We start from the raw sequence: 57,671 nt of genomic DNA on the forward strand, positions 1-57,671 counted from the left end.
GCCCCCGCAGCCAGACCTACCGTAGTGCCAGCTTGGTGATGATTAGCTTCGCTGGAGATAAAAAACATCTGAATCCAGCTTGCTCACCCGGGGCAGAATCAATCCAGAAATGCATTACCCGAAGCACTCGCTATGCTTGCGGGGTAAATCCCTGGAGGCTCTCTGTCGCCTCACCCCAGGGTGCCCTCTCTTCAAGCTTCGCTTGAATTCACTTTGTCCCTGGCGACAGAAGGCCTGGCTTGATCCTGCCCAGAGCGAGGCTCCACCGCAATGCCAGCTCGAGGATCACAACAACAACTCAACTCCGGCCACCGCATCCAGCGACTCGCTGTGATCGGGCAGGCAGACCAGCAGTTGCTCTTTGTCCACTCGCAGTTCGTCGATCAGGTAGCGGCGCAGGCCGTTGCTGCGCTGCTCGCCCAACTGGCGCAGCTGATTGGCCAGTTCCGCCGGGTCCATGGCCGCCAGTGCCTCGGCGGGGGTCAACGGCGGTTGCGGGGCGCTCTGTTCTGCCGTCGTCCCGGCAGCGGGGCTTGGGTCGCTGGCTACCGGCCCGGCCGTACCTGGCAGGGCCGCGGCGGATTGCTGCGCGGCCACGGCCAGGCGCCGGGCATCTTCACCATTGGTGACGCCACAGACTTTTAATTTCACTTTTTCTTTCTTGGTCAAGATAGAGGCGATTTTGGTGGCGTACTCGCGGTTTTTGTCTTCCAGAGCGGCCTCCCCGGCAGCGAAACTCATCGGCTGCAAGCGCACTTTGCTCAGCTGTTCACCGGCAAATTTTGCCACCGAGAAAATGGTGGAGTAGGGCTGCAGTAAATTCTTCAGGACGGAAATGGAGGCTTTTTTCATGGCGCCACCCAGTGCCCGGTTGATGATGTTGTTAAAGTCGACGCTGGGGTCGTCCAGGGCACCGCTCACCGGCACCTGCAATTTGATCCGGTTCTTGTTGTCGCGCAACAGGTCCAGCGCCTGGTCGAGGGGCATGGCCAACTGATTGGCAAACTTCAGCGCCTTGTCGTCGTTGGCGGCGCGCAGGCTCAGCTGGTCGATGCGAATCTTGTTGTCCAGCGCCAGCTTGTTGGCACTGATTTTAATGTTCGAGTTCAGGTCGAGGGTGCCGGCTTCCAGCGCGTAGCCGGTGGTGCGCTTGCTGTAGCCGCTGGCCTGCAGGATCTGGTAATCCTTTAAGTCGGCCTTCAGGTCGACACTTTTGCCCTGTAAATTGAAGTCACCCGCCAGTGCCAACACCGCTTCGTGGGTCAGGCCGAGGGTGGCTTGCAGCTGGGCATTGCCGCTGCCGGTGAGGTCAAAGTTGTTGACCTGGAATTGCCTGACTTCAATGGTTTCCCGCAGCGCCGGGCTAACGCCCCGATCCTCAATCGACACCCGGACCTGGGGCCCGATGCTGATCTCGGCCACGGTTAATTGCATCGGCGCCGCTGCGTCGTCGGCTGCGGGGGCAGTGCCTGGCGGCTCTTGTTGTGGCTCGACTGGCAACTCGACCTGGGCCTCGGCCAGCACTGTTGGCGACTCGCTGGCCTGCGGTGCGGCTGCCGCAGCCTGCAGGGGCAACAGTTGCGGAAAGTCGCCCTTGGCCCCGCGCAACAGGTGGATCTCGCCACGGGGCAGCGACACCCGCTCAATCGCGACCAGCAATGGGTCTTGCGCTTGCTGCGGCAGCGCCAGCTTCAGGCCGCTGACGGTAAACGCCGCGTCGTCGATCAGGGTCTTTTGTTTGGCCGTGCTGGCCGGCAGAAAGACCAGCCCCTCACCGCCGAGCGCGGCCAATTGCAGCTCCCCGGGCGCCTCTGAACCCAGCGCCACAGCGTCGATATTGGCCTGGGCCAGGCTCAGCAAGTTGGCTTCTGTGCGCTGGTCCAGCAGTTGCAATCCGGCCAGCACTGCGCCGCTGCGGGTGCGATAGTTGAGCTGGCCGGTGTTGTCGGCGGCCGCGTCTATATCCAGCTCGGCGCTCTCGGCCAGCACCCGATAGGGCTCCGCCAGCGCGTCGAGACCCGTCAATTGAATACGGTTGTCAGTGACCAGGTTCCAGCCCTGCCCCTGCAGGCCCAAGGTTATCTCCGACCCCAGGGTGCCGCGCTGCAGTTGCAGCTGGCTCTGGTCGCTGGCGGCGTCGGCCAGGCGCAGCTGATTGACGGCAAAGGCCAGCGTCGCCCGGTAGTCGAGTCGCTCCGACATATCGAGGTCGCCGTCCAGGGTGAGGGTCATTTTTTGCGCCCCCAGCTGGCGCGGCGGCAGCAGCGCCCGGGTGTCGGCCAGCTCGATCTCATGGCGACCCGCCAGCGACCAGCCATCGGCTGTCAAACCCAGCTTGGCCCGGGACTTTATCTGCACCCTGGTCGACAGCTCGGTGCCAGATTCCGGCAAGTTCAGGTCCACCAGCTGCAGCGCCCCGCTGAAGCTGGCCTCACTGCCGCTCTGGGTGTCCAGGCCACTGAGGGTTAAGGCCTGAAGCTTTACCCGAGTATGCAGTTGCGCTGTTTGCACCAGCAGCTGCACATCCTCCACGCTGATGCTGCGCAGGGCCAGGTGCCAAAGGTCTGGCTCCCCGGTTTCCGGCTCCGGTTCTGCCACCGGGCCCGGGACCAAAACGATGCCATTGATCTGCAATTGGCCATCTTCAGCCTCAACCAGCGCCAGCTTGAATCCCGCCAGGGCAACTTTCTCTACCGTTATTTTCTTCGACCACAGGTCCCGCAGCGAGACTCGTGCTTGCAGCAGCTGCAACGCGAATGGTTCGGCGCCCTGCTGGAAGGAGACATCCTTGATTTCGGCAAAGCCCGTGTAGGGGTTCACCCACAAGCGACCAATCTGCACCTCGCTCAGGCCCTGCTCCTGTAAAAATCGCTTGCCGGCGAATTTGGCGCCCTCCGACACCAGTAATGGCACCAGTGCCAGGATCAGGAGCAGGACAATAACTGTGTTGCGGGCGATGCGCAGGCTTCGTTTCATATTCAGGCTTTGACAATTTTATTGGGTTTGGTGACGTTCAGCGCTACCCAGTGGTATTTGCGCTTTGGACCGAGAGTGCCGCTGCCTTTTCCGGGAGTGTGGTGGCAAGTACCCTGGTGCGGGCAATGATGCGCCAGAATCTCAGCTCGCTATATATTAAGCAACAACTATAACTGTAAGGCCAGCCTGAAGAGGCTGCGGCGGTCGGAGTGATCAAGCCGCTGGCCCGGTCAGTGCAGGTCCTTGGCCGGGCCCGGTCGAGCCAGTTCCGAGTTACCCAAATCCACCTCCAGGACGTTATCGGCCTGACGCAGTGGCTGTCCTACCATCTCATCGTAGGCGCTGCGCTGATGCAATACCAGTCGTTGCGCCGGCACTGCGGCCAGTTGCGCCTGCAAGTCGAGCTTGTTGTGACTGCGCAGGAACTTGCCTTCCACATCGGTGACGTAGTACTCCTCGCCGGCGATAATTGCCGACACCTGGTAGAGGCACAAGTCGAGGGAGTGAATAATCAGCTTGTCGACCACGGTGATGTTTTGCAATTGCTGGAGCGTAATTTTCATGGGTTGACGTCCGGGAGGTGGGGCCGGCATTGGCAGGTTAGTCAGGGCACTACAATAAATACGCGGGCCAGCGGCTAAAGGTTTAACCCGGCCCTGATTAGCGCAGCCGACCCACCACCGCTCAAGCGTGCAGCAGGGTCCAGGCACCGATGGCAATAAAGCCCACCCCGGCTACATAGTGCAACACCTTCTCGCTGATATAAGCCGACAGCAGGCTGCCCGCCAATACGCCGATGGCCGAGGCGACAATCAGCGCCGCTGAAGCCGCCAGAAACACAGTAACCTTGCTGACCTCTTTATCGGCCGCAAACAGCATGGTGGCGAGCTGGGTTTTATCACCCAATTCGGCAATAAAGACCGACGCAAATATCGCGACGAATATTTTCCAATCCATAGTATTCCTGTTAACTCCTAAATCTGTTGAATCAATATTGCTACAAGCCCTTACCCAAAGGCACTACCCATAAACATTGCCCCTAAACATTGCAAGCCTGCAAACAATAGAACTTCTGGACAATAATGTCTTCTGGCAATTGCCTGACCATTTGCCGGGATTGCAAGCTTGCCGCTGGAGCTTAACTGCTCTCCAGCCATTCCTGCACATGACGGAACACTTTCTGCCGATACTCCACAGCTTCGTTACACAATTGATGCCGCCCCCCGGGGATAATAACCAGGCGATTGTGGGGGAATTTTTTCCGTATAAGCGGCACGTTATAGCGGAAATCCACCGTCGTATCTTCATCCCCCTGGATAATGGTGATGGGTTTGTTGACCCGCGGCAAGCTGCGAAACGCCTTGATCCAGCCGGCCATCGCCACTGCCCAGCGCATGGGGGTAACGCGGGTCTGCAATGGGTCATCCTCACGCACAAACGCCATAAAGCCCTCGTCGTGGGAGTTGAGCGCGAAGGTGCGCGGTATCTTGCTAGCCAGCGAGCGATAGAGCGGCAGTAGCCACCCCGTCCAGCGCCAGTTGGTCGGCCGCACCAGGGGCGCCAGCAGCAACACCTTGTCAATATCGCTGTCGACCACATAGGTCGCCAGGTAATCCAGCCAGACCGCAGCACCCGTACTCTGGCCAACGCCGTGCCAGGGTTTCGGCAGCACGTGACGACAGCGCCGAATGCACACCGTCAATACATCCCGGTACTGGTCGAAGGATTCGATGCTGGCCTGGGTGCCACTGCTGAGTCCGTGACCGGGCAAGTCAAACGCCACCACGGCCCAGTTTTGCTGCAGGAAAAAACGCACCGGGTGCTGCATCAGGCCGACACTGTCGGTAAAACCGTGCAGCAAGAAGATGGTACCCCGGGGCTTTTCCGGCTGCCAGATATGCACGGCCAACTCGAAACCGGCGGCGCAAAATTTGCCGAAGTTATAGCGCTGGCAGAGTCCCTCGCAACGAAAATTGATGTGGTAATGATCGAGGTAGCTTTGCACCGGCTCCGAATCCAGCCACGCTTCCTGATCCGGCAAATCGGCAAAGTTTAACAGCGGCAGTGTCGCCGCCAATTGCTGCAGGGATTCCAGGGTCGGTTTCATGCGCTGCACGCGGTGATAAATAAAGCGAACCCGGGTACTGCGGCACCCGGGCTGCAAACTGAAGCCAGCGACAAAAAACTCAGTTTATCTCGGCCTTTAAAGCGCCGCTCTGGTAGCGCTGGAACATCTTTTCCAGGCTGAGCGGGGTGATTTTATCGGCGTTGCCGGCGGTACCAAACGCCTCGTAACGGTCGACACAAATATCCTTCATGGCGGTGATGGTTTCTTTCAGGTATTTGCGCGGGTCAAACTCCGCCTTGTTGTGGGCCATGAAACGGCGAATGGCACCGGTGGACGCCAGCCGCAGGTCGGTATCGATATTGACCTTGCGCACGCCGTGCTTGATGCCCTCAACAATCTGCTCCAAGGGTACACCGTAGGTTTCCCCGATTTCACCACCGTACTCGTTGATAATGGCGAGCCAGTCCTGGGGCACTGACGAGGAGCCGTGCATGACCAGGTGGGTATTGGGAATGCGGCGGTGAATTTCCTTGATGCGGTCGATGGCGAGGATGTCGCCAGTGGGCGGGCGGGTGAACTTGTAGGCACCATGGGAGGTACCGCAGGCAATGGCCAGCGCATCCACATCGGTTTGCTTGACGAAATCAGCGGCCTCTTCCGGGTCGGTCAGCATCTGCGCGTGGGTCAATTTGCCCGCCGCGCCAATGCCATCTTCCTCACCGGCTTCGCCAGTTTCCAGCGAGCCCAGGCAACCCAGTTCGCCTTCCACCGAGACGCCGCAGGCGTGGGCCATATCGACGGTGCGCCGGGTAACCTCGACATTGTACTCGTAACTGGTGGGTGTCTTGCCATCTTCCCCGAGGGAGCCGTCCATCATCACCGAGCTAAAACCCAGTTGCATCGAGCGCTGGCACACCGCCGGGGAGGTGCCGTGGTCCTGGTGCATGCACACCGGGATATGGGGAAACTCTTCGATGGCGGCCAGGATCAGGTGGCGCAAAAACGGCGCACCGGCGTACTTGCGAGCGCCGGCGGAGGCCTGCACGATGACCGGGGAGTTGGTCTGCTCGGCAGCTTCCATGATGGCGCGCATCTGCTCCAGGTTATTGACGTTAAACGCCGGCACGCCGTAACCGTTTTCGGCGGCGTGATCCAACAGTTGACGCATACTGATTAAAGCCATGATTTGATCCTGTCTGTCAGAGGTAATTGATCTTGATTATTGCCGCTTGCAGGCGCTGCGAGCGCCTGTATTCAGCCCTTGGCACGGGACTCCAGCATCGCTACTGCCGGCAGCACCTTGCCCTCGACGTATTCGAGAAACGCGCCGCCGCCAGTGGAGATGTAGGATACCTTGTCGGCGATATTGTACTTGTCCACAGCCGCCAGGGTGTCGCCACCACCGGCAATGGAAAAGGCCGGACTGTCGGCAATGGCCTTGGCAATGGCTTCGGTGCCGGCACCGAACTGGTCGAACTCGAACACGCCCACCGGGCCGTTCCAAATGATGGTTTTGGCGTCGGCCAGGATTTTGGCCAGTTGCGCGGCCGTATCGGGGCCAATATCAAAAATCATATCATCCGCGGCCACCTCCGCCGCAGCCTTGGTGGTGGCCGCTGCGGTCTCGGAAAATTCCTTGCCGGTTACCACATCGGTGGGTACGGGAATGGCGCATTTCGCCATCAGGGCTTTGGCGCTGGGAATCAGGTCGTGTTCGCACAGCGACTTGCCCACCGGCAGGCCACTGGCCGCCAGGAAGGTATTGGCAATGCCGCCGCCGACGATTAACTGGTCCACTTTTTCCGACAGGCTCTCCAGTACGGTCAATTTGGTCGACACCTTGGAGCCACCAACAATAGCAACCACCGGGTGGGCGGGATTGGCCAGGGCTTTTTCCAGCGCCTCCAGCTCCGCCGCCAGCAGCGGGCCGGCACAGGCCACAGGGGCAAATTTGGCCACCCCGTGAGTGGAAGCCTGGGCCCGGTGGGCGGTGCCGAAAGCGTCCATAACAAACACGTCGCAGAGCGCGGCATAGGCCTTGGCCAGCTCTTCCCCGTCTTTCTTTTCGCCCGGGTTAAAGCGCACATTTTCCAGCAACACCAGCTCGCCCGCGGCCATATCGATACCCGCCCGCCAATCTTTCACCAGGCCGACCTTGCGGCCCAACAACTGGCCGAGATGGTCAGCCACTGGCTGCAGCGAGAATTCGTCGCTGTACTCTCCCTCTTGCGGTCGCCCCAGGTGCGACATAAGCATCACCTTGGCGCCGGCCTTGAGGGCCAGCTCAATGGTTGGCAGGGCGGCCCGGATGCGGGCATCGCTGCTCACCGCGCCGTTCTTGATGGGCACGTTCAGGTCCTCGCGAATCAGCACTCGCTTACCTGCCAGGTTCAGTTCCGACATCAGTTTTACAGCCATAACCACAAGCTCCTTAATAAATTGAAAACATTCAGGTAACCCCTGTTATCAGCAGGGGGGCTCGCGGCACTGCAGGTGCCGCACTATTGAAATCCATTGCGGGATGCGCTCAGGCCGGATCAATTGCCTGCTGCCAGGCAAGCGTTACATCCAGCATGCGGTTGGCATAACCCCATTCGTTGTCAAACCAGGTCAACACCTTCACCAGCCGCTTGCCAGCAACCCGGGTCTGGCCTGCGTCCACCACCCCCGAACGGCCATCGTGGTTGAAATCGCAGGACGCCAGCAACTCCTCGGTATACCCCAGCACCCCCCGAAAGCCGGTCTCGGCCGCCCGCCGCAGCGCGGCGTTGACTTGCTCCACCGTGACGTCCCGCTCCACCACCAGCGACATATCGATGGCCGAGACATTGGCAATAGGTACCCGCATGGCCTGGGCTTCGAGGCGGCCACTGAGCTCCGGCAGCAGCCGCTCAATTCCCCGCGCCAGGCCAGTATCCACCGGAATCATGGAGTTGATCGCCGAACGGGTTTTGCGCAGGTCAGTGTGATGGTAGGCGTCGATAACCGGCTGGTCATTCATCGCCGAGTGTAATGTAGTAATGACCCCGCTCGCCACCCCAAATGCATCGTGCAGCGCCTTGATGACAGGCACGCTACAATTGGTGGTGCAGGAGGCATTGGAGACGATATGGTGAGTCGGGCTGAGAACAGCCTCATTGACCCCGAACACAATCGTGGCATCGACGTCGGCCTGGGCCGGCTGGGAAAACAGCACTCGGGCGGCGCCGCGATCGATGTGTCGCTGGGCACTGGCGCGGTCGCTGAAAGCCCCGGAGCACTCCAGCACCAGGTCGATGCCGAGCTCAGCCCAGGGCAGTTCCTGCGGCTGCTCACAGTGCAAAATGCGGATCGCCTGGCCGTTGATGCTGAGCCGATCCTCCGCCAGCGCCACCTGGCCGGGAAAGCGGCCGTGGGTGGAGTCGTACTTGGTCAGGTGGGCAATGGTCTTGCAGTCCGCCAATTCATTGATGGCGACCACCTCGAGCTGGCGCTGCAAGCCCGCTTCCACCAGCGCTCGCAGCACACAGCGGCCGATACGGCCGTAGCCGTTGATTGCCAGGCGCATAGCGCGTTCGTCCTAGCCCAGCACTTCTTCCAGCGCTGCCACCACATTTTCGGCGCTAAAGCCGAAGTGCTGCATCAACTGGTCGCCGGGGGCTGACTCGCCGAAGCTGGACATGCCCACCACGCGACCATCGAGGCCGACAAACTTGTACCAGTAATCTTCCTGGGCCGCTTCCACCGCCACCCGGGCCGACACCTCGAGGGGTAATACCTGCTGCCGGTAAGCCGCATCCTGGGCACAAAATACTTCGGCACAAGGCATGGATACCACCCGTACCTGTTTGCCCTGGGCGCTCAATTGCTCGGCGGCGCTGACGGCCAGCTGCACTTCCGAACCGGTGGCAATAACAATGGCGTCGGGAGTGCCGCTGCAATCCTTGAGAATGTAACCACCGCGACCGATGCTGCTGACCTGGGCTGCGTCGCGCGCTTGCGGCGCCAAACCCTGGCGGGAGAAGATCAGTGCGCTGGGGCCATCGCGACGCTCGATTGCCGCCTTCCAGGCCACCGCCGACTCCACCGTGTCACAGGGGCGCCAGGCGTGCATATTGGGGGTCATACGGAGGCTGGCAATCTGCTCCACCGGCTGATGGGTGGGGCCGTCTTCGCCCAGGCCAATGGAATCGTGGGTGTAAACAAAGATGCTCTGCTGCTTCATCAACGCCGCCATGCGCACGGCGTTGCGCGCGTATTCCATAAACATCAGGAAAGTGGCGCCGTAGTTGATAAAGCCGCCGTGCAGGGCGATGCCGTTCATAATGGCGCTCATGCCGAATTCACGCACACCGTAATAAATGTAGTTGCCATCCGCCTCAGTGGCGCTGACGCCCTTGGCACCGCTCCACAGGGTCAGGTTGGAGCCGGCCAGGTCCGCCGAACCCCCCAGCAGCTCAGGCAGCAGTGGGCCGAAGGCATTGAGACAGTTTTGCGAGGCCTTGCGCGAGGCGATTTTCTCCGCCTTCTGCTGGCATTCCTGGATATAGGCATCGGCTTTGGCGGCAAAATCGGCGGGCAGCTCACCCTTGATAACGCGCCGCTCAAACTCCGCCGCCAATTGCGGGTGCTGCTCGCGGTAGGCTTCGAACTGGCCGAGCCACTGGTTTTCCCGCTCCGCGCCCGCATCCCGGGCGTTCCAGCGCTGGGCGATGGCGGCGGGAATCTCAAACGGAGCGGCAGTCCAATTGAGGTTTTTGCGCGCCAGGGCCACTTCTTCAACCCCCAGGGGAGCACCGTGACACTCCTCCTTGCCCTGCTTGTTGGGTGAACCAAAACCGATCACCGTCTTGCAGCAAATCAGGGTGGGGCGGTCGCCCTCTGCCCGCGCCGCTTCAATCGCCGCCTTGATGGAGGCGCTGTCGTGACCGTCTACCCCGGGGATGACCTGCCAGCCGTAGGCCTCGAAACGCTTGGGGGTATCGTCGGTAAACCAGCCCTCGACCTCACCGTCAATGGAGATGCCGTTGTCATCGTAAAAGGCGATCAGCTTGCCCAGCCCGAGGGTGCCAGCCAGCGAGCTGGCCTCGTGGGAGATGCCTTCCATCAGGCAGCCGTCACCGAGAAACACATAGGTGTTGTGATCGACAATATCGTGCCCGGGGCGATTAAACTGTGCCGCGAGGATTTTCTCCGCCAGCGCCATGCCCACCGCATTGGTCAGGCCCTGGCCCAGTGGGCCGGTAGTGGTCTCGACCCCCGGCGCGTAGCCGTATTCGGGGTGACCGGGAGTTTTCGAGTGCAGCTGGCGGAAGTTTTTCAGTTCCTCGATGGGCAGATCGTAGCCACTGAGGTGCAACAGGGAGTAGATCAACATGGAGCCGTGACCGTTGGAGAGCACAAAGCGGTCCCGGTCGACCCAGGCGGGATTGGCCGGGTTGTGTTTCAGGTAATCGTTCCAGAGGACTTCGGCGATGTCCGCCATACCCATCGGGGCTCCGGGGTGGCCACTGTTGGCTTGCTGGACAGCGTCCATACTGAGGGCTCTGATGGCGTTGGCTAGTTCGGCACGGGTTGGCATGGACTCTGGGCTCCTGTTGATGCGCACGACGCAAATTCGGCTCGGCGCCCTGCAGATCAATTATCCACTAATTATGGGGGGCGCCAAAAAGGGGCGGTATTTTCTCGCACCGATTGCCGCAGGTAAAGGAGGAATGGATAAAATTTGCACTAATTTGCAAGTATTTTGCCCAAGTGCGCCTTTTGCAGCCTCGCCCCGTGGAGAGGGCCGCTGCTACTTTCGCCGCTGGCGATGCTGTTATTTCTTCAAAAAGCGGGAGCGATCGTCGTCGTCGTGGCGGATGCTGAGCTCGTCCACCGCGTTGGCCAGGTACTCGGCATCGGTTTCCGATGCCAGCTTGATCAGCAGGCGCAGGTCGTTGCGGGAGTCGGCGTAGGTGAGGGCGTCCTCGTAGGTAATTTCGCCGGCGTCGTAGAGCTCGAACAGCGCCTGGTCAAAGGTCTGCATGCCCACTTCGCTGGACTTGGTCATCAGGTGCTTCAAATCCGCTACCTGGCCCTTGCGAATCAGGTCTGCGGCCAGCGGGGTATTGAGCAGAATTTCCAGGCAGGCGCGGCGCCCCTTGCCGTCTGGCGTGGGGATAAGTTGCTGGGCGACAATGGCCTTGAGGTTGAGGGACAGGTCCATCCACAGCTGGTTGTGGCGGTCCGCCGGGAAGAAATGCATGATGCGATCTAGGGCCTGGTTGGCATTATTGGCGTGCAGGGTGCACAGGCACAGGTGGCCGGTTTCGGCGAAGGCGATGGCGTGCTCCATGGTTTCGCGGGTGCGCACTTCACCGATCAGGATCACATCCGGCGCCTGACGCAGGGTGTTCTTCAGGGCTACCTCAAACGAATCGGTATCGATGCCCACTTCGCGCTGGGTGACGATACAGCCGCGGTGCTGGTGAATAAATTCGATCGGGTCCTCGATGGTGATGATGTGACCCTTGGAGTTGCGATTGCGGTGCCCGACCATAGAGGCCAGCGAGGTGGATTTGCCGGTGCCAGTGGCGCCGGCAAAGATCACCAGGCCGCGGTTGGTCATGGACAGGTCCTTGAGGATTTCCGGCAACCCCAGCTCATCGATCTTGGGAATATTGGTCTCGATGCGGCGCAGCACCATGCCCGCCAGGTTGCGCTGGTAAAAGGCACTGCAGCGAAAGCGGCCGACACCGCGGGCGCTGATGGCAAAATTGAGTTCCTTGCAGTCGCTGAACTCCTTGCGCTGCGTGTCATTCATTACGCTCAGCACCGTCTCCCTGGCTTTTTCCGGCGACAGCGGCGTGGTGGTCACCGGCACCACCTTGCCATTCAGCTTCATGGAGGGCGGAACCCCGGCGGTAATAAACAGGTCCGAGGCTCCCTTTTCCACCATTAATGTCAACAGCCGCTCAAAATCCATGTGCCCCTTCCTTTCCGCTATTTGCCCTGAAGTGTCGCGCAACTCGAAGAGTATACGCTTATAACCGGGTCTCGTTTCAACTGAATATCCCGGTTCAACTCAATACTATTCCCTGCCGCAACACTGCCCCGGCAGGCGCCACTGCACTGGTCACTGGTACTAAAAGTTGTCTGGCATTTTGGCTTTCTCCCGCGCCACATCGCGGTTGATTATGCGCCGCGCCACCAGGTCCGCCAGGCACTGGTCCATGGTCTGCATACCGAGAGAGGCGCCGGTTTGAATGGCCGAGTACATCTGTGCCACCTTGTCCTCCCGAATCAGGTTACGGATAGCCGAAGTGCCGCGCATGATCTCGTGGGCGGCAACCCGGCCGCCGCCGCTCTTCTTCAACAGGGTCTGGGAGATCACCGCCTGCAGCGATTCCGACAACATGGAGCGCACCATGGACTTTTCGTTGGCGGGAAACACGTCCACGATCCGGTCGATGGTCTTGGCAGCCGAGGTGGTGTGCAGGGTGCCGAACACCAGGTGGCCGGTTTCTGCCGCCGTCAGGGCCAGGCGAATGGTTTCCAGATCGCGCATCTCGCCCACCAGGATAATATCCGGATCTTCCCGCAGGGCGGAGCGCAAGGCCTCGGAGAAACCGTGGGTATCGCGGTGCACTTCGCGCTGGTTGACCAGGCATTTTTTCGATTCGTGCACGAATTCAATGGGGTCTTCGATGGTGAGGATGTGCTCGTATTTGTGGTCGTTGAGGTAATCCATCATCGCCGCCAGGGTCGTGGATTTACCGCTGCCGGTGGGACCGGTGACCAGCACCAGGCCCCGCGGCACCGCGCAGATGTCGCGAAACACCTGCCCCATACCCAGCTCTTCCATGGTCAGCACCTTGGAGGGAATGGTTCGAAACACCGCTCCGGAACCGCGGTTGTGATTGAACGCGTTGACCCGGAAGCGGGCCACGCCCGGTACTTCGAAAGAGAAATCTGTCTCCAGGAACTCCTCGTAATCCTTGCGCTGCTTGTCATTCATAATCTCGTAGATCAGACTATGCACCTGTTTGTGCTCCATGGCGGGCAGGTTGATGCGGCGCACATCGCCATCCACCCGAATCATCGGTGGCAGGCCGGCCGACAGGTGCAAATCCGAGGCGCCCTGTTTGGCGCTGAATGCCAGGAGTTCCGTTATATCCATAGATCTACCTTAAAAAGCTGTTGAGCAGGGGTTAGGGAGTGGGGTCAATCCACCAGCGCCGGGCGCTGTTACAGTATCAAGTATATGCACAAGATCGCCATCCATCTAATGCAAGTGCGAAATCGAATCGACAGCGCCGCTGCCAGCTGCGGGCGCAGTGTCGATAGCGTGCAATTATTGGCCGTCAGCAAGACCCGGCCGCCGGCAGATATTCGCGCGGCCTACGCCGCCGGGCAGCACCGCTTTGGGGAGAACTACCTGCAGGAAGCCCTCGACAAACAGCAGCAGCTGGCCGACCTGGACATTGAATGGCACTTTATCGGCCCGCTGCAAGCCAACAAAACTCGCCCGGTAGCCGAGCATTTTGCCTGGGTCCACAGTGTCGACCGGGAGAAAATTGCCCGTCGCCTGAGCGCGCAGCGACCCGCCAGCTTACCGCCTTTGAATATTTGCCTGCAGGTCAACCTGGACAGTGAAGCCAGTAAAGCCGGCGTCAGCCTGGCCGAATTACCCGAATTACTTGACAGCGTCGCCGAGCTGCCCAATATTCGCACCCGAGGCTTGATGGCGATACCCGCGCCGCGCACCGACTTCGAGCACCAGCGCGAGGCCTTGGAGCCGCTGGCAACCGCCTTGCTCCGGCTGCGCGCCAGTCACCCGGCGCTGGACACTCTCTCGATGGGTATGTCCGCCGACCTGGAGGCCGCCGTTGCTGCGGGCTCCACCATGGTCAGAATCGGTACCGATATTTTCGGCCGTCGCGATTGACCAACTAACTGCAAATCAGGAACACGCCGTGAGTAAAGCAAGATTAACATTTATTGGTGCCGGCAATATGGCCAGCAGCATTATTGGCGGCCTGGTCGACAAGGGCTACCCGGCTCAATTGATCAACGCCACTGACCCCTACCAGCCCAGCCTGGATAAATTGGCTGCCCAATACGGTATTGAGGTTAGCCAGGACAATGGCGCCGCCGCCAGCGGCGCCGAAGTGGTGCTGCTGGCCGTCAAACCCCAGGTGCTGAAACAGGTGTGTACCGATCTCGGCCCCCAGCTCAGCCCCCGGGCGCTGGTGATTTCCATCGCCGCCGGCATCGACAGCACCAGTATCGAGCGCTGGCTCGGCCAACCACTGGCGATTGTGCGCTGCATGCCCAACACCCCGGCACTGGTGCAAACCGGGGCCAGCGGCCTGTTCGCCAATGCCAACACCAGCGCCAGCCAAAAGCAACTGGCCACTGAAATCCTGGGCGCCGTGGGTATTGTCCAGTGGCTCGAGTCCGAAACCATGATAGACGCCGTAACTGCCGTCTCAGGCAGCGGTCCGGCCTACTATTTTCTGCTGATGGAAGCCATGATCGAAGCCGGCGTCGCCCAGGGGTTGAGCCGGGATACCGCCACCCAGCTGACCCTGCAGACCGCCCTCGGGGCGGCACAACTGGCTTGCAAGAGCGATGTTGATGTGGCCGAATTGCGGCGCCGCGTCACCTCACCCAACGGTACCACCGAGCGGGCGCTGCAGTCGTTCGAACAGGATCAACTGCGCGCCACGGTAGCCCGGGCGATGCAAGCCTGTGCCGATCGCTCCCGAGAAATGGCCACCGAACTGGGCAACTGAACAACTGCCCCAAGCGCCACCACCAACCACCAATGAGCAGGAGATCCCAATGGGGCCAATGCAGGAAATCGGCACCTTACTTATTCAAACCGTAGGCTCGCTGTACCTCTTTATCATCGTGCTGCGCTTCTTGTTGCAGCTGGCTCGGGCCGATTTCTACAACCCTATTTCCCAGTTTGCGGTGAAGGCCACCAACCCGCTGCTGATTCCCCTGCGGCGCATGATTCCGGGGGTATTCGGCATCGACATCGCCTCGCTGGTGCTGGCCCTGGCGCTGCAATTTGTGGTGATTGAAGTCAGCGCCATGATCATTGGCTACGCCTTTATCAACCCGCTCTCGGTTGTCGTCTGGTCGCTGATCGGGCTGCTGTCCATGACCACCACCATATTTTTCTGGGGCCTGCTGGTGGTGGTGATTAGCAGCTGGATCGCCCCCCACAGCAACAATCCGGCCCTGCTCCTGACCCGCCAGCTGGTGGAACCGGTGATGGCGCCGTTTCGCAAGCTGATGCCGGATATGGGGGGTATCGATATCTCCCCGATTTTTGCCTTCCTGGCGCTGAACGTGGTGCAGGTGCTGATCAAGCACCTGGCCGGGGCCGCCGGCATGAGCCCCGCGGTGCGCAGCCTGGTGATGGGAATCTAGGTGGCTGGCGCGTTAACCCTTGAAGCGGTCCAGCGACGACTTTAGACTGCCCACCCCAACAATAAAACCCGGTTTCGCAACAGGCACTTATGGCAAACATCCATGCTCGTGACTCGGTCGGTCTGGTTCAACCCCAAACCTTCCACTTTGACGATCCGCTGCTGCTGGCCTGCGGCCGCAGCCTCAACAGTTACGACCTGGTGGTGGAGACCTACGGCGAGCTCAACCGCCAGTGCTCCAACGCCGTGCTGATCTGCCACGCTCTCTCCGGCCATCACCACGCGGCGGGATATAACAGCGAGGAAGACGCCAAGCCGGGCTGGTGGGATGCCTATATCGGCCCCGGCAAGCCCATCGATACCAACCGCTTCTTTGTGGTCTCCCTCAACAACCTGGGTGGCTGCCACGGTTCCACCGGGCCGCGCTCCATCAATCCCGCCAGCGGCCGCCCCTGGGGCAAGGACTTCCCCATTCTGCGGGTGCGCGACTGGGTCCACTCCCAGGCGCGACTGGCGGACCGGCTGGGGATCGAACAGTGGGCTGCCATTATCGGCGGCAGTCTCGGCGGCATGCAGGCCATGCGCTGGGCGCTGGAATACCCCGACCGCGTGCGCCACTGTCTGGTAATCGCCTCGGCGATGAAATTGTCAGCCCAGAATATCGCCTTTAACCAGACCGCTCGCCAGGCCATCATGTCGGACCCGGACTTTCACGACGGCGACTACCTGGCCTTCGATACCTACCCCAAGAGCGGTCTTTCCGTGGCCCGCATGATCGGCCATATTACCTACCTGTCCGATGATGGCATGGGCCAGAAATTCGGCCGGGATATACGCTCCGGCACCTTTCAGCAGGGCAGCGCGGAGCCGGTCGAGTTCCAGGTAGAGAGCTATTTGCGCTACCAGGGCGATGTGTTTTCCAGCAGCTTTGATGCCAACACCTATATCCTTATGACCCGGGCACTGGATTATTTCGACCTCGCCCGGGAGTACAGCGACGACCCGGTGCAGGCTTTCAGCGGCGCCAACTGCCGCTTCCTGGTGATTTCGTTCACCACCGACTGGCGCTTTGCGCCGGACCGTTCACGGGAGATCGTCAACGCCCTGGTGGGCGCCGGCAAATCGGTATCCTACGCCGAGATTGAGTCGGAATACGGTCACGACGCCTTCCTGATACCCATACCGGAATACTACAACCTGTTCACCGAATATATGAAAACCGTGAGCACCGACTAGCCCGTGGACGCCGTCGAGCAGAAGGAAACGAGCATGCGTATTGACCTGGATGTAATTCAGGCCTGGATCAAACCCGGCAGCCGGGTGCTGGACCTGGGGTGTGGCGATGGCACCCTGCTGCACAACCTGTGCAGCAACAAGCAGGTCAGCGGCTACGGCCTGGAAATTGACCCGAAGCAGATCACCACCTGTATCAGCAAGGGGCTCAATGTGATCGACCAGAACCTCAACCAGGGACTGGACAATTTTGCCGACAAGAGCTTTGATACCGTGGTTATGACCCACGCGCTGCAGACCATGCACGCGCCACACCAGGTGCTGGAGGACATGCTGCGCGTGGGCGAGGAGTGCATTGTCACCTTTCCCAATTTCGGCCACTGGAAAGCCCGCTGGCACTTGTGTGCCAAGGGCCGCATGCCGGTATCGGACCTGCTTCCCTACCAATGGTACGACACTCCCAACATCCACTTTTGCACCTTTCGGGATTTCGAGGTGTTGTGCCACCAGCTGAATATCGATATCGTTCACCGCCAGGTGGTAGCTGAGCGCCCCGTCAGCCGCCTGCTGAAAGATGTGCGGCCAAATTTGTTCGGCGAAACCGCCATCTATCACCTGCGCAAGCAGGCCTGGCAGGCGAGCCGCGGCGACAACGGGCCGAAACGGGAGGGCTGAACTTTGCCCCTGAAATCGATACTAAGTAGCAGGAGCTTTTTACCGCTGTGCCGCTGCGTAACGCCAGCTGGAAAATGCATTTCTGCACAGGGCAGGCTTGCAACACCTGTTCTTGTGCAACATGTTTAAATGTAAACATACAACTGCGCGCAGGGTGGCCGCAGCACTTTACCAGCATCAAGGAGTCGGGACATCGCCTCTATACACCTCCATTCAATAAGGAAGCTGAACATGAATAATACCCATAAAGCCAGCCAGTTCCTGCTCTTCACACTGGTGTTTTTCCTGCTCGGCAGCAGCGCCCACGGCAACGAGAAAATCTATACCGATTTTGGCGAATACCGGGTCATGCATTCGGTCTTCAACAGCAGCTTTATCAAGCCGGATATTGCCAGCGCCTACAATCTCACCCGAGGCAAGGATCACGCCCTGGTCAACGTCGCGGTCATCAAAAATCCCAAAGACGGCGCCAGCAACGGCATGGCGGCCATCGTCAGCGGCGGCTACGCCAATTTGATGCAGCAGGGCAAAGACCTCAAATTTGTCGAAATACGGGAGCAAAACGCAATCTACTATCTGGCCGATATGCGCTTTCAGAACGAGGAAGTTCTGCACTTCACCATCAACGTCAGCGTCGATGGCAAGACCTTTCCCGTGAAATTCAGCAAGAAACTCTATGTCGATTAATGTAAACCCCCATCAGCAGGTGGTGCTGGCCAGCAACAACGCCGGCAAGGTGCGCGAAATGCAGAGTCTGCTGGCGGCCATGGGGCTGGAGGTACTTCCCCAGTCCGAGCTTGCCATTGACAGTGTCGCAGAAACTGGCCTGAGCTTTGTCGAGAACGCCATTCTCAAGGCCAGGCACGCCTGCCGCTGCAGCGGCCTGCCTGCCATTGCCGATGACTCCGGCCTGGAGGTGGACGCCTTGCACGGTCAGCCCGGAATCTATTCAGCCCGTTACGCCGAGGAGGCCGAGGGAGACCAGGACAGCGCCAACAACACCAAACTGCTCAATCGCCTCACCGGCCTGACCCAGATGGATCGCCGCGCTCGCTACCGCTGTGTACTGGTGTTTATGCGTCACCACGAGGATCCGACCCCCATTATTTGCCAGGGCACCTGGGAGGGCCGCATCCTGCACCAGCCAGAGGGCGAGGGGGGGTTCGGTTACGACCCGATTTTCTACGTGCCGGAAACGGATTGCAGCGCCGCGCAATTAAGCGCCGAACAGAAAAACTCCCTCAGCCATCGCGGCCGGGCTCTGCAGGCACTAATCCAGCAGCTGCAAACTTACTACCCACCGGTCGCAACGGCTTAAGCCCCGACGATGCTGGAACTCCCGCCGCTGGCGCTCTACATTCATATTCCCTGGTGCGTGCGCAAGTGCCCCTACTGCGACTTTAACTCCCATCAGGCCGGTACCGAACTGCCCGAAGACGACTACGTCGGGGCCCTGGAACGGGACCTGGCAGAGGGCCTGGAGGGGGTGCAAGGCCGCCGCCTGAGCAGTATTTTTATCGGTGGCGGCACGCCCAGCCTGTTCAGCCCCGCGGCGATTGGCCGTGTACTCGCGCAGGCCGAAGCCCGCATCGGCTTCCAGCCCGATATCGAAATTACCCTGGAAGCCAACCCCGGCACCTTCGAGCAGGAAAAATTCAGCGGCTTTCGCAGCGCCGGGGTCAACCGCCTGTCGATTGGTATCCAGAGCTTTTCCGACCTCCACCTGCAACAGCTGGGCCGCATCCACGGGCGCGCCGAAGCGCTGGCGGCGGTGGCCATGGCGCGCCGGGCCGGCTTTCACAATATCAACCTGGACCTGATGCACGGCCTGCCCGGGCAATCCCCGGCCGACGCCAGTCGCGACTTGCAAACCGCCATCGAACTGGAGCCGACCCACCTCTCCTGGTACCAGCTCACCATTGAACCGAACACCGAATTTTACAGTCGTCCGCCGCCACTGCCGGTGGATGACGCGCTGGCCGATATACAGCAGTGCGGCGAACAGTTACTGGCCGCCGCCGGTTTCCAGCAGTACGAGGTATCCGCCTACGCCCGGCCCCGCCAGCGCTCCCGCCACAACCTCAACTACTGGCAGTTTGGCGATTACCTCGGCATCGGCGCCGGCGCCCACGCTAAAATCACCCTGCTGCCCGCGGGCCAACCGGGGCATGTGCTGCGCCAGCAGAAAACCCGCATGCCCGCTCACTACCTGGATCAGAAGCGTCCATTTATAGCGCAACAGGGTCCAGTCGACGAAGCCGATTTGACCCTGGAATTTATGATGAATGCCCTGCGCCTGCTGCAGGGGGTGGACGCCAACCTGTTCCCGGCCCGAACCGGCCTGCCGGCCACCCGCATCGCCGGCGCCCTGCAGTCGTTGCGGCAACGGGGCTTACTGGTGGCGGCGCCCGAACGCATCCAGACCAGCCCCACGGGCATGCGCTTCCTGAATGAAGTGCTGGCGGAGTTTATGCCAGGCTGACCGCCGGTCACCAAAACGCCTGCCTACTTACCACTAGAACCAATACTCTTGCAGCTGGCACCAGGGCAGGTCTGGCTGCGGGGGCTTGGGTTCAAGACCCTCGACAGCAGGGATGCTGTCGCGGAGCCTCCAGGGACGGAATCTCGGCGCGTCTTGAACCCAAGCCCCCGCAGCCAGGCCGTGAGAGAAGCTATACCCATGGGCTAAATATCTCTACTATCGCCGCCAGCAAGCAGATTCACAGGTGGAATTGGGAACATCCATGCATAGCGCTTGTGCGAACGGGCCGCACTGATTATCATCGCAGCCTTAATCGCGGCAAACAGCATCAACGCTACCTGCCAAAGAATGTCATTTCGGGAGAATCATTATGAGCAAAAGCATCGTGCATGTAACCGATGCCAGCTTCGAGGCGGAAGTCCTCAACGCTGAAGGGCCTGTGTTAGTGGATTTTTGGGCAGAGTGGTGCGGCCCCTGCAAAATGATCGCCCCTATCCTGGACGAGCTGGCCGACGACTACAAAGGCAAGATCAAAATCTGCAAAATGGATGTCGATGCCAACCAGTCGACCCCCGGCAAGCACGGTATTCGCGGTATACCCACCCTGATCATATTTAAAAACGGCAGTGCCGACGCCACCAAAGTTGGCGCCCTGTCGAAAACCCAGCTGACCGATTTCATCAACGCCAGCCTTTAGACGAATCCGGCCGCTGCGCTCAGCAACGGCCCCGCAGCTTGCATATGACACCGCTGCAGGCAATCCAGTGCGGCCCAGGCCAAGTTGGTTGCCCGCTGCGCTGTGCTGGCGGTTGCTGTCGTGCACATTAAAACAAATTCCCTGGGTTTTGCTTTGCACAGCCGGCTTTTTATCGCTATACTCCCGTCATCTTTTTAGTTTTTAGATCAAATTCCCTGCACCGTTAATAACAAGCAGCATTTGACCGGCTAACAACCCCCAAAGTTTTCTGGCTCTATTTTCGCATCAACTGGCACGTCGCTCACAAACGCTTTAGCACCGCTTCACTGACAGTTGACCGGCACTATCAGCCTCTGCGTTAGCAGTTCAGGCTCGTAGACTTTGGGTGCAATCGCCACCCCCCAAGGAACTCAAACAATCGTGACTCGCTGCGCGTAGCCACGCCTTTAACCGTCTATTCGACCCAACCACCTTCTTAAAACACTCTTATGAATTTAACCGATCTCAAAACAAAGCCCATCGAAGAACTGCTTGCCATCGCCAAAGAAATGGGCATGGAAAGCCTCGCCCGCTCGCGCAAGCAAGACATTATTTTCAATATCCTCAAGCGACACGCCAAAAGTGGTGAAGATATTTACGGCGACGGGGTGCTGGAGATTCTCCAGGACGGCTTTGGTTTTCTGCGCTCCGCCGACAGTTCCTACCTGGCCGGACCGGACGATATCTACGTCTCACCGAGCCAGATTCGCCGCTTTAACCTGAGAACCGGCGACACCATTGAAGGCAAGATTCGACCGCCCAAAGACGGCGAGCGCTATTTCGCCATGTTGAAGGTTAACCAGATTAACTTCGACAAACCGGAAAGCTCCAAAAACAAGATTCTGTTTGAAAACCTGACCCCACTGTTCCCCAACGACCGCCTGGTGCTGGAATCGGGCAACGGCTCAACCGAGGATCTCACCGGGCGCATCATCGACCTGATAGCGCCGATCGGCAAGGGTCAGCGCGGCCTGATTGTAGCTCCGCCCAAGGCCGGTAAGACCATCATGATGCAGAACATCGCCCAGGCCATCACTCGCAACAATCCGGAATGCCACCTGATTGTGTTGCTGATCGATGAACGACCGGAAGAAGTGACCGAAATGCAGCGCTCGGTGCGCGGCGAAGTGGTTGCCTCGACCTTCGATGAACCACCGGCTCGCCATGTGCAGGTCGCCGAAATGGTGATCGAAAAGGCCAAGCGCCTGGTGGAACACAAAAAGGATGTCATCATCCTGCTCGACTCCATCACCCGCCTGGCCCGTGCTTACAACACCATTGTGCCGTCTTCAGGCAAGGTCCTGACCGGTGGTGTCGACGCCCACGCACTGGAGCGCCCCAAGCGTTTCTTCGGCGCCGCGCGCAACATCGAGGAGGGCGGCAGCCTGTCTATCGTCGCTACCGCGCTGGTGGAAACCGGCTCCAAAATGGACGAAGTTATCTACGAAGAATTCAAGGGCACCGGCAACCAGGAACTGCACCTCGACCGCAAGATTGCCGAGAAGCGGGTTTACCCGGCCATCAACATTCGTCGCTCCGGCACTCGCCGCGAAGACCTGTTGATGCGCGAAGAAGAACTGCAGCGAGTCTGGATCCTGCGCAAATTGCTGCACGATATGGAAGACGTCAACGCCACCGAATTCCTGGTGGACAAGCTCAAGGACTACAAGTCCAACGATGAGTTCTTCCAGTCCATGAAGCGCAAATAAATTCTGCGGCCCTGCAACAACTGACCGGACCCCATGGCCATAAAATACAACGACCTGCGCGACTTTATCGCCCTGTTGGAAAGTCGCGGGGAACTGGTGCGCATCTCGGTTCCGGTGGACCCGAGGCTGGAAATGACCGAAATTTGTGACCGCACCCTGAAAGCGGGTGGGCCGGCGCTGCTGTTTGAAAACCCTATCGGCCACAGTATCCCGGTGCTCGCCAACCTGTTCGGTACACCGCAGCGAGTGGCCCTGGGCATGGGGCAGGAGTCGGTCGGCGCCCTGCGTGAAGTGGGGCAATTGCTGGCTTTCCTGAAGGAGCCGGAGCCACCCAAAGGGCTGCGCGACGCCTGGAACAAGCTGCCCATTTTCAAGCAAGTGCTCAACATGGGGCCCAAGGATGTGGGTCGGGCCGCCTGTCAATACGCCCGCATCGAGCGCGACGCCATCGATCTCTACCAACTGCCCATCCAGACCTGCTGGCCCGGCGACGCCGGCCCGCTGGTCACCTGGCCACTGGTGATTACCCGCGGCCCCAACAAGGAGCGCCAGAACCTCGGCATCTACCGCATGCAGGTAATCGGTAAAAACCGGCTGATCATGCGCTGGTTGTCACACCGCGGCGGGGCTCTTGATTTTCGCGACTGGCAGCAACAAAACCCGGGCCAGCCCTATCCCGTCTCCGTCGCCCTGGGGGCCGACCCGGCCACCATTCTCGGCGCGGTGACACCGGTGCCGGACAGCCTCAGCGAATACGCTTTTGCCGGCCTGCTGCGCGGCAACAAAACCGAGGTCGTCAAGAGCCAAAGCAACGACTTGCAGGTGCCGGCTTCCGCCGAGTTTGTGCTGGAAGGCTATATTTATCCCGACGACATGGCCGACGAGGGCCCCTTCGGCGATCACACCGGTTACTACAACGAGGTGGATCGCTTCCCGGTGTTTACCGTGGAAACCATCACCCATCGCAAAGACCCCATCTACCACAGCACCTACACCGGCCGGCCGCCGGACGAACCGGCGGTGCTGGGTGTCGCCCTCAACGAAGTGTTTGTACCGATCCTGCAAAAGCAGTTTCCGGAGATCAGCGACTTTTACTTGCCACCGGAAGGGTGTTCCTACCGCATGGCGGTGGTGACCATGAAAAAGCAGTACCCCGGACACGCCAAGCGGGTGATGATGGGGGTATGGTCGTTTTTGCGCCAGTTTATGTACACCAAGTTTGTAATAGTGACCGATGACGACGTCAATGCCCGCGACTGGAAGGATGTCATCTGGGCGATTACCACCCGCATGGATCCGGCCCGGGATATCACCCTGGTTGAAAACACCCCCATCGATTATTTGGACTTTGCCTCCCCAGTGAGCGGGCTGGGTTCCAAGATGGGTATGGACGCCACCAACAAATGGCCCGGCGAAACCGACAGGGAGTGGGGTGAACCCATCGTTATGGATGCCGCGGTCAAGCAGCGCGTGGATGAGATCTGGGCGTCGCTGGGGCTGGCCCCGGATGGCCAGGATCGGGAAAACAACCGCACCTGAGCCGAACCCGGCCCAGACCTCAAACTCAGACCTCAAACTCAGGCCTCGAGCCCAGGGATAGCCGCGGCCAGTTCGACTCAGGTCAGGGCATCAAAGACAATCACTCCCCAGACATACAGCGTCAACGCCAGTGCTACAAATACCGCGGCCGAGCCCAGGTCCTTGGCGTGCCCACTGAGCTGGTGACGCTCCGGGCCAATGCGATCAATGGCGTTTTCGATGGCGGTGTTAATCAACTCCACGATCAACACCAGCGCCAGCACCCCGATCAGGGCAATGCGCTCCAGAGTGCTCACATCCAGCCACGCCACCACTGGCAACAGCAGCACCGCCAGCACGATCTCCTGGCGAAATGCCGCCTCGTTTTTCCAGGCGATCATAAAACCGTTCATGGAATAGCCAAACGCATTGACCACCCGGGTTAAGCCTTTTTTCCCTTTCAATTCTGTCGCGTCCATCCAGGTTCCCCCCTTGGCAAAGTGCCCGTTGTAACCTGTCAATATGAACTTGCTGTGACAGTCGCGAGAACAGGGCGAGATCGAGTCAGGGTAGCAAGCCAATCGCACTTACCTGGCCAGAAACCGGTTTGCCAACCACCAAAGGCAAGCGCCGGCTGACTCGCACTCAATCGGCGCTGCACAGCAGCGGCTGCCCGGGATCAGGCTGTTTTGCGCTCCGGCATAGGCAGATCTGGCAGTTGTTCGGCGGCCAGCAACAAGCCCTTCTGGTAGAACTCGGTACTTTTTTCATGCTCGCCCAGGTGCGCTAACAAGCGCGCCATCTCGGCGTAGGCAGCGGGCCCGGCCTTGATTTTCAAACTGCTGGCAAAGTAGTCCCGAGCCTTACCCCACAGGTGATTGCGCAGGCACAGGCGCCCCAGGGTCAGGAGCAAATCGGCATTGCCGGGGCGCTCTTGCAGCCAGCCCTCGGCTTTCAATAACTGACGCATGGCATCGCTGGTCTGCAGCGTGCCGTAGCGCAACACCAGGCGGTTGTCCCAGTATTTTTTCAGGGTTTTGCGCAACAGCACCTCGGCGGCGTTGGCCTCTCCGGCGGCGTCCAGCAAATCCACATAGATCAGTAACAAATCAGCATTGTGCTGCCACTGTTTCGGCGTGTTTTTCCAGGCCTGATTAATGCTTTCGAGGGATTTCGACTGCCCCGCTTGCAGCATCAATTGGCGATAAACCGTCGCGGAAATCGTTTCCACCTCGCTCGCCGCCAACAGCGAGTGCTGCTCCAGGGTGGGCAGGATTTTCGCCAGGCTCTGCCAATCCTGCAGGCGCATATACACCTGGCTCAACAAATCCAGCACCACCGGGTTTTTGGGCGCCAGTTTGCGACCGCGCTCAAGGGTAGCTGCGCACTGTTCGTATTTTTTCGCCACGAATTGCATCTTGGCCTGGGACAGAATCACGGAAAGTGCGGCGGCCGGCGTTTCCTCCTCGGCCCGGGCCAGCAAATCATTGGCCTGTTGGATCTCGCCCAATTCGTAAGCACTGCGGGCCGCCCCCAGGTAATTCAGCAGCGGCGTCGGCGATCGCGTCGCGGAGCGTTTCAACAGGTGCAACGCCTGGCGCCAGTTGCCTTCGAAGAAGTGAATAAAGCCCCGCGACATTTGCCGCTGGGCACGCTCTTCCGAACCGACAAAGAGCCTGCTCATTTGCGTGCCTACACCGCGCACGCCGCCGTGCAGCAGGCGCCAAACCAGTAGCCCCAGCAGAGTTGCCAGCAGCAATACGGCCAGGGCAAACCAGATGCTCATTTCAATCGAGGTGTCACCTATAACCAGCAACAGATAGCCGGGCTTGGTGGCTGCCAGCTGATACAGCCAGGCGCCGCCAAACACAAACAGGACGAACAGAATGAAGATCATGATCATAGCGGGCCCGCCTCACCGCTCACGGCGGCCTCGATCTGCGGCTCGCCGGCGTCCGGCTCCAGCTTGTGCAGGCGGTCGGTAAAGGCCCGCAGAGCCTGCAACGAGCCGCTAATATCGGGCAGCTTTGCCTCAATATTCTCCCCCGCCAGGCGGGCGAGCTCGGCGGCAATGCTGTTGGCCTCGGGCTGCAGCGGGAAAAATTGCCGCAACAGGTTTTCAGCCCGCTCCAGGCTGGCGCTGTAAACCACAGTTTCCTGGCGCAGCAGGGCAAGTTGCGCCTGCTCCAGGTTCAGGCGTACGTTCTGGCGCAGATACTGTTCGGCGTCCGGCGGTAGCAGCGGCGGCAGTGGCTGATCGTGGTGGCGAACCTTGACCTGGTCCCCCAGCTTCTGCATGGCGGCATTGAAGTTGTGGCGCAACTTCTGCCACAAGCCAGTGCTGGCACTGGCCGTTATTGGTTCGACGGCCGCTATCGGTGACGGCTTTTCGGGCGGCAGCGGCTGCCTGGCAACCGGCAGTGCCGTCACCTGCTCAGCCAATGCCGATAACCGCAGATAGAGCCCGCTGCGATCAACCTGCGGCGCCAGTTTCAAGGCCGTCATATCTCGCGCCAATTGCCCGCGCACCTCAAACAACTCCAGGTCGTCGAGCTGCAGCAAGATGTTATCGGCGCTCTGCAGCAGTGCCAGCGCGCCGCTGCCGCTGCGCTCCATCAACAGGCGCTGGCCGGCGAGACGCAACAGGTACTCGGCTTCCGCCAACTGCCAGTCACTGCGGCTGGTGGTGGACATATTCTGTATCCGGTTGCCCTGGCGGGCAACCTGGGCTTGCAGCGCTGCCAGGGTGTCGAGCCCCTCGTGCCACTGCCGGGGGTCGACTGTCTCCCGCGCCGCCAGGCGCTCGACCTGGCCTTTCAGGCTCTGCAAGGCACTCAACTGCTTCAGCTCCTGACGCAACTCATTTTGCACCGCCAGTTGCTGCTGCTGCCATTGCCAGCCGTAAAAACCCAACACCCCGCCGCCAATCAGCAACAGCACAACGAGGATAAACAGGAGGGCGGCCAGTTTGCCGCCCTTGCGCGGGGGCTCACTGGCTTTGGCTGCGGATTTGCCGCCCGCGCCGGGTTTGGCAGCCGCGGCAGATGCATTGGTCGCTGCTGGCGTGGAGGCCGGTTGGGCACCGGCCTTGTTTGCGTCTGCTGCCTTAGTGTCTGTTGTCATAGATTCCTTACCTGGTGTTTTGCCAATCCAGCAATGCCTGCAACATACTTGCGTCAGAGGCATTGACAGCCATTATTACATTCCTGAAACCCAGTTCCCGCGCCTGCTTTGCCACCCTCTCGCCGGGCACCAGCAGCGGCAGTTGTAACCATCTGCCGGGGTCCTGTCCAGTTTCATTGCCGGCGGCGCTGAGCAGCTGCCACAGATTGTGCAGGGTTTCGCCGCTGTGCACCGTGGTGATGTCGTCCCCCGCACCCCAGTCCAGGCGCCGCAATGCCGCGCCGGCGGCGGCCGGCAAGCGGCGCTGGTAGAGCTCACAGTAATCCACCCGGGCACCCCGCTGTGCCAGGCTATCGGCCAGCAAGGGGCGACCTCCGGCACCGCGAAAGATCAATACCCGTTGCTGCTGTAACGCCTGCAGTGCCGGCAAACGCAGCAATTCTTCCGAGTTCATACTGCCGCCCGCAGCGACAACATTCAATCCCCGGTTTTGCAAGAGCGCAGCAGTAGCAGAGCCCACTGCATAAAATTGCAAACCGAGGGGCAGCTGCGGCCAGTATTGATCGATCCAGTCACTGCCGTATTGGGCCGCATTTTGACTGACGAAAATACCGTGCTGGTAGACATCCAGCTGTAAAATCCGCGCCTTGATGGCTTCCACTGCGGCGCTGCCCGGCTGCTCGAACGGGACTATTTCCAGCAGCGCAATGGCCACGGTGGTGGCACCCTCGGCCTCCAGCAGGCGCTGCCATTTGCCGGCCTGTTGCGCGGGGCGGGTTACCAGCAGGCGCAAGCCGGCGAGGGCAGACGTCACGTCAATGGGCGTCCGTGTTGCGGTAAACCTGCGCCAGTATCTCCGCCGCACCGGCGCGCAGCAGTTTTTCCGCCAGCGCGACGCCCAACCTTTCCGCCTCTACCTGGGGCCCGCGCACCTCATCTTCCAGCATCTGCGCACCGTCCGGGCTGCCGACCAGGCCGCGCAACCACAACTGGCCATCGCTCTCGAGCACCGCAAAACAACCGATGGGCACCTGGCAGCCACCTTCCAGGCGCCGGTTCATAGCCCGCTCGGCCAGCACTTGCGGGGCGGTGGTCGGGCAGTGCAGCGGTGTCAGCAGCTGCCGGGTAGAGGTGTCGTCGACGCGGGTTTCGATGCCGACTGCGCCCTGGCCACCGGCGGGCAAGCAGAACTCCGGGGCGATGCGCTCGCGAATGCGAGCCGCCATACCCAGGCGCAGCAAGCCGGCACAGGCGAGAATAATGGCATCGTATTCGCCGTCATCGAGCTTTTGCAAACGGGTATTGACGTTGCCGCGCAGAAACCGAATGGTTAAATCCGGCCGCTTCGCCAGCAACTGGCACTGCCGCCGCAAACTGGATGTGCCCACCACACTGCCCGCCGGCAACTCGGCCAGACTGGCAAAGCGATTGCTGACCAGGGCGTCCCGGGGGTCCTCCCGCGGACAGATCACACTCAGCCCCAGCCCCTCGGGAAATTCCATCGGCACATCTTTCATGGAGTGCACGGCAATATCAGCGGTGTCGTTGAGCAGGGCGTGCTCCAGCTCCTTGACGAACAGGCCCTTGCCGCCCACTTTCGCCAGTGGCACATCGAGAATTTTATCGCCTCGACTGACCATGGGCACCAGTTCTACCTGTAACCCGGGGTGGTGGCGCTGCAGTTCGGACCGTACATATTCCGCCTGCCAGAGGGCGAGGGCACTTTTTCGGGTCGCGATGCGCAGGGTTTTGCTCATGGTTACACTCGGGAATCAGCCTGGTGGGTTACGGTGCTTGCGTTTGGGCAACGCTGCTTACAGTGGTGCCGGCGCGAGACGATAATCGACGCCAAGCGGATAATACCAGAGCCTCGCGGGAACATCTGCCCTGGATTGCAGCAGTTTTGCCGGCCTGTACCTCAGAGTCGGTTGAGCAATTCCCGCAGCCGGCTGACGTGACGACGACTGACCTGGGGCTGCAAATCCGTACCGGCGAGGCGCAGGTAGTATTGACCGCCGCTGCCTTTCTCCATGGCCTCGATGCGCTTCACCGGTACCAGCGCATTGCGGTGAATGCGCACAAAACGCTGGCCAAATTCGGTCTCCAGTTCCTTCAGGCTCTCGTCGATCAGGGTTTCGCCCTGGGCGTGGAACACCGTCACATACTTCTGGTCCGCGGCAAAGTAATAGATCTGCTGCAGCGGGATCAATTCCACACCGCCGCGACTGCGCGCACTGATGTGCTCGCGGCCCGCGGCGGGCAGTGGCTGGCCATGCAACGCCTGGCGCTGGGCCTTGTTCGGACTGCGGGCTTTCGCCAGCGCCGCCAGCAGTTGCGGCTTGCGCACCGGCTTCAGCAGGTAGTCCACCGCATTGACACCGAAGGCATCCAGTGCGTGCTGGTCATAGGCGGTACAGAAAATAACCGCCGGCGCGTCCTCCATGGCCGCCAACTGGCGCGCGGCCTGCAAGCCACTTTCCCCGGGCATATGAATATCCAGCAGCACGATATCCGGGTCTTCCCGCAGCACTGCCGCCAGCGCCTGCTCGGTATTTGCCGCCTCCGCCACCACCCGGTAGCCGGGTTCATCCGCCAGCATCCGCAGCAGGCGCTGCCGCGCCAGCGACTCATCATCTACGACTACGATATCCATAACTGCGATATCCTTAGCTACGACATCCATGGGCTTGCCTCCTCAGGCGCTGGACAGGCCAGGGTTACCGCGAAGTGCCCGGCTTCCACAGCGGTGTGCAAGTGCGCGTCGCTGCCGTACCAGGCCTGCAGGCGGTGCTCGATATTCTGCAGCGCCATCTGATTTCCCTCCGTTTTCTCCGCCGCTGGTTGCCGTTCCGGCAGGGGATTGCACACCCGCATCAACAGCCGCCTGCTGGCCAAGCGCTGCTCCAGCTCAATACTAACAGTCACCGTGCCACCACTAACCCGGGGTGCGATGCCGTGCTGGATAGCGTTTTCCAGCAGTGGCTGCAGCAGCAGGCTCGGTATACGCAACAGGTCCAGCTCGGCCTGCACCGCGGGACTCAATTGCCAGTCCACCTGCAGCCGCCCCTCCAGCCGCACCGCTTCGATGGCGAGATACTGGCGACAGAGAGCCAGTTCGTCGCCCAAACTGACCAGGTCGGGCTCTTTCAGGCTGGCGCGAAACAGGCTGCAGAGATCTTCCAGCAAGCGCTCGGCAGTATCCGGGTCAGTGGCAATCAGGCTGGCAATACTGTTCATGCTGTTGAACAGGAAGTGCGGCCGAATGCGGGCCTGTAACGCCCGGATGCGCGCCTGTAATTCGGCCTTTTGCTGATTGTTCCACTGCTGCTGTACATACAGGTAGCGCAGCACCACGCCGCCGAAGATAGCCGCCAGCATCAAGTTGGCTGCCAAGGTGTAGAGAATGTCGCGCCACTCGAGCGCCAGCAGCCAGCCGCCGACGCTGGAGCAGAGGGCCGTCACGGCCAATACCAGGGCAAAACACAAGCCGCCCGCAAAGCCGGTTTGCAGCCGCGCCAGCCACAGGCGCAGGGGACAGAGCAGCGCCGCACTGAGCAGGACTATCCACTGGATAAGGAAGGAGCGCAAGCCCAGTTGTTGCCAGTTAAACTGCGCCAGGCCGGAGCTGGCCAGGGTCAGGGCCAGGGCCAGTAGCTCCCCCAGCATGACCAGCAGAAAGGCCGCCTGCAGGGTGCAGATATCGGGTAAAAAGGGTGCCCGTAACGGTGCCTGCGCCAGGGGCGCGGACACGACAGGGGCAATTTCGGATTTCCTTTGCACGCCGATGCTTTTCCAGGTTAAAGACAATGACAATCGGGGTTATAATAGTAGTCTTTGGTCGATAGATGCACGCGGCAAACCGTCGCACCTCTGTCCTGAGAGTCCCTGCTGAATGCAGTCATGCTGTATTTATGGGCTCCCTCCACAGCGAGACCCTGGTATATTTTCCTCGAATTGACCAGAGACTCCCTAAGCATTGACCATGCAGGCCAATAGTCCAGTAAACCACCGGGAAATAATCCAATGAGCCAGGATGAGAAAACCAATCAGCAATGGGGCGGTCGCTTCAGTGAAGCCACCGACGCCTTTGTGCAGCGCTTTACCGCTTCCATTCAGTTCGATCAACGCCTCTACCGCCACGACATCGAAGGCTCCATTGCCCACGCCACCATGCTGGCCAGTGCCGGGGTGCTCTCCAACAGCGAGCGCGACACCATCATCGACGGCTTGCAAGCGGTTCGCGCCGATATAGAAAATGGCAGCATGCAGTGGTCGATCGCGCTGGAAGATGTGCACATGAACGTCGAGTCTGCACTGACCGACAAAATCGGGATCACCGGCAAGAAGTTGCACACCGGGCGCTCGCGCAACGACCAGGTCGCCACCGATATCCGCCTCTGGCTGCGCGAGGAAATCGATCTTATCGGGCTCGAACTGACCCGCCTGCAGCGCGGCCTCGCCACCCTGGCCGGCGACGAAGCCGCCACCATCATGCCGGGTTTTACCCATCTGCAAACCGCCCAGCCAGTGACCTTCGGTCACCATTTGCTGGCCTGGAACGAAATGCTGGAGCGCGATTACGGCCGCCTGCAGGACTGCCGCAAGCGCCTCAACCAGTCACCGTTGGGTGCCGCCGCCCTGGCCGGCACCACCTACCCCATCGACCGCCAGCTGACCGCGTCGCTGCTCAACTTTGACCAGCCCACCCGCAACAGCCTGGATTCGGTTTCCGACCGGGATTTTGCCATCGAGTTTTGTGCCTTTGCCAGCCTGTTGCTGACCCATATGTCGCGCATGTCGGAGGAGCTGATACTGTGGACCTCCGCGCAGTTTAATTTTATCAACCTGCCGGATCGCTTCTGTACCGGTTCATCGATTATGCCGCAGAAGAAAAACCCGGACGTGCCGGAACTGGTGCGCGGCAAGACCGGCCGCGTCAACGGCCACCTGATCAGCCTGCTGACCCTGATGAAATCGCAGCCGCTGGCCTACAACAAGGACAACCAGGAAGACAAGGAGCCGCTGTTCGACAGTGTCGACACCGTCAAGGACTGCCTGCGCGCCTTCGCCGATATGATCCCGGCCTTACAGGCCAAGCGCGAGGTCATGCTGGAAGCTGCCCGGCGCGGCTTCTCCACCGCCACTGACCTGGCCGACTACCTGGTGCGCAAGGGCGTCGCCTTTCGCGATGCCCACGAGATTGTCGGCAAATCGGTGGCCTTCGGCCTGCAGCAAGAGCGGGACCTGTCCGACATGACCCTGGCGGAACTGCGGCAGTTTTCCGAGCAGATCGACGCCGACGTATTTGAGGTCCTGACCCTGGAGGGCTCCGTCGCCGCCCGCGACCACATCGGCGGCACCGCCCCGGCCCAGGTGCGGGCTGCAGCCCGGGCGGTGCTGGAGGGCTTGAAGAGCCGTTAACTGGCGGTTGATCTGCAGCGGCTCCGCCCATTGGCGGGGCAGGCTGCGGGCGGGCGCCAGATCTGACAAGCGGGTATTGTTTATCTACACTTAAGGGTATCGCACTCCCGAACCGATGCCACCTCGATGCCCAACCCAGACCAATCCGAGCTCCCGCCGCCGCCCACTGCTGTGGCCGAAGACCGCAATGCCCTGGGTATCGAGCCGCAACAGCTGCGCGAATTACGGCGCCGCTTCCTGCACATCAATCAACTGCGACTGGAACGCACCCGCCAGAGCCTGGCGCCGCGCCAGCGCCTGATTCTCGACCTGTTGCCACTGCTACTGCACGTCAATCACCCGGCACTGCCCGGTTATATCAGCCAGGCCACCGCTGCCGGTTTACATCACTACAAACCCGGCAAAGTGATCCTGCGGGCAGCCCGGCAACTGACTCGCAGCTTTACCTATTCAGCCTTGCAAACCGGTCGCCAGGACATTCAAGCCCTGTACGTAATGGGCAGCGTCGGCACCATCGGCCAGAGCCGCGGCAGCGACCTGGATATCTGGGTCTGCCACAGCCCCGGCCTGGCCCCTGTTGCGCTGGCGGAGCTGCAAAAAAAATGCGCGCGCATCAGCGACTGGTGCCTGCAGCGCAACCTCGAAGTGTGCTTTTTCCCCATGGATTGTGACCAGTTCCGCAGCGGTGCCAGTGTCCCGCTGTCGGCGGAATCCAGCGGCAGCGCCCAGCACGGTTTGCTGCTGGACGAGTTCTATCGCAGTGCCATTCACCTCGGTGGTCGCTACCCCCTGTGGTGGTTCGTACCGGCGCAGCAAGAGGCCAATTACCACCGCTACAGCAGCGAGCTGCTGCACAAGCGCTTTATCCGCAACACCGAGGTGATCGACTTCGGCATACCCCGCATTCCCGCCGCCGAGTACATCAGCGCCGCCATCTGGCAGCTCTACAAAGGCATCCACTCGCCCTATAAATCGGTGCTGAAGCTGGCGCTGCTGGAAGTCTACGCAGCGCAGTATCCAGACACCGGCTTGTTGTCGTCCCGGTTCAAGCAGCGGGTCGAGGACGGTTGCGACGACGTCGACCAGCTCGACCCCTATCTGCTGGTGTACGAAGCGGTGGAAGGTTACATGCTGGCGCAAAAAGCCGATCAGCGGTTGCAACTGGTGCGCCGCTGCCTCTATTTCAAAGTCGACCAGCCACTGTCGCGTCGCCCCGCAGCGGCGCCGCTGTCCTGGCAGCGGCAACAGCTGCAACAGCTGGTGGACAACTGGCACTGGGATCGCCAGCAACTGCAGTTACTCGACAGCCGCCGGCAGTGGAAAACCGCCCGGGTCGCCGGCGAGCGCCAGCAACTGGTGACAGAGTTATTGCGCAGTTATCGCAACCTGTCCGGCTTTGTGCGCAGCAGCCACACCCGGTTGCCCCGGATCGAGAACGAAATCGCGCTGCTCGGGCGCAAGCTCTACGCCGCTTTCGAGCGCAAGGCGGGCAAGATAGAGTGGATCAACCCGGACATCGCCCCGGATCTGGGTGAAGCCTACCTGACCCTGGAGCAGAGCGGCAGCAACCAGCACCGGCAGTGGCAGTTACTGAACCAGCCACCCGGCAGGGAGGCCGATGCGGTGCAACTAAAGTCCAGCGTATCGGCCCTCGAGCTGATCGTCTGGGCCTACTGCAACCAGGTGCTGGCGCCCCAAACCCAGAGCTGGCTGCAGAGCCCAGCGACAGGCGCCTACCCGTTAGGTGGCTTCTACCAGGCCCTGCGCCAGTGGTTGGCACTGCCACTCGCCGCAGCACCACACGCAGCCTTTGCCCACAAACCGGTGGCCACCTCCATCATGCTGGTGGTCAATTTGTACGACCCGCCGCGGCTCGACTCCCTCGGCGCCGAGCTGGAGCTGGACCCACTCAATTTCGGCAACCAGTGCCAGAGCCTGGTGAATGATGCCCATATCATTGTCCACAACTCCTGGAACGAGGTGTATGTGCACTCCTATGTCAGCCGCGGGCTGGAGTCCGTGTTGGCGGAGTATTTGCGCCAGATGCCGCCGGGCAGCCGGCGTCAGGACCTGAAGCTGACGGTGTTTTGCCGCGAGGGCAGTATGGCCACCCAGTTGCAGCGGCGCCTGCAGGGCCTGGTCAATCAGTTGCAACAGTGCTTTTACCGCCCCGGCAGCAGCGCCAGTGCGCGCTTTGTGCTGGCCAATGGCGGCACTTTCAGTTGCTGGCAGTTCATTGACCGGCAGCTGCGGGTGCAGCAACTGGCCGACCTCACCCAATTGCTGGACTTTCTCGGGGAGCCCCAGGCGCAACTCAGCGCCATCCACTTCGATCAGTACACCCTGGCGCAACACCCGCTCGCGGTATTTGCCCGGCTACCTGCCAGCAGCGCAATCCAGATTGGCTACCGGCCACTGGGGCAGCGAGCGGAGCTCTACGTGCTGGATGAAAAGGGCTCGCTGTTTTACGCCGATGCCTATTACTACAGCGAAGCCTCGCTACTGCGCCCCCTGCATCAGTTTATCCGCAATGTTATTGCACGGGAAAACCTGACCGCCGCCACCGACGGTCCACTGGGCATCTACCCGGTGGAGTTTTACCGACTGCAGCAACGACCCGCCGACGCCGGCTACACTAACGAACGGCGGGATGTCATCAACGATGTAGACTCTCTGGATTTTTTTAACATCCAGGTGATTGTGGACAGCGATCCCTTCGACCAGCTGCACTACACTATCTACTGCGATCAAAGGGAGTTCCACCAGTCCGAGCTGGGCGCCGAGCTGTTCTCCCAGGTGGCCAGCCATATCCTCAGCCAACGGGCACCGGGCGAAATCTACCCCTGTTACATTACCGATCTCGACCTGTCCCACTGCGGCCAGCGCCTGTTTGGCAACCAGCCCTTGCAAATCTCCCATTACCTGCGCCTCAAGACCGACATCGAACGCCAACTCAACCACGCCATGCAGCAAGGCTAAGTCCGGCAACTGGCGCAGCAAAGCCGGCAACTACCGAGCTGGCAGGCAATTCCGCAACAAAATCGCTCCCGCGCTGGCTGGCGCTGGCACCCATGGTCTATCCCCCGGTATACTTGCGGGCTTGATTATCCATAGATTCCGCACCGGAGACCCCATGCGACTCATTGCCCTAGTTCTGTTTACCTCGCTGCTGGCCCTGGGAGTTGCTGCCTGCGGCCAGAAGGGCCCGCTGTATCTGCCACAACCGGCCGAGCAACCACAGGAACAGAAGGGCTGAGCCGAGCCTACCGCCCGCTCCGCTGAGTTTACCCGCCATTTATTGACCCGAGTTATTCATGCACTATTTTTCCGAACAAAACGGCCAGCTCTGTGCCGAAAACCTGCCACTGTCGACACTGGCCAGGGAGTACGGCACGCCGCTGTATGTGTACAGCAAAGCGGCGTTCAGCCAGCACTACCTGGAGTACGCCGACGCCCTGGGAGAACACCCGGGCATGATCTGTTACGCGGTTAAAGCCAATTCCAACCTGGCGGTACTCAATCTGCTGGCGGGCCTCGGCGCTGGTTTCGACATTGTCTCCCTCGGTGAACTGGAGCGAGTCCTGCGCGCCGGCGGTGACCCGGCTCGCGTCGTCTTTTCCGGGGTCGGCAAGACCGCGGCCGAAATGCGCCGCGCCCTGAGCGTGGGCGTGCACTGCTTTAACGTCGAGTCGGAAGCCGAGCTGCAACTGCTGGCCGAGGTGGCGGCAGAGCTCAAGCTGCAGGCGCGCATCTCCCTGCGGGTCAACCCGGACGTCGACGCCAAGACCCACCCCTATATCTCCACCGGTTTGAAAGAAAACAAGTTTGGCATCGATATCGCTGAAGCCGCCCGGGTCTACGCCTACGCCGCGCAACAACCCTCCCTGCTGGTGGCCGGCATCGACTGCCATATCGGCTCCCAGTTGACCGAGTTGCGACCCTTTGTCGATGCCCTCGACCGGGTGCTGCAGCTGGTCGACCAGTTGCAGGCGCAGGGTATCCAGATCGAGCACCTGGACCTGGGCGGCGGCCTGGGGGTCACCTACCGCGACGAAACCCCGCCGCCAGTGGCCGAATACATGGCCGCCATCAAGCAGCGCCTGGGCCAGCGCCAGCTGGCACTGATTTTTGAGCCGGGCCGCTCCATCGCCGCCAATGCCGGCGTACTCCTGACCCGGGTCGAGTACCTCAAGCCCACACCCCATCGCAACTTTGCCATTATCGACGCGGCCATGAACGATAATATTCGCCCCGCCCTGTACCAGGCCTGGCAGGATATCCAGCCACTGCAGGCGAGGGCGGGCGCCAGTAAAAACTGGGACCTGGTGGGCCCGGTGTGCGAAACCGGCGACTTTCTCGGCAAGGACCGGCAGCTCTGCCTGGCCAGTGGTGACCTGCTGGCAGTGATGTCGGCTGGCGCCTACGGCTTCACCATGAGCTCAAATTACAACAGCCGCCCGCGTCCCGCCGAAGTGATGGTGGACGGCGAGCAGGCACACCTGGTGCGGGCACGGGAATCCATCGACGACCTGTTGCGCGGGGAAGCACTACTCCCCGCGGCGGAGTAAGTTAGCGTGAAAGTCCGATTCACTAAAATGCACGGCCTCGGCAATGACTTTGTGGTCATAGATGCCATTAGCCAGCGCGTCAAACTGACCGCCGACAAAGTGCGCTACCTCTCCGACCGCCGCTTTGGCGTTGGCTGCGACCAGGTGCTGATCGTCGAGGTACCGCAAGATCACAGCGTCGACTTTCGCTATCGCATATTCAATGCCGACGGCAGCGAAGTGGAAAACTGCGGCAATGGCGCCCGCTGTTTTGCCCGCTTTGTCAGTGAGCGCAAACTCACCGGCAAGCGCAATATCCGGGTGGAGACCCAGGCCGGCATCATGACCCTGAAACTGCTGGACAATGGCGAGGTGCTGGTGGAAATGGGCTGCCCGCAACTGCAGCCCGAGCAGATACCCTTCCGGGCAGCGGAGCGCGCAGTCACCTATCCGCTGCAATTGGCCGACGCCACCGAACTGGAGATCAGCGCGGTCTCCATGGGCAACCCCCACGCGGTCACCATTGTGGAGGACGTCGCCAGCGCGGCGGTAGAAAGGCTGGGGCCGCAGATAGAGTCACACCCGGACTTTCCCGCCCGGGTCAACGCCGGCTTTATGCAGGTGTTGTCGCGCCAGGAAATAAATTTGCGGGTCTACGAGCGCGGTGCCGGCGAAACCCTCGCCTGCGGTACCGGCGCCTGCGCCGCTGTGGTAGCCGGGCGCTTGCGCAAGCTGTTAGACTCCAAAGTAAAGGTCAATCTGCCCGGCGGCAGCCTGACTGTGGAGTGGCAGGGCGACGGCCAACCGGTGTTGATGGCCGGGCCGGCCGTCACGGTTTTTCACGGCCAGATCAATCTCTGACCGTTACTTTATTAACTGATCGCGGAGCACATGAAAGACACTACCGTAACAGAGGCGCAAGTCGTCGAGTACCTGAATCAGCACCCGGAATTTTTCATCAACCATCCGCAGCTGCTCGGCGAGCTAAGTTTGCCTCATGAAAGTGGCAGTGCTATTTCCCTGGTGGAACGTCAGGTTGCGGTATTGCGCGAGCGCAATATGGATATGCGCCACCGGCTCAGCAAACTGCTGGACAATGCCCGCGACAACGATCGCTTGTTCGACAAGACCCGGCGCCTGGTACTGGCGCTGCTGGAAGGCCAAACCCTGGCGGACCGGGTCGATGCGCTGCTGCACAGCTTTGAGCACGACTACCAGATTCACTTCAGCAGCCTGATATTGTTCGGCGACTCCGCCAGTCTGCCCACCTCGGCAGCACGGGTGGTTTCCATGCACCAGGCCCGGGAACATATCGGCCAGATCCTGAAAAACAACAAGCCGGTCTGCGGCGCACTCGAGCCCACCGAGGTGACATTCCTGTTTCCGGCCCACGGCGAGCACGTCGGCTCGGTGGCGCTGGTGCCGCTGATACACGGCAACACCTTTGGCCTGCTGGCAATCGGCAACCGCGACCCCCAGTACTACCGCTCCAGCATGGGCACCTTGTTTCTCAGTTATATCGGCGAGGTGCTGAGCCGCATCCTTCCCCAGCAGCTGTCCGGCAGCTGACAGGGGCGCCGGTCGATGAGCTGCGAACCCCCGACCCTGGCCCTGGCTATAGAGCATTTCAACAATTACTTGCGGGTGGAAAAACAACTGGCGGCAAACACCGTCAGCAGTTACCAGCGCGACCTCAAACACTTGCAGCAGTTTAGCCAGCAGCAGGAGATTACTTTCGAGCAGCTGCATCAAAGTCATATCCGCCAGTGCCTGGGGCAGTTGCACCGCAGCGGCCTGAAGCCGCGCAGCCTGCAGCGCTGGCTGTCGGCACTGCGTACCTTCTTCAATTATTGCCTCACCAAGAGCTGGCTGCCGGCCAACCCCTGCAGCGGCATTCGCGCCCCCAAAGCCAGTAAACCGCTGCCGAAAGTGCTGGACGCTGACCAGGCGGCCCAGTTTGTCGCCGTCAACGGCGACGGCTTTCTGGCCACTCGGGATCGCGCCTGCCTGGAGCTGTTTTATTCCTCCGGGCTGCGTCTGGGAGAGTTGATATCGCTGGACTGGCAGGCGGTCGACCTGGAGCAGGGTCAGCTGCGGGTCACCGGCAAAGGCAATAAAACCAGGGACTTGCCCATTGGCCGGCAGGCCTTGCAGGCGCTGCGGCGCTGGCGCGAACTGCAAGCGCAGACCTGCGCTGAGGGGATAGAACCGATCTTTACCAACAACAAGGGTGGACGCCTGCACCCGCGCAGTATCCAGGCACGCTTTCAGAAACTGGGCTTAAGCCAGGGATTGACGCAACCGGTACATCCACACATGTTACGCCACTCTTTTGCCAGTCATTTGCTGGAATCCAGCGGCGACCTGCGCGGGGTGCAGGAGATGCTGGGCCACGCCAACCTGGCCACTACCCAGGTCTACACTCACCTGGATTTTCAACACCTGGCCAAGGTCTACGACGCGGCCCATCCACGGGCCAAACGCCAAACCGACGACGACTAGCGCGACGGCAGGTTGCCGGCGCCGCGCCTTCAACAGGTAGTCGATTACAGCGGCAGCCGATTATAGTCGTTGGCCGGCACCTGAGGCGGTTCAGCCACCACATTCGGGTCGAGCACCTGGATCTTACCGCCGCGGGCCAGAAATTCAGCAATTTCAGCGTTCAACTGATTGCGAATGCGCTGGCGCGAGGCCACGGTGTGGTCCTCAACGCTGTAGCTCCGGTATTCAACAACATCGTCCTCAATATCGTCACTCATGACAAAACCTGCTTGTATTTCAACACTGTAAATGGGCTCTTAACCAAGGGTAAATATTAAAAGCCCGGCCGCAACAAACGCCTTATTTATAGTGCAACTGGCGCGCGGTTTTCCAGTGTGAATTACTGACTTTTTAGTTTTTTTTGCTCTAGTGTTTTGGCAACCTATGATGAAATAGTTATTATCGATCTGACCCCCGCCAAGCCAGCCCTACAGGGTACCCGCGCCACAAGCTAAAAGCGCTTACCGGCTGTGAGCAAATGCGCTAGTAACCACTTGCAAACCGGTGACAGACCCGGCTGCGGCGGCGAGATAGAAAATTATTGAATTGTCAGGCCAGCCGCACCGCCATGACCAACAACCTGCACGATATTGTTCAGTACTGCTTCGGCAGCGCGCAGACACCGCCCTCTGTGGCCATCAGCGCCTGTTTGCACGGGGCACCGGTGCGCTATGACGGCAGTGACAAATACCTGGGGCCAGCACTGCCGACGCTGGGGCAGCACCTGGCACTGTTGCCTTTCTGCCCCGAGGTCGGTGCCGGATTCGGCGTACCGCGGCCGCCAGTGCACTGGGTAGAGGATGACTGCGGCAGCCGCACCGTGCAACTGGTACACCCTCCTGGCACATCGGTCGAGGCAGAGATCTCCGCTGCCAGCCAGCAGTGGTGCCAACTGCACCCCATAGAGGCTGCCATCCTGAAGGCCAAATCACCCAGCTGCGGCACCGGCACAACCCCCATTCACTCGCCGGCGGGTAAGCTACTGGCGCTGGGTGACGGGGTTTTTACCTCGATCTTGCGGCAGCGGGGCATTGCCATCGTGGATGAGCTTTACTTTACCAGCCCGCACGCCGATGAGTGGTTTATTTTGGGCTGCTATTTACAGCAACAGCAGAATCAGCAGCAACATAAACTGCGGCAGCAAAAATTACGGCAGGGGACAGGGCAAGCGCCAGAACAATGGCCAGAACTACAGTCAGAGCTACAACCAGAACTACGGCGGCGGGCGCGGGTACAGCAAGTGCGGCAAAGGGAGAGGAGCGGGCGCATGGCCTCGAAGTGCGGTTCCGGGTCAGCCGCTGGGGGCGCGGCAGCCCTGCCGTGGCGGGGCTGCCTGCAAGAATTCCTGTCCGTTGACTCAACCCGAAGGGTCTACTACCTGACGGCGCTGGGCGAACAGCTGCGCCACAGCTAGACAACCATCGACACCATTATTAAATGGCATCGGCGCCTTTTTCACCGGTGCGAATGCGGATAATTTCATCGATGCCGGTGATAAAAATCTTGCCGTCGCCGATTTTGCCAGTCTGTGCAGCCCGGGTAATCGCTTCGACGCACTGCTCGATGCTCTCGCTGTTGACAACCAGCTCCAGCTTAACCTTGGGCAGAAAATCAACCACGTATTCTGCACCACGATAGAGCTCGGTATGTCCCTTTTGGCGGCCGAAGCCTTTCACTTCAGTTACCGTCATGCCCTGCACACCCACTTCCGAGAGCGCGGTGCGCACATCGTCGAGTTTAAAGGGCTTGATGATAGCGGTAATCAATTTCATGTTGGTTTCCTTGTCATGTACTTATTGTATTGACGGGCAGTTTTTTGCCTTTTCAATATGTTGTTCTGTGGCCGCTACCTTACACCGATAGCAGGGAAAAATCACTCCCCATAAGAGGCCCCGGGTTTGAAATTAACCCGACGCCGCGCCTTTGCCAGAGGCCCTGGTCAACCAGAGCCTCTGGCCGGTGAGACGACGGGCATAAAAAAACCCGGCGTATAGAGCGCCGGGCTTTTTCTGTTACACCACCAGGTTTTAGAACCCGATTCCTGGTGTTACTTGTTACCGCTGGCGGTAAATTCCGGATAGGCTTCCATACCGCATTCGGACAGATCCACACCCTCGAACTCTTCTTCCTCAGAGACGCGGATGCCAATTACAGCCTTGAGAATTGCCCAGACAATCATACTGGCGACAAAGACCCAGACAAAGATGGTCAGTGCACCAATCAACTGGCCAGTGATTGATGAGCCGTCATTGGTGAAGGGCACCAGCAACAGGCCCAGCAGACCAACTACACCGTGCACCGAGATGGCACCGACGGGATCATCAATCTTGAGCTTGTCGAGAGTCAGGATAGAGAACACCACCAGCACGCCACCCAGGGCACCGAACAGGGTAGCCTGCAGCGGAGTCGGGGTTGAAGGCTCAGCGGTAATCGCCACCAGACCAGCCAGTGCACCGTTCAGTGCCATGGTGAGGTCGGCCTTGCCAAACAGGATGCGAGCAACCAGCATGGCCGCAATCAAGCCACCGGCAGCGGCCGCATTGGTGTTGGTAAACACGATGGCAACGGCGTTGGCGCTCTCAACTGACGCGGTTGCCAACACTGAACCACCGTTGAAACCAAACCAGCCCAACCACAGGATGAACGTACCCAGGGTTGCCAGCGGCAGGTTACAGCCGGGAATGGCGTTAACTTCGCCGTTCTTGCCATACTTGCCCTTACGAGCACCCAGCATCAGCACACCGGCCAAAGCCGCAGCCGCACCAGCCATATGGACGATACCGGAGCCGGCAAAGTCAGAGAAGCCGAGGTCGCCGAGGGTATACATGCCAAATACAGCATTGCCGCCCCAGGTCCAGGAACCTTCCATCGGGTAGATGAAGCCGGTCATAACCACGGCGAAAGCCAGGAATGCCCACAACTTCATCCGTTCCGCCACCGCACCGGAGACGATAGACATAGCGGTCGCTACGAACACCACCTGGAAGTAGAAGTCCGCGGAGGGAGCGTAGGTCGCCGCTTCTTCAGCGCCGGCAACACCGTCACCCATAATGCCGGAGAGGAATACCCCGCCGTCGTACATGATGTAGTAACCACAAACCATGTACATGGTACAGGCCACGGCGTAGAGTGAGACGTTTTTGAGCAGAATCTCGGTAGTATTTTTAGCGCGGACAAGCCCCGCTTCGAGCATGGCAAAACCAGCCGCCATCCACATAACCAGTGCGCCGCACACCAAAAAATAAAAGGTGTCCAAAGCGTACTGCAATTCGAAAATAGAATTTTCCATTGCTTACTCCAGGAGGATTTATAGAAAGAGTTTTATTACAGGGCGTCTTCGCCGGTTTCACCGGTGCGAATACGGACTACCTGCTCCAGCGCGGAGACAAAGATTTTGCCGTCACCGATTTTACCGCTGTGTGCCGCTTTGCTGATCGATTCAACAACCGCGTCAACCTGGTCATCACTGACTGCAACTTCCAGCTTGGTTTTTGGCAAAAAGTCCACAACGTACTCCGCTCCACGGTAGAGTTCGGTGTGACCTTTCTGGCGACCAAAGCCTTTAACCTCAGTAACGGTGATGCCTTGCACACCGATTTCAGAGAGACTTTCACGAACTGCATCGAGCATAAAAGGCTTGATAATTGCCGTTACGAGTTTCATTGGTTTACTCCTTCGACGTAAAAAAGTGCCCGCAACAACGGGGCCCATCAGGTGGGCCCACGCTGCTTACGAACAGGGAATGACTTACATATCCAGCGGCAGGCTGTAGCCAACAACGAACTTCAGCTCATCGCCCGGCACTTCGTCGTCCTCAATGACCTGGCTCAGCGTAAAGCTCAAGTTATCGTTATAAGAATAACTAACATCTAAATGCACTGGGTCCAGCTCCACATCATCTACGAACGCACCCACCTCAGCATCATGGAATCCCAAAGTTGCTGAAAACTTGCCGTAGGATCCGCTCAGGGTGTAATACTCATAACCGCTACCACCGGCGATATTGTCATAGTAGGAGAAGCTGACCGGGCCAAAACCCAGGGTCAAAATCACTTCGGACAGGTCGGCAAAGCCGGGAGTTGGACCACGCTCCTGGCTAGCATTAGGGCCTGTAGGGTAGATGTAGTTCCAGACGCTCAGGTCAACGCTCAGGCCGCTAAACTCGCCGCCCCAGCCAGCGTACAGGTCATACTCGGTTCCGTTAAGGTCGTCACCAGAACTGCCCCAGACGCCGGCGTAGAAACCGCCTTCGCTGACAGTGATGTCACCGGATACGGCGGGAGTGCCGCTGCCCAGATCGAAACCACGCCACAGGTAGGAGCTGGCAACGGCAACAGAAGCGGAAGTTTCGGCCGCCATGGCCACAGGTGCGGCGCTGATGGCGCCGGCGGTCAGGGCAACGGCTGCTGCTAATTGAGTTACTTTGTTCATGGTATTTCCTCTCGGTTAGTTCAGTTTGTTCAAAACGCTAAGCCGTACGCTTGTTGTTCGCGCTGCTTTTCATCGACTTGCCCTGTCATAGCACATTGCTTGCCAACTTTTAAAATTTCCATATATATCAATGGTTTAAGATTATTTCGCACAAAAACAAGGCAACTCGAAAGGGTATAATAGGTGCCAACACACCAAATTGGTGCGTCATTTCCGCGGCAGCCGCAGTTTATGCACCAAAATAATACATTTGGAGGAGACGCTTTCTGCAATCGATTTAAGGTACACTTCGTCAACCGATCAAAACCTGCTATTGATGAGTCTTTACCCATGCTTGAACAGCTTGCCCGCCGCTTTCTCACCGACCTGAAGACCGTGCTGCCCAAAGGCACTGAGGATTTACCCGAAAAAGAAATTCGCAGCCTGCTGGAGGGTGCGCTAAAAAAAATGAACCTGGTCTCCCGCCAGGAATTCGACGCCCAGCAAGCAGTACTGCTACGGACCAGGACCAAGCTGGAACAGATACAGGCACAACTTGCCGAACTGGAACAACAACTTGATGAGCGGCTCAAGCCCGAGCAGTAATTGCCACTTTAGTGTGAAAGCTGACCGTAAATCCCACTGATTCGCCCCCGCCCGGCGTCGGGCCCCTGTTATCCCTTACCGGCAAAAACTACACTGGTGCCTGTGCGGCATAATTGCTGCCAGCAATCGCCCTTAAAGAACCACCAACGAATAAGCACCAGTTAAGAAACACCAGCAGGGACCGCTATGACACTGGCCATTATCAATACCCGCGCCCGGCTGGGCCTGGAGGCGCCGCCGGTGACGGTCGAGGTGCATTTGTCCAACGGCTTGCCCTCGCTCTCCATTGTCGGCATGGCCGAGACCGCAGTTAAGGAAAGCAAGGACCGGGTGCGCAGTGCCATTCTCAACAGCCACTTTGAATTTCCTGCCCGCCGCATTACGGTCAACCTGGCGCCCGCCGACCTGCCCAAGGCCGGCGGCCAGTTTGACCTGCCCATCGCTCTCGGCATTCTCGCCGCCTCCGGCCAGTTGCCCGATGCCCGCTTCGAGCAACTGGAATTTATGGGTGAGCTGGCACTCAACGGCAACTTGCGCGCCGTGCCCGGTTGCCTGCCAGCAGCCATCGCCTGTGGCCGTGTTGGCCATGGCCTCTGTTGCCCAGCCGACAATGCCACCGAAGCAGCCCTGAGCGGCGAGACAGAAATCTTTGCCGCCGACTCCCTGTTGGCGGTGACGGCGCACCTTATTGGTGCGCAAGCGCTGCAACCGCACACAGGTGAGGTGTATGCGCAGCCAGCGGCAGCGTCACTTGCAGGCCAGCCAGACTTGAGTGAGATCAAGGGCCAGGCCCAGGCCAAACGGGCCCTGGAAATCGCCGCCGCCGGCAATCATCATATATTGCTCTACGGCCCTCCCGGCACCGGTAAATCCATGCTCGCCGCGCGCTTGCCCGGGCTCTTGCCGGCGCTGTCGAAGGCTGCGGCGGTGGAAGTGGCTTGTATGCACTCACTAACCCGGCGCCAACCGCTGAACCGCTACCCGCAGCGCCCCTACGCCAACCCCCACCACACCGCCTCGGCGGTGGCCCTGGTCGGCGGTGGCTCCAACCCCCAACCCGGGGAAATTTCCCTGGCCCACAACGGCGTTTTATTTCTCGACGAGTTGCCGGAATTCCAGCGCTCGGTGCTGGAGGTCCTGCGCGAGCCGCTGGAATCTGGCTTTATTCGCATCAGCCGGGCCGCCGCCCAGGTCGAATACCCGGCCCGATTTTTATTGGTGGCGGCCATGAACCCCTGCCCCTGCGGTTACCTGGGCCAGCCGCAGTCGCGCAGCGGCAAGTGCTGCAGTTGCAGCCCCGACCAGGTGCGGCGCTATCGCAATAAAATTTCCGGGCCGCTGCTGGATCGCATCGACCTGCAAGTACCGGTGCTGGCCCTCAAGCAGGGCGAGCTGTTTAATGCCAGCAGCGCAGAGGGTTCGGCAGCGGTGCGCGAGCGGGTCGCGCTTGCACGCGAGCTGCAGCAGCAGCGGCAGCAGTGCAACAACGGCCAACTCGACAACCGGCAGTTGGCCCAGTGCCACCCGCTCAGCAAGAGCCAGCAGCAGCTGATGGAACACGCCATGTTGAACCTGGGGTTTTCCGCCCGCGCCCTGCACCGCACCCATAAGGTCGCCCGCACCATTGCCGACCTGGCGGGCGCCAGTGAAATTGGCGACCAGCACCTGCTGGAAGCCTTCAGCTACCGCAACTTCGACCGCGATCAAACTGACCCGGCGCTGTGACAGACAGGCTGGACCGGCGCAATTGGTGGCCTGGCCAAAGCGGTCCGGCGTCCCGGGTGCCATCAAGCTCAAGCAAGGGCTGTAATTCCACCTGCGCAAGAATGACAATAAGCGGCGCTAGTGGATGGGCATTTGCCGGGGCCCCGCCCGATAATAAACTCGCCCGCCTGTGCTTATGCTAATCCCGGTGCCAGGGCCGATACCCGTTGCCGAAGCAGATATATAGAAGCGGCTTCTGCTGACGAGCGCACGATTATCCAGCGCCGGGCTTATGGCCGTGGTCTCGATTTGCTACAATCCCCCCTTCCTCGCGACCCGGCGCGACAGCGCACTTGTCTCGTATTCGAACTTCCAGACACTCCTATGGCCAAGCTCAACCCTCGTCAAAACGAAGCCGTGCACTATATAGACGGCCCAAGCCTGGTGCTGGCGGGCGCGGGCAGCGGTAAAACCAGTGTGATTACCCGCAAGATCGCCTACCTGATCGAGCACTGCGGCATATCCGCCCGCAATATCGCCTCGCTGACCTTTACCAACAAGGCCGCCCGGGAAATGAAAGAGCGGGTGGGCAACCTGGTGAAGGGTTCCGCCAGCCGCGGCCTGACGGTGTCTACTTTCCATAACCTGGGCCTCAACATCATTCGGCGGGAGTACAAACTGCTGGGCTTCAAGCCCGGCTTCTCCATTTTTGACGCCGAGGATGCCCGCTCGCTGTTGAAGGAGCTGATGCTCAGGGAGGGCGACCTGGATACCGATCACCTGGATCGGGTCCAGCACCAGATCTCCGATTGGAAAAATAACCTCTACGGCCCCGACCAGGCGCTGAGCAAAGCCAGCAGCAAGGGTGAGGAGTGCATCGCCCACATCTACAAACGCTACAACTCCGCCCTGTTGGCCTACAACGCGGTGGACTTCGACGACCTGATCCTGGTGCCGGTGCAATTGTTCCTCAACCATCCCGAGGCACTGGAGCGCTGGCGCCGCAAGATTCGCTATTTGCTGGTGGACGAATACCAGGACACCAACGGCAGCCAGTACCTGTTGGTCAAGCTGCTGGTGGGGGATCGCGGCAGCCTCACCGTGGTGGGGGACGACGACCAGTCAATCTACGCCTGGCGCGGTGCCAATCCGGAGAACCTGTTTTTGCTGCAACAGGACTTTCCCAACCTGAAGGTGATCAAGCTGGAGCAGAATTACCGCTCCACCAGCCGCATCCTCAAGTGCGCCAACCACCTGATTGCCAACAACCCCCACGTGTTCGAAAAAGCGCTGTGGAGTGACAAGGGTATCGGCGAGCCGCTAAAACTGATCCGCTGTGCCAACGAAGACGCCGAAGCCGAGCGGGTGGCCACCGAGATCTTTATGCAGCGCCAGGTGCGCAGTGCTCGCTACAGTGACTTTGCCATTCTCTACCGCGGCAATCACCAGGCGCGCCTGCTGGAAATCAAATTGCAGCAACACCAGATTCCCTACAGCATCAACGGCGGCACCTCGTTTTTCGCCAAGACCGAAATCAAGGACATCATGGCCTACCTGCGGCTGATCGTGAACCCGGCCGATGACAACGCCTTTTTGCGCGTTATTAACACCCCGCGGCGCCAGATCGGCACCTCCACCCTGGAGGCCCTCGGCAGCTACGCCAGTGAACGCCAGATCAGCCTGCTGGCAGCCTGCGGCGAGATGGGTATCCAGGGCCGTATTCCGCAGAAAAACCTGGAGCGCATTCAGCGCTTCTGCCGCTGGCTGGAACAGATTGAAGCCAGCTCCCGGGAGGGCGACCCGGTGGCGACGGTGCGGCAAATGATTGAGGACATCGATTACGAGTCCTGGCTGCACCAGAACGCCTCCAGCCCCAAAGTGGCGGAGAAGCGCTTCGAGAATATCAATTACCTGGTGGAGAGCATTCGCACCATTATTGCCCGCGACGACGAAGAAAGTGGCGACGGCAACCTGGAAGGCGCGATCCGCAAGCTGGTATTGCGCGATTTGCTGGAGCGGCAGTCGGAACAGGAAGACGAGCTCGACCAGGTGCAACTGATGACCCTGCACGCCTCCAAAGGCCTCGAGTTTCCCTACGTCTTTATGGTCGGTATGGAAGAGGATTTACTGCCGCACCGCACCAGCATCGAGGAAAACAATATTGAAGAAGAGCGGCGCCTGACTTACGTCGGTATCACTCGTGCACAGCGAGTCTTGCACATGACCCTGGCGGGCAAGCGCAAGCAGTTTGGCGAGGTCTGGGAAACCACTCCCAGTCGCTTCCTGGATGAGTTGCCGGAAGAAGATATCGAGAAAAGCGGCTTCGGCGAACACTGCCCGGAAAAAAACCAGTCCCGTGGCCGGGAGACACTGGACAGCTTGCTCAGCAGTTTATAAGCCCGCTGCAACCGCGCCGCTTGCACCTGTACACATTGGCAACCGAGGTTAGTTAAAGAATATGACGTTACAGAAATTGACTCGCGGCCGGCGCCGCGCCCGCCACCTATTGTGTCTACCCCTCACCCTTGGGCTGGCGCTCAGCAGCGCTGTCGCGCTGGCCCAGCGCACTGCGGTGGGCGACGATGGGCGCGAAGTTCTGCTGCACGACAACGGTACCTGGGAGTACAAGTCCACCGACCGTTTCGCCACTGGCGCCGATGGCACCCGGGTGCGACTGAAAGACAACGGCGGCTGGGAAGTTATCGGCAATGCCCCGGTAACCCGGGAGGAGCAGGTAACCACCAGTCGCCTGGACGCCAAGCTGGACAAGGTGGTGATGGAGATTTTTCGGGAAAAACTGATTAAAAGTACCCGTTACGATTCGCGCACGGTTTTTTACCTCGACATCGAAGTATCCAGCTACAGCGAGCCGGTGGCGGCGCAATTGTCACACTTTAACCTGTTTAAAGTGAGCGACAGTCGCGGCAAACAATACCCGGTGCTGGGCATTGCGCCACAGAAAAAGCTGCTCCAGCCCGGTGATAAGTTGCAACTGGAGGTGCGCGTGGATGGCGCGCCGTCCGGGCTGCTGGCGGTGGGCACCCGGTATATGACCCTGCATATCGACAAGGCCGTTTTCGGCACCGAAACAGAGCTTAAGTTCAGCAAGCGGGTCGAGGACATAATCGAAGTAAAGCGCGACACACCGTTCGATTAAAGGGCACTGCACTACTGCCCTGACACCTGCGCCATGGCGTCTATTTCTGTGCGCAAGCGGGACAGCATTTGTCGTATTTGGTCGGCATCCCGCTGCCGTGCACGGTTCTCCAACTCGTAGACCAGATCGGCAAATGGGCCGCGCGTAAACAGCCGCGCAGAGCCCAGTAATTTGTGGGCGCAGTCGAACACCACATCCCAATCCTGATCCTCTTCCGCCTCTGCAATCGAGCGACAGAGCCGGCTAAATTCATTAGTGACATCTTCCGCCCTGATACCCACAGGTACCTCGAGGGTAGATTGCGTCTCAATCTCCGCGTCCGCCGCCGGGCCCTCATAAACATCAACGTGACGGCTGACACCGTAGTACAACAAGCTGTGTATCACCTTGGGGTTAAGCGGTTTATAGAGAATTTTATCGATACCCGCAGCGTACAGCTTATCTTCTTCACTGCCGGTAATATTGGCCGTCAGGGCAACAATGGGAACCGCAGGCAAGCGCTTGCGCAATGCCGCCGTCAGGGAAATACCATCCATGCCGGGCATATGCACGTCCAGTAAAATCAGGTCGAAACGGTGTTGCTCAGCCAGTGCCAGTGCGGTCATACCATCTTCCGCGGTCACCACCCCCGCACCCTCACTCTCCAGCTGGATACGAATCAGCTCCCGGCTCAGCTCATTGTCTTCCACTACCAGAATCGCGGCATCGGTAACCGGTCTCGCTGCGGGGCGGTCAACTTGCACTGTTGCAGCAGCGCTCTCCAGTTGCAGCGTGACCGTGGCTTCCGCGCCCATGCCCGCTTCACTCTCGAGGGTAATATTACCTTGCATGGCCTGGGCCAGTCGCTGGGCAATCGACAAGCCCAGGCCACTGCCGCCGAACTGGCGGGAAATACTGTCTTCGGCCTGCACAAAGGGCTGGAACAACAGTGGTAATTTGTCTTGTGCGATGCCGATGCCAGTATCTTTTACCGTGATCACCAACCGCGTTTTAGCATCACTGTCGAGCCAGGCTTTGGCCTCCAACCTGACGTAACCCTCACTGGTAAATTTAATGGCATTGTTCAACAGGTTGGTCACTATCTGTGCCAGCTTGGTGGGGTCACCGTACACCATTAGAGGTACGCCGGGGTCGATCAGGCATTCTAGCGGCAGCTGTTTTTTCTCCGCCGCCGGGGCCTGCAAGGCCACTGCATTTTGCAAGCATTCGCGCAGGTTGAATTCAATACTTTCCAACTGTACCTGGCCATCTTCGAGGCGAATAAAATCGAGAATGTCATCGATCGTAGCCAGCAGTATGGCCGAGGCCTGGTCGACAATTTTGCCGTAAGCTTTGCGCTTCTCGCTATCGTCCGAATCTTCCAGCAACTTCAGGTAGCCGATGATTGATGACAGCGGAGTGCGCAGTTCGTGACTCATTTTCGCCAGGAATAATGCTTTCACCCGACCGGCCTCTTCGACCCTCTTGCTCGCCTCCTCCAGGTCGCGATTCTTGATTTTCAATTGGCCCAGGGTATCGAGCAATTGCCGGGTGGCGTGCTGCACCTTCAGCTGCAAGTTTTCATTTGCGGCTTCTACCTTTGCGGCCATGGCATTGACGCCATTTTCCAACTCCAGTAACTCGCCGCTACCGGACGGTTTCACCCGCGCGGATAGATCCCCCTGCTGGATGTCATTCACCACCCGCGACAAATTGACGATGGGGCGGGTCAAGGCACTGGCCAATAGTAGCGATACGACGCTCACAAGCAGCGCCGCAGCCAGGGTGATAAACAAGCCATTGACCATCAATTGCTGCTGCAATTTCGCCAGTGGATTGGTGTCGTAAAAAAACACAATTCTACCGAGAAATTCCCGCTCCAGCAGCGCGCCGCTTCCGGCTGGATTCAACTCCGGGTTTTCGCTTACCAGCACACCGCTGGTAAACATGGGCAGGTTGAAAAACAGGCGCTCCTCGAAGCGATTGCAGGTACCGGGGTTGTAATAGCAATCGAGCAAATTCTCCACTTCGACGACGTCGCCAGAGCTGGCCAGAATCTCTCCCTGGGCGTCAATAAAAGCCAGTGCCTTTAACACACCCGACACCCGGCGCTGGGTTGCGGCGAACGCCTGTAGCTCGCCCCGGTCCCCGGCCAGTAAATTGAACTCACTGGCCGCCGCCAGGTACTGGGCAAAACGCTGCCCCTGCACTTCCAGGTCCAACCGGGCATCGTCGACCCGGGCCGCCACAAAGAACACCCCCAGTAGCAGAGCCAATAAAATCAGCGGTATCAATACCGAAAACAGGATTCTAAAGCGAATACCCTGCATCAAAATTCCCGCTCCCGTTGGCCCAGCTCCATCTCCAGCAGCGCTTCTGTGGGCAACTCAAGGTTGAGCAGCTCCGCCACCTCCCTGTTAACCAGCACGGAGAAGTAAGCCGGGTGGTCCGGAGTGGAGGTAAAACGCTGTTGCCGGGTGTAGGATTGCAGCCACTCACTGGCCTGTTCGGCAACGTCTTCCGGGCTGGAAAAAACCGCCGCCAGCGCTCCGGCTCGAACATAATCTGCGGAAAAGCCCAGCAGCGGCTTTTTCTTGCGAAAACTCAGGTAGAGCATCCACTTGGCAATGGGGCGATTAAAGATGTACTTGCCCGGCACCGCGATAAATACATCGATGTCACGATACAGTTGGCGCAAGGCGGCGAGGGGATTGTCGTCTTTTTGCAGCAGGTGCGATTGGAATTTTAGCTGCATCTGCGCGGCGGCAGCGTGCATACTTTCCACCAGCGGGGTCGAGGCGCTGTCGTACATTGTGCCGACGCTGTCGAGTTGCGGTGCAATCAAGCGGGCCAGGTTCAACTGGCGCAGTGCCGGTTGATCCATATAAATAGCGGTAAACTGGCCAGCGGCAATTCGAGCCCGGGCCTGGGGATAGCGCTGCACAAGATCTTTAAAACTGGACGACGGCACCAGTAGACTCAGCAGTGGCAAATGCACCGGCGTTTGTAGCAAGGTCTCTGTAGCAAGAGCGCCGACGGCGATTGCGAAATCATGATCGGCGACGGCTTGATCGGCAGATAACCGTTGCCAGCTGTTGACGCTGTAACTGGTAATCTGGGTGGATGGCGACAGACTGTTCGATAACGCCTGCAGCGCCGACCGATAGAGCGGCTCTTCGCCGCTGAGGATAAGGGCGATTTTTGGGCTTGTCGCTGGGCCTGTTGCAGCAGTTTGCGCCCGCCCCGCGTTTGCCTGTGTTGTCGCTGCCAATACCCAGAGGGCTAGCAGTAACGGTAAAAAAACTTTCAATCCATTGATGGTTTTCAATATCGTGATCTCTCAGCTTCCTGCTGTTTTCGATTCGCTTACACCCATTCAGGGCCACTGCACCGTCAAGGAGACAAATGCCCGGCGGCCAAACTCGTTATTGTTTTGAAATTCGAGATATGTGTCCTTTGCCGCATTTTGCACCGTCAGGTTCAACTCCGCCTCGCTAGCCCCCCAGCGCCAGGTTTTTGCCACCGTCATATCCAGCCTGGTATGGCTGTCCACGTCCGTACCACTGCGCCATTTGACCTCATCTTCATAGCGCAGATAACTGCCAAAGCGCCAGTTTTGTGGCAATTTGATGCTGTACAACAGCCCGCCCGACTTGCGCGGCACACTCTTCGGATCCAGGCTGACATAGTCGGGTTTGTTCATCCGCCAGGCCCGTTCGCTATCCATTTCAAAATAGGCATAGTCCAACCGCAGCCAACTGCGGGCGTCGATTTTCCAGGTCAACTGCGCTTCCATGCCCTCCAGGTCCCAGCGGGCGGTATTAGAGAACACCCCTACTTTTGGGTCCAGCGGTGCACCGTCTTCACCGTTGACAAAAAAATCCGGGCAATAGGCTTCAACCAGTGGTGCCACCCGCGGATCGGGGTTGGGGTCAGCACAGACATCAGCGTAGGCGTCAACCCGGTCGATACCGTAGCGCATCTGCTCGCGCAGCAATTTAATATCCAACCCCAGGCGACCCTCGAACGCGAAGTAATAGTAGCCAACCTCAAAGGTGTCGACTCGCTCCGAGCGAATGTCCGGATCGGAAATTTGTACCAGGTCGATCAGATCACCATCGGCAAAGCGCAGGGTCCAGAGGCGATCTGACTCCAGCAGCGCCGGCTGTCGGTAGGCGCGGGTGACACTGGCACGCAGGTGGTGATTGGGGTTGATATGGTAATTCAGGGCCAGCCGCGGCGACAGCTCAGGGTCGAAACCGTTATTGTCCTCCAGCATAAATCCGGCATTCAGCACCAGTGGCGGGATCAACTCCCACTCCAGGTTGGCGAATAGATAGTTTACCGCCGTGTCGACACCGCCCTCGACGAAAGTACCGTCGTGGATCCTGTCCATGCGGGTACCCAAGCCCCAGACCACGTGACTGCCGTAACTGAGATCCAGGTGATGCTCCAGCTCCAGGCTGAACACCGAGAAATCGCGTTCGCCGGCTTCCAGCTCCAGCGCTTCATCGACGTGGCCTTGCAACACCTCGAATCCCGGCTGCATGCCTAACTGCGGTATCAACTCCGGCGGCACCGGTGCCCCCAATGCGTCCGACAACAACCCGGACAGCAGCTGTTTGCGCGAGCGCTGAAAATCGTAGTCGGAGTAGGAAACCCGCAGGTTAAAACGCTGCCGGTGCAGGCTGTATTGCCAATTGGCATTGAACCAGGCCGCACGGCGCTGCTCATCGGAAAACTCATCCAGGTGATCGCCGTCACCGACCCCAAACGTGCCCTTGCTGTAGCCGAACTCGGTCTCTATGGAGGTGGACAGGTCGGGGGTGTAGACGTTGTTGAAAACCAGGTGGCTGACATGGGCCTCATCATCGACCCCGCCAAAGCCATCGCTCTCCTTGTAGGCGGCGCGCACCTGCATGGCCATGGTATCGGTACTGAAGTTCTGCCGGGCACTGTTAACTTTGGTGCCGGCACTGCCCGCGCCCAACTTGACGCTGCCACCGCCTTCCTGCACCGGGTTGCGGGTGACAATATTGATGGCCCCGAGAATGGCATTGGAACCATAGGCGGGTACGTTGGAGCCGCGTACCACCTCGATATGGTCGATATCGTCGGGCACTATGCCCAGCGATTCCCAGGCGACGGAGGACAGCTGGGGCAAGTAGACGGAACGGCCATTGACGCGCACCTCCATGCGCTTCGGGTCGCGGTCGCTAAACCCGTGCGGCGTCACTCCAAAGGTGGAGCCGTTGGAGGCAAATACCTGAAAGCCCGGCACCAGGCGCAGGACTTCAGCGACGTTCAGGGCCCCCTGGGCGGCAATCATCTCCCGGTTGATAACGGTTACCGAGGAGGGCGCATTGGTGACGCTCTGCTCCTGGCGGGTGGCAAAAACCACCTTGGGAATATCGGCAGTCCAGGCGGCTTCCGACAGCCCCTGATGATCGGTATGGTAGGCGCCGGCAGACGCGCTGGCAGCCAACAACAGTGCTGCGCTAAACCGCTGGCGGACAGCTGGGGCGGGGGGGGCGTGCGAGCCGTGGCACTGGCCGGCCGCTGTGCCAGTGAGAGTCTTGACTATTATCATTCGAAGCGGTTCCTTGCTGGCCTGCGTCTGCAGTTTTTATTTTGACACAAATCTCTATTACTGGATTACTGGCACAAGACGGCGTTTATTGCGCCAAAACCTCGCGCTGAATCTGGTGCAGCTCGGCAATACCCTGCTTGGCCAACACCAGCATGGCCGCAAATTCCTGCTCCGAGAAGGGCTCGCGCTCGGCGGTGCCCTGAATTTCAATGATGCCGCCGTCATCGGCCATAACGATATTCATATCCGTCTCAGCGCTGGAGTCTTCAATATAGTCCAGATCCAGCACCGGCACACCCTCACAAATCCCCACCGATACCGCGGCGATCATGCGCTGCAGCGGTTCACCCTTGATACGGTCCTGGCGGCGCAAATACTCGATAGCATCCGCCAGTGCCACACAGGCCCCGGTAATGGCAGCGGTGCGGGTGCCGCCATCCGCCTGGATTACGTCGCAATCGAGCTTGATGGTGTTTTCGCCCAGTGCTTCCATATTCACCGCGGCCCGCAGCGAGCGACCGATGAGGCGCTGGATTTCTACGGTGCGCCCGCCCTGCTTGCCCCTGGCGGCTTCCCGATCCATGCGACTGCCGGTGGATCGGGGCAGCATGCCATATTCCGCGGTCACCCAACCGCGTCCTTCACCGCGCATGAAACGCGGCACCCCGTCTTCGACGCTGGCGGTACAAATCACTTTGGTATTGCCGAATTCCACCAACACCGAGCCCTCCGCATGACAGATGTAATTGCGGGTAATACGAATCTCGCGCAGGCTATCGGCGCTGCGGGCGCTGGGACGGGGCATATCAATTTCCTTGTTCAGGTGGCAAAATTGCTGCCATTATACCTGAACTGCCGCACACTCGGTGAGTGCTTCGGCGGACATCCAGCAACTAAATACCCCTCAGTAAAAGGACATACTATGCCGCGCAGCATGACCGGATTTTCGCGTCAGGAAATCACTCTGCCCTGGGCGACCCTGGCTTGGGAAATTCGCAGCGTCAATCATCGCTACCTGGAAACGCACTTTCGCCTGCCGGAGATTACCCGGGAAATCGAGACACCTCTGCGCGAGGACCTGCGCAAAACCCTGTCGCGGGGGAAGATCGAAGCCAGCCTTAATTTCCAGCTCAACACAGCCGACAGCAGTGCCGAGCTCGGTATCAATTTGCCGCTGGTCAAGCAGCTGTCCAGCTTACTGGATGCAGTGGCGGCCAAGCTCACCAACCCGGCTGCAGTGAACCCCCTCGAGCTATTGCAGTGGCCCGGGGTCATGAGCAGCGCCGAAATCAATCGCGACGAACTGCTGAACCAGGCCAAGGCCCTGTTCCAGCGGGCACTGCGCTCGCTGGTGGAGCACCGCCAGCGCGAGGGGGAGGAACTGAAAACCCTGATCGAACAGCGCCTGGTCGCTATCGAAACCCACGTGGCAGAAGTTCGCCAGCGCTTGCCGGAGATCCTCAGCCAACAGCGCCAAAGGCTGCTGGACAAGCTCGCCGCCCTCAAGGGAGAGCTGGATACCGACCGACTGGAGCAGGAGCTGGTCTACCTGGCCCAGAAAACCGATGTCGATGAAGAGCTCGACCGCCTCAGCACCCACGTCGCCGAGGTGCGCCGCACCCTGGAGCAGAAGGGCAGCGTCGGTCGCCGTCTCGATTTCCTGATGCAGGAACTCAACCGCGAGGCCAATACCCTCTCCTCCAAGTCCATCGTCACCGATACCACCCAGGCCGCCATCGAGTTGAAAGTGCTGATCGAGCAGATGCGCGAGCAGATCCAGAACATAGAGTGATCTCTCTGGATATTTCTAAGTATCTCTAAAGCCCCGGTATTCGGGGCTTTTTTATTTCCAGGGGTTTCCTAACATTTGCCGATATTCCATAATAGTGGTTACCAGTGTGGTTACCAAAACCACTCCAACAGGAGGATCGAGCAAAAATGGTTACCAAAACAGGGCGTGATACCCGGGAGTCGCTTGGTGGTGGCCTTTATCGACGAACCAGAAGTGGAAAAACCTTCTATGAGCTGCGCTACACGGTCAATGGAAAACGCCGCTTCACTGCACTCAAATCGACTAAGCTAACCATTGCCAGAGTGGAGGCATCCAAACTAGTCACTCGAATTGCAGAAGAAGACCACGACCCTGTCGCGGAAAAACGCCGGCAAGGGGTTTCTCGCTATAAAACAATGGATGACGTTGCCGGGTACTGGAAGGCGCAAAACGGGAAACGCCTTAGGCACCCAAACGTCCCAAACCGCCGATACGACAATCACATCGCCCCCTTTATTGGCCAGATAGCAATAGACAAGATCACTAGCGCAGACGTTGTCGCCATACTCGTACGGCTAGAAGCAACTCCTTCTGCTGCTAACAAAGTGCTTATTGACCTTAAGCAGCTCTTCAGCGCGGCAGTGAAACTCGGACTTGTCAGGAGCAACTTTCTCAGGGAGTTCAACCCAAGTGATGCAGGAGGCAAAGAACAAGCTCGTGAAAGGAGCCTCAGCCTGGTTGAGATTGGGCACGCTATGCACTCACTGCGGCGACATCCTGAGCGATTTACCCGGGATAACTACCTGATGCTAGCATTGCTATTCTGCCTCGGAGTACGCAAGAGCGAGCTTGCACAGGCTCAATGGGCAGAATTTGACCTTGCCTCTGGCGAATGGCGTATCCCCAAAGAGCGGACCAAAACTGGTGAACCAATCACGATCCCTCTGGCTCCAGCTGTAGTTGATTGGCTTAGGGAGCTTCACACCAGGGCCTTTGGTTCGGATTACGTATTCCCTAATCGT

51 protein-coding genes (1 of these 51 cut by a window edge) are annotated in these 57,671 nt (G+C 59.6%); 25 read left to right on the forward strand and 26 right to left on the reverse strand.

Annotation, left to right across the window (positions count from 1 at the left end; all coding sequences use genetic code 11):
• Positions 1 to 285 precede the first annotated feature (285 nt).
• The 10 genes from G8764_RS14810 to G8764_RS14855 form a co-directional block, all read right to left on the reverse strand.
• Complete coding sequence (locus G8764_RS14810) at positions 286 to 2,976, reverse strand: DUF748 domain-containing protein (RefSeq protein ID WP_166165438.1); 2,691 nt, start codon at positions 2,974 to 2,976, stop codon at positions 286 to 288.
• A 230-nt stretch (positions 2,977 to 3,206) separates the two neighbouring features.
• A complete protein-coding gene (locus G8764_RS14815) occupies positions 3,207 to 3,539 on the reverse strand; it encodes a DUF6482 family protein (RefSeq protein ID WP_166165439.1) in 333 nt (110 codons plus the stop codon).
• A gap of 121 nt (positions 3,540 to 3,660) precedes the next feature.
• Positions 3,661 to 3,933 (reverse strand): TMEM165/GDT1 family protein, encoded by a 273-nt coding sequence (locus tag G8764_RS14820; protein WP_166165440.1) that lies wholly within the window; start codon positions 3,931 to 3,933, stop codon positions 3,661 to 3,663.
• A 181-nt stretch (positions 3,934 to 4,114) separates the two neighbouring features.
• A complete protein-coding gene (locus G8764_RS14825) occupies positions 4,115 to 5,083 on the reverse strand; it encodes an alpha/beta hydrolase (protein ID WP_166165441.1) in 969 nt (322 codons plus the stop codon).
• Between the two features lie 79 nt (positions 5,084 to 5,162).
• Positions 5,163 to 6,227 (reverse strand): class II fructose-bisphosphate aldolase, encoded by a 1,065-nt coding sequence (gene fba, locus G8764_RS14830; protein WP_166165442.1) that lies wholly within the window; start codon positions 6,225 to 6,227, stop codon positions 5,163 to 5,165.
• Positions 6,228 to 6,298: 71 nt separating this feature from the next.
• Complete coding sequence (locus G8764_RS14835; RefSeq protein WP_166165443.1) at positions 6,299 to 7,462, reverse strand: phosphoglycerate kinase; 1,164 nt, start codon at positions 7,460 to 7,462, stop codon at positions 6,299 to 6,301.
• A 109-nt stretch (positions 7,463 to 7,571) separates the two neighbouring features.
• Positions 7,572 to 8,591, reverse strand: a complete 1,020-nt coding sequence (gap, locus tag G8764_RS14840) for a type I glyceraldehyde-3-phosphate dehydrogenase (protein WP_166165444.1) — start codon at positions 8,589 to 8,591, stop codon at positions 7,572 to 7,574.
• A gap of 12 nt (positions 8,592 to 8,603) precedes the next feature.
• Positions 8,604 to 10,604, reverse strand: a complete 2,001-nt coding sequence (tkt, locus tag G8764_RS14845; protein WP_166165445.1) for a transketolase — start codon at positions 10,602 to 10,604, stop codon at positions 8,604 to 8,606.
• Positions 10,605 to 10,841: 237 nt separating this feature from the next.
• Complete coding sequence (locus G8764_RS14850) at positions 10,842 to 11,990, reverse strand: PilT/PilU family type 4a pilus ATPase (protein ID WP_166165446.1); 1,149 nt, start codon at positions 11,988 to 11,990, stop codon at positions 10,842 to 10,844.
• 159 nt (positions 11,991 to 12,149) lie between these two features.
• The gene (locus G8764_RS14855; protein WP_166165447.1) at positions 12,150 to 13,184 is read right to left on the reverse strand and encodes a type IV pilus twitching motility protein PilT; all 1,035 of its coding nucleotides are present in this window, start codon (positions 13,182 to 13,184) and stop codon (positions 12,150 to 12,152) included.
• 84 nt (positions 13,185 to 13,268) lie between these two features.
• On the opposite strand from G8764_RS14855, the gene G8764_RS14860 reads away from it, so the two are divergent.
• From G8764_RS14860 to ubiD, 11 genes are all read left to right on the forward strand, one after another.
• Positions 13,269 to 13,952, forward strand: coding sequence for a YggS family pyridoxal phosphate-dependent enzyme (locus G8764_RS14860; protein WP_166165448.1), 684 nt, complete (start codon positions 13,269 to 13,271; stop codon positions 13,950 to 13,952).
• Between the two features lie 28 nt (positions 13,953 to 13,980).
• Positions 13,981 to 14,802 (forward strand): pyrroline-5-carboxylate reductase, encoded by an 822-nt coding sequence (proC, locus tag G8764_RS14865; RefSeq protein ID WP_166165449.1) that lies wholly within the window; start codon positions 13,981 to 13,983, stop codon positions 14,800 to 14,802.
• Positions 14,803 to 14,851: 49 nt separating this feature from the next.
• Positions 14,852 to 15,448, forward strand: coding sequence for a YggT family protein (locus tag G8764_RS14870; protein ID WP_166165450.1), 597 nt, complete (start codon positions 14,852 to 14,854; stop codon positions 15,446 to 15,448).
• A gap of 89 nt (positions 15,449 to 15,537) precedes the next feature.
• Positions 15,538 to 16,683, forward strand: a complete 1,146-nt coding sequence (gene metX / locus G8764_RS14875; protein WP_166165451.1) for a homoserine O-succinyltransferase MetX — start codon at positions 15,538 to 15,540, stop codon at positions 16,681 to 16,683.
• Positions 16,684 to 16,716: 33 nt separating this feature from the next.
• Positions 16,717 to 17,355, forward strand: a complete 639-nt coding sequence (gene metW, locus G8764_RS14880; RefSeq protein ID WP_166165452.1) for a methionine biosynthesis protein MetW — start codon at positions 16,717 to 16,719, stop codon at positions 17,353 to 17,355.
• A gap of 231 nt (positions 17,356 to 17,586) precedes the next feature.
• The gene (locus G8764_RS14885; RefSeq protein WP_166165453.1) at positions 17,587 to 18,042 is read left to right on the forward strand and encodes a DUF4426 domain-containing protein; all 456 of its coding nucleotides are present in this window, start codon (positions 17,587 to 17,589) and stop codon (positions 18,040 to 18,042) included.
• Positions 18,032 to 18,673, forward strand: a complete 642-nt coding sequence (gene rdgB / locus G8764_RS14890) for an RdgB/HAM1 family non-canonical purine NTP pyrophosphatase (RefSeq protein WP_166165454.1) — start codon at positions 18,032 to 18,034, stop codon at positions 18,671 to 18,673. The genes G8764_RS14885 and rdgB overlap by 11 nt, the downstream gene beginning before the upstream one ends.
• 9 nt (positions 18,674 to 18,682) lie before the next feature.
• Positions 18,683 to 19,837, forward strand: a complete 1,155-nt coding sequence (hemW, locus tag G8764_RS14895; RefSeq protein WP_166165455.1) for a radical SAM family heme chaperone HemW — start codon at positions 18,683 to 18,685, stop codon at positions 19,835 to 19,837.
• Positions 19,838 to 20,207: 370 nt separating this feature from the next.
• On the forward strand, positions 20,208 to 20,534 hold the full coding sequence (gene trxA / locus G8764_RS14900; RefSeq protein ID WP_166165456.1) for a thioredoxin TrxA: 327 nt from the start codon (positions 20,208 to 20,210) through the stop codon (positions 20,532 to 20,534).
• A gap of 488 nt (positions 20,535 to 21,022) precedes the next feature.
• Complete coding sequence (rho, locus tag G8764_RS14905) at positions 21,023 to 22,282, forward strand: transcription termination factor Rho (protein WP_166165457.1); 1,260 nt, start codon at positions 21,023 to 21,025, stop codon at positions 22,280 to 22,282.
• A 33-nt stretch (positions 22,283 to 22,315) separates the two neighbouring features.
• Positions 22,316 to 23,821: a 4-hydroxy-3-polyprenylbenzoate decarboxylase gene (gene ubiD, locus G8764_RS14910; protein WP_207951900.1), complete on the forward strand. Its 1,506-nt coding sequence runs from the start codon at positions 22,316 to 22,318 to the stop codon at positions 23,819 to 23,821.
• Positions 23,822 to 23,898: 77 nt separating this feature from the next.
• On the opposite strand, the gene G8764_RS14915 is transcribed toward ubiD, so the two are convergent.
• The 7 genes from G8764_RS14915 to G8764_RS14945 form a co-directional block, all read right to left on the reverse strand.
• On the reverse strand, positions 23,899 to 24,279 hold the full coding sequence (locus tag G8764_RS14915) for a diacylglycerol kinase (RefSeq protein ID WP_166165458.1): 381 nt from the start codon (positions 24,277 to 24,279) through the stop codon (positions 23,899 to 23,901).
• Positions 24,280 to 24,479: 200 nt separating this feature from the next.
• Positions 24,480 to 25,703, reverse strand: coding sequence for a heme biosynthesis HemY N-terminal domain-containing protein (locus G8764_RS14920; protein ID WP_166165459.1), 1,224 nt, complete (start codon positions 25,701 to 25,703; stop codon positions 24,480 to 24,482).
• Positions 25,700 to 26,923 carry a uroporphyrinogen-III C-methyltransferase gene (locus G8764_RS14925; RefSeq protein WP_166165460.1) on the reverse strand — a complete coding sequence of 408 codons (1,224 nt, stop codon included), beginning with the start codon at positions 26,921 to 26,923 and terminating at the stop codon, positions 25,700 to 25,702. Before G8764_RS14925 ends, G8764_RS14920 begins: the two co-directional genes overlap by 4 nt.
• A gap of 7 nt (positions 26,924 to 26,930) precedes the next feature.
• Positions 26,931 to 27,737, reverse strand: coding sequence for a uroporphyrinogen-III synthase (locus tag G8764_RS14930; protein ID WP_166165461.1), 807 nt, complete (start codon positions 27,735 to 27,737; stop codon positions 26,931 to 26,933).
• Between the two features lies 1 nt (position 27,738).
• Complete coding sequence (gene hemC, locus G8764_RS14935) at positions 27,739 to 28,680, reverse strand: hydroxymethylbilane synthase (RefSeq protein WP_166165462.1); 942 nt, start codon at positions 28,678 to 28,680, stop codon at positions 27,739 to 27,741.
• 161 nt (positions 28,681 to 28,841) lie between these two features.
• Entirely contained in the window at positions 28,842 to 29,606 is a 765-nt protein-coding gene (locus G8764_RS14940) for a LytR/AlgR family response regulator transcription factor (protein WP_481859749.1), read from the reverse strand.
• Positions 29,594 to 30,703 (reverse strand): sensor histidine kinase, encoded by a 1,110-nt coding sequence (locus tag G8764_RS14945; protein ID WP_341806401.1) that lies wholly within the window; start codon positions 30,701 to 30,703, stop codon positions 29,594 to 29,596. The genes G8764_RS14940 and G8764_RS14945 overlap by 13 nt, the downstream gene beginning before the upstream one ends.
• Positions 30,704 to 30,946: 243 nt before the next feature.
• Between G8764_RS14945 and argH the strand changes: the two genes are divergently transcribed.
• The 7 genes from argH (at position 30,947) to xerC (ending at position 39,393) form a co-directional block, all read left to right on the forward strand.
• Positions 30,947 to 32,344: an argininosuccinate lyase gene (gene argH / locus G8764_RS14950; protein WP_166165463.1), complete on the forward strand. Its 1,398-nt coding sequence runs from the start codon at positions 30,947 to 30,949 to the stop codon at positions 32,342 to 32,344.
• A 126-nt stretch (positions 32,345 to 32,470) separates the two neighbouring features.
• Positions 32,471 to 35,323, forward strand: a complete 2,853-nt coding sequence (locus tag G8764_RS14955; RefSeq protein WP_166165464.1) for a class I adenylate cyclase — start codon at positions 32,471 to 32,473, stop codon at positions 35,321 to 35,323.
• Positions 35,324 to 35,477: 154 nt separating this feature from the next.
• Positions 35,478 to 35,600: an LPS translocon maturation chaperone LptM gene (lptM, locus tag G8764_RS14960; protein ID WP_166165465.1), complete on the forward strand. Its 123-nt coding sequence runs from the start codon at positions 35,478 to 35,480 to the stop codon at positions 35,598 to 35,600.
• 58 nt (positions 35,601 to 35,658) lie between these two features.
• Positions 35,659 to 36,912, forward strand: coding sequence for a diaminopimelate decarboxylase (gene lysA / locus G8764_RS14965; protein ID WP_166165466.1), 1,254 nt, complete (start codon positions 35,659 to 35,661; stop codon positions 36,910 to 36,912).
• 6 nt (positions 36,913 to 36,918) lie between these two features.
• Positions 36,919 to 37,752, forward strand: a complete 834-nt coding sequence (gene dapF / locus G8764_RS14970) for a diaminopimelate epimerase (protein ID WP_166165467.1) — start codon at positions 36,919 to 36,921, stop codon at positions 37,750 to 37,752.
• A gap of 30 nt (positions 37,753 to 37,782) precedes the next feature.
• Positions 37,783 to 38,460 (forward strand): DUF484 family protein, encoded by a 678-nt coding sequence (locus G8764_RS14975; RefSeq protein ID WP_166165468.1) that lies wholly within the window; start codon positions 37,783 to 37,785, stop codon positions 38,458 to 38,460.
• Between the two features lie 15 nt (positions 38,461 to 38,475).
• The gene (gene xerC / locus G8764_RS14980) at positions 38,476 to 39,393 is read left to right on the forward strand and encodes a tyrosine recombinase XerC (RefSeq protein WP_166165469.1); all 918 of its coding nucleotides are present in this window, start codon (positions 38,476 to 38,478) and stop codon (positions 39,391 to 39,393) included.
• A gap of 44 nt (positions 39,394 to 39,437) precedes the next feature.
• Here xerC and G8764_RS14985 read toward each other — a convergent pair whose 3' ends face one another.
• Positions 39,438 to 39,650 (reverse strand): hypothetical protein, encoded by a 213-nt coding sequence (locus G8764_RS14985; RefSeq protein ID WP_166165470.1) that lies wholly within the window; start codon positions 39,648 to 39,650, stop codon positions 39,438 to 39,440.
• Positions 39,651 to 40,000: 350 nt separating this feature from the next.
• Between G8764_RS14985 and G8764_RS14990 the strand changes: the two genes are divergently transcribed.
• Positions 40,001 to 40,846, forward strand: coding sequence for a 2-thiouracil desulfurase family protein (locus G8764_RS14990; RefSeq protein ID WP_166165471.1), 846 nt, complete (start codon positions 40,001 to 40,003; stop codon positions 40,844 to 40,846).
• Positions 40,847 to 40,865: 19 nt separating this feature from the next.
• Here the strand turns inward: G8764_RS14990 and G8764_RS14995 are convergent, their stop codons facing one another.
• The 4 genes from G8764_RS14995 to G8764_RS15010 all read right to left on the reverse strand — a co-directional run bounded on the left by G8764_RS14995 (position 40,866) and on the right by G8764_RS15010 (position 43,863).
• Positions 40,866 to 41,204, reverse strand: a complete 339-nt coding sequence (locus G8764_RS14995) for a P-II family nitrogen regulator (RefSeq protein ID WP_166165472.1) — start codon at positions 41,202 to 41,204, stop codon at positions 40,866 to 40,868.
• Between the two features lie 275 nt (positions 41,205 to 41,479).
• A complete protein-coding gene (locus tag G8764_RS15000; RefSeq protein WP_166165473.1) occupies positions 41,480 to 42,721 on the reverse strand; it encodes an ammonium transporter in 1,242 nt (413 codons plus the stop codon).
• Between the two features lie 35 nt (positions 42,722 to 42,756).
• On the reverse strand, positions 42,757 to 43,095 hold the full coding sequence (glnK, locus tag G8764_RS15005; protein ID WP_166165474.1) for a P-II family nitrogen regulator: 339 nt from the start codon (positions 43,093 to 43,095) through the stop codon (positions 42,757 to 42,759).
• Between the two features lie 84 nt (positions 43,096 to 43,179).
• Positions 43,180 to 43,863 (reverse strand): TorF family putative porin, encoded by a 684-nt coding sequence (locus G8764_RS15010; protein WP_166165475.1) that lies wholly within the window; start codon positions 43,861 to 43,863, stop codon positions 43,180 to 43,182.
• A gap of 330 nt (positions 43,864 to 44,193) precedes the next feature.
• Between G8764_RS15010 and G8764_RS15015 the strand changes: the two genes are divergently transcribed.
• From G8764_RS15015 to G8764_RS15030, 4 genes are all read left to right on the forward strand, one after another.
• On the forward strand, positions 44,194 to 44,448 hold the full coding sequence (locus G8764_RS15015) for an accessory factor UbiK family protein (protein WP_166165476.1): 255 nt from the start codon (positions 44,194 to 44,196) through the stop codon (positions 44,446 to 44,448).
• Between the two features lie 186 nt (positions 44,449 to 44,634).
• Entirely contained in the window at positions 44,635 to 46,173 is a 1,539-nt protein-coding gene (locus G8764_RS15020; RefSeq protein ID WP_166165477.1) for a YifB family Mg chelatase-like AAA ATPase, read from the forward strand.
• Between the two features lie 363 nt (positions 46,174 to 46,536).
• Positions 46,537 to 48,549 (forward strand): DNA helicase Rep, encoded by a 2,013-nt coding sequence (rep, locus tag G8764_RS15025; protein WP_166165478.1) that lies wholly within the window; start codon positions 46,537 to 46,539, stop codon positions 48,547 to 48,549.
• Between the two features lie 61 nt (positions 48,550 to 48,610).
• The gene (locus G8764_RS15030; RefSeq protein WP_166165479.1) at positions 48,611 to 49,309 is read left to right on the forward strand and encodes a hypothetical protein; all 699 of its coding nucleotides are present in this window, start codon (positions 48,611 to 48,613) and stop codon (positions 49,307 to 49,309) included.
• An 11-nt stretch (positions 49,310 to 49,320) separates the two neighbouring features.
• Here the strand turns inward: G8764_RS15030 and G8764_RS15035 are convergent, their stop codons facing one another.
• From G8764_RS15035 to rph, 4 genes are all read right to left on the reverse strand, one after another.
• Complete coding sequence (locus tag G8764_RS15035; protein ID WP_166165480.1) at positions 49,321 to 51,618, reverse strand: hybrid sensor histidine kinase/response regulator; 2,298 nt, start codon at positions 51,616 to 51,618, stop codon at positions 49,321 to 49,323.
• Complete coding sequence (locus G8764_RS15040) at positions 51,618 to 52,616, reverse strand: ABC transporter substrate-binding protein (protein ID WP_166165481.1); 999 nt, start codon at positions 52,614 to 52,616, stop codon at positions 51,618 to 51,620. The genes G8764_RS15035 and G8764_RS15040 overlap by 1 nt, the downstream gene beginning before the upstream one ends.
• A gap of 48 nt (positions 52,617 to 52,664) precedes the next feature.
• On the reverse strand, positions 52,665 to 54,878 hold the full coding sequence (locus G8764_RS15045; RefSeq protein ID WP_166165482.1) for a TonB-dependent receptor plug domain-containing protein: 2,214 nt from the start codon (positions 54,876 to 54,878) through the stop codon (positions 52,665 to 52,667).
• Positions 54,879 to 54,963: 85 nt separating this feature from the next.
• Positions 54,964 to 55,683, reverse strand: coding sequence for a ribonuclease PH (gene rph, locus G8764_RS15050; RefSeq protein ID WP_166165483.1), 720 nt, complete (start codon positions 55,681 to 55,683; stop codon positions 54,964 to 54,966).
• 117 nt (positions 55,684 to 55,800) lie between these two features.
• Here rph and G8764_RS15055 point away from each other — a divergent pair, with 117 nt between their 5' ends.
• Both G8764_RS15055 and G8764_RS15060 read left to right on the forward strand, forming a co-directional pair.
• On the forward strand, positions 55,801 to 56,670 hold the full coding sequence (locus tag G8764_RS15055; RefSeq protein ID WP_166165484.1) for a YicC/YloC family endoribonuclease: 870 nt from the start codon (positions 55,801 to 55,803) through the stop codon (positions 56,668 to 56,670).
• Between the two features lie 146 nt (positions 56,671 to 56,816).
• Positions 56,817 to 57,671: the 5' portion of a tyrosine-type recombinase/integrase gene (locus G8764_RS15060; protein WP_166165485.1), read on the forward strand. Its footprint extends 360 nt past the window's final position; only the first 855 of its 1,215 coding nucleotides appear in the window; it begins with the start codon at positions 56,817 to 56,819; its stop codon lies beyond the right edge, outside the window.

The organism is Pseudomaricurvus alcaniphilus, from assembly GCF_011440395.1.
Taxonomy (GTDB): Bacteria; Pseudomonadota; Gammaproteobacteria; order Pseudomonadales; family Cellvibrionaceae; genus Pseudomaricurvus; species Pseudomaricurvus alcaniphilus.

Excerpts from the sequence above, each read along its gene's own strand:
- G8764_RS14835 (WP_166165443.1), bottom strand. The coding sequence starts at position 7,462 with ATGGCTGTAAAACTGATGTCGGAACTGAACCTGGCAGGTAAGCGAGTG.
- trxA (WP_166165456.1), top strand. The coding sequence starts at position 20,208 with ATGAGCAAAAGCATCGTGCATGTAACCGATGCCAGCTTCGAGGCGGAA.
- G8764_RS14920 (WP_166165459.1), bottom strand. The coding sequence starts at position 25,703 with ATGATCATGATCTTCATTCTGTTCGTCCTGTTTGTGTTTGGCGGCGCC.
- hemC (WP_166165462.1), bottom strand. The coding sequence starts at position 28,680 with ATGAGCAAAACCCTGCGCATCGCGACCCGAAAAAGTGCCCTCGCCCTC.
- G8764_RS15000 (WP_166165473.1), bottom strand. The coding sequence starts at position 42,721 with ATGGAAAATTCTATTTTCGAATTGCAGTACGCTTTGGACACCTTTTAT.
- rdgB (WP_166165454.1), top strand. The coding sequence starts at position 18,032 with ATGTCGATTAATGTAAACCCCCATCAGCAGGTGGTGCTGGCCAGCAAC.
- hemW (WP_166165455.1), top strand. The coding sequence starts at position 18,683 with ATGCTGGAACTCCCGCCGCTGGCGCTCTACATTCATATTCCCTGGTGC.
- lptM (WP_166165465.1), top strand. The coding sequence starts at position 35,478 with ATGCGACTCATTGCCCTAGTTCTGTTTACCTCGCTGCTGGCCCTGGGA.
- G8764_RS14855 (WP_166165447.1), bottom strand. The coding sequence starts at position 13,184 with ATGGATATAACGGAACTCCTGGCATTCAGCGCCAAACAGGGCGCCTCG.
- ubiD (WP_207951900.1), top strand. The coding sequence starts at position 22,316 with ATGGCCATAAAATACAACGACCTGCGCGACTTTATCGCCCTGTTGGAA.
- G8764_RS15045 (WP_166165482.1), bottom strand. The coding sequence starts at position 54,878 with ATGATAATAGTCAAGACTCTCACTGGCACAGCGGCCGGCCAGTGCCAC.
- lysA (WP_166165466.1), top strand. The coding sequence starts at position 35,659 with ATGCACTATTTTTCCGAACAAAACGGCCAGCTCTGTGCCGAAAACCTG.
- G8764_RS14820 (WP_166165440.1), bottom strand. The coding sequence starts at position 3,933 with ATGGATTGGAAAATATTCGTCGCGATATTTGCGTCGGTCTTTATTGCC.
- G8764_RS15015 (WP_166165476.1), top strand. The coding sequence starts at position 44,194 with ATGCTTGAACAGCTTGCCCGCCGCTTTCTCACCGACCTGAAGACCGTG.
- tkt (WP_166165445.1), bottom strand. The coding sequence starts at position 10,604 with ATGCCAACCCGTGCCGAACTAGCCAACGCCATCAGAGCCCTCAGTATG.
- G8764_RS15020 (WP_166165477.1), top strand. The coding sequence starts at position 44,635 with ATGACACTGGCCATTATCAATACCCGCGCCCGGCTGGGCCTGGAGGCG.
- gap (WP_166165444.1), bottom strand. The coding sequence starts at position 8,591 with ATGCGCCTGGCAATCAACGGCTACGGCCGTATCGGCCGCTGTGTGCTG.
- G8764_RS15010 (WP_166165475.1), bottom strand. The coding sequence starts at position 43,863 with ATGAACAAAGTAACTCAATTAGCAGCAGCCGTTGCCCTGACCGCCGGC.
- G8764_RS15030 (WP_166165479.1), top strand. The coding sequence starts at position 48,611 with ATGACGTTACAGAAATTGACTCGCGGCCGGCGCCGCGCCCGCCACCTA.
- G8764_RS14995 (WP_166165472.1), bottom strand. The coding sequence starts at position 41,204 with ATGAAATTGATTACCGCTATCATCAAGCCCTTTAAACTCGACGATGTG.
- G8764_RS14860 (WP_166165448.1), top strand. The coding sequence starts at position 13,269 with ATGCACAAGATCGCCATCCATCTAATGCAAGTGCGAAATCGAATCGAC.
- G8764_RS14955 (WP_166165464.1), top strand. The coding sequence starts at position 32,471 with ATGCCCAACCCAGACCAATCCGAGCTCCCGCCGCCGCCCACTGCTGTG.
- G8764_RS14985 (WP_166165470.1), bottom strand. The coding sequence starts at position 39,650 with ATGAGTGACGATATTGAGGACGATGTTGTTGAATACCGGAGCTACAGC.
- G8764_RS15035 (WP_166165480.1), bottom strand. The coding sequence starts at position 51,618 with ATGCAGGGTATTCGCTTTAGAATCCTGTTTTCGGTATTGATACCGCTG.
- G8764_RS14870 (WP_166165450.1), top strand. The coding sequence starts at position 14,852 with ATGGGGCCAATGCAGGAAATCGGCACCTTACTTATTCAAACCGTAGGC.
- G8764_RS14850 (WP_166165446.1), bottom strand. The coding sequence starts at position 11,990 with ATGGATTTTGAGCGGCTGTTGACATTAATGGTGGAAAAGGGAGCCTCG.
- rep (WP_166165478.1), top strand. The coding sequence starts at position 46,537 with ATGGCCAAGCTCAACCCTCGTCAAAACGAAGCCGTGCACTATATAGAC.
- G8764_RS14925 (WP_166165460.1), bottom strand. The coding sequence starts at position 26,923 with ATGACAACAGACACTAAGGCAGCAGACGCAAACAAGGCCGGTGCCCAA.
- metW (WP_166165452.1), top strand. The coding sequence starts at position 16,717 with ATGCGTATTGACCTGGATGTAATTCAGGCCTGGATCAAACCCGGCAGC.
- G8764_RS14975 (WP_166165468.1), top strand. The coding sequence starts at position 37,783 with ATGAAAGACACTACCGTAACAGAGGCGCAAGTCGTCGAGTACCTGAAT.
- G8764_RS14940 (WP_481859749.1), bottom strand. The coding sequence starts at position 29,606 with ATGGATGTCGTAGCTAAGGATATCGCAGTTATGGATATCGTAGTCGTA.
- rph (WP_166165483.1), bottom strand. The coding sequence starts at position 55,683 with ATGCCCCGTCCCAGCGCCCGCAGCGCCGATAGCCTGCGCGAGATTCGT.
- G8764_RS14885 (WP_166165453.1), top strand. The coding sequence starts at position 17,587 with ATGAATAATACCCATAAAGCCAGCCAGTTCCTGCTCTTCACACTGGTG.
- argH (WP_166165463.1), top strand. The coding sequence starts at position 30,947 with ATGAGCCAGGATGAGAAAACCAATCAGCAATGGGGCGGTCGCTTCAGT.
- G8764_RS15055 (WP_166165484.1), top strand. The coding sequence starts at position 55,801 with ATGCCGCGCAGCATGACCGGATTTTCGCGTCAGGAAATCACTCTGCCC.
- G8764_RS14990 (WP_166165471.1), top strand. The coding sequence starts at position 40,001 with ATGACCAACAACCTGCACGATATTGTTCAGTACTGCTTCGGCAGCGCG.
- G8764_RS14815 (WP_166165439.1), bottom strand. The coding sequence starts at position 3,539 with ATGAAAATTACGCTCCAGCAATTGCAAAACATCACCGTGGTCGACAAG.
- G8764_RS14810 (WP_166165438.1), bottom strand. The coding sequence starts at position 2,976 with ATGAAACGAAGCCTGCGCATCGCCCGCAACACAGTTATTGTCCTGCTC.
- xerC (WP_166165469.1), top strand. The coding sequence starts at position 38,476 with ATGAGCTGCGAACCCCCGACCCTGGCCCTGGCTATAGAGCATTTCAAC.
- G8764_RS14915 (WP_166165458.1), bottom strand. The coding sequence starts at position 24,279 with ATGGACGCGACAGAATTGAAAGGGAAAAAAGGCTTAACCCGGGTGGTC.
- G8764_RS14825 (WP_166165441.1), bottom strand. The coding sequence starts at position 5,083 with ATGAAACCGACCCTGGAATCCCTGCAGCAATTGGCGGCGACACTGCCG.
- metX (WP_166165451.1), top strand. The coding sequence starts at position 15,538 with ATGGCAAACATCCATGCTCGTGACTCGGTCGGTCTGGTTCAACCCCAA.
- glnK (WP_166165474.1), bottom strand. The coding sequence starts at position 43,095 with ATGAAACTCGTAACGGCAATTATCAAGCCTTTTATGCTCGATGCAGTT.
- fba (WP_166165442.1), bottom strand. The coding sequence starts at position 6,227 with ATGGCTTTAATCAGTATGCGTCAACTGTTGGATCACGCCGCCGAAAAC.
- rho (WP_166165457.1), top strand. The coding sequence starts at position 21,023 with ATGAATTTAACCGATCTCAAAACAAAGCCCATCGAAGAACTGCTTGCC.